50 protein-coding genes, 1 pseudogene and 1 riboswitch (2 of these 52 only partly in view) are annotated in these 57,284 nt (G+C 71.5%); of the genes and pseudogenes, 30 read left to right on the forward strand and 21 right to left on the reverse strand.

The window, feature by feature from the left end:
* Together J8M51_RS21925 and J8M51_RS21930 are read right to left on the reverse strand one after the other, a co-directional pair.
* On the reverse strand, positions 1 to 856 hold the 5' portion of the coding sequence (locus J8M51_RS21925) for a sucrase ferredoxin (protein WP_086753728.1). 83 nt of this gene lie to the left of the window's left edge; only the first 856 of its 939 coding nucleotides appear in the window; its start codon is at positions 854 to 856; its stop codon lies off the left edge, out of view.
* 136 nt (positions 857 to 992) lie between these two features.
* Positions 993 to 2,234 carry a citrate/2-methylcitrate synthase gene (locus J8M51_RS21930; protein WP_086753727.1) on the reverse strand — a complete coding sequence of 414 codons (1,242 nt, stop codon included), beginning with the start codon at positions 2,232 to 2,234 and terminating at the stop codon, positions 993 to 995.
* A gap of 97 nt (positions 2,235 to 2,331) precedes the next feature.
* Here J8M51_RS21930 and J8M51_RS21935 point away from each other — a divergent pair, with 97 nt between their 5' ends.
* A complete protein-coding gene (locus J8M51_RS21935) occupies positions 2,332 to 3,498 on the forward strand; it encodes a citrate synthase/methylcitrate synthase (RefSeq protein WP_086753725.1) in 1,167 nt (388 codons plus the stop codon).
* A gap of 73 nt (positions 3,499 to 3,571) precedes the next feature.
* On the opposite strand, the gene J8M51_RS21940 is transcribed toward J8M51_RS21935, so the two are convergent.
* Positions 3,572 to 3,808, reverse strand: coding sequence for a hypothetical protein (locus tag J8M51_RS21940; RefSeq protein ID WP_086753723.1), 237 nt, complete (start codon positions 3,806 to 3,808; stop codon positions 3,572 to 3,574).
* Positions 3,809 to 4,142: 334 nt separating this feature from the next.
* Complete coding sequence (locus J8M51_RS21945; protein WP_086753721.1) at positions 4,143 to 4,634, reverse strand: DUF6082 family protein; 492 nt, start codon at positions 4,632 to 4,634, stop codon at positions 4,143 to 4,145.
* A 370-nt stretch (positions 4,635 to 5,004) separates the two neighbouring features.
* Here J8M51_RS21945 and J8M51_RS21950 point away from each other — a divergent pair, with 370 nt between their 5' ends.
* Positions 5,005 to 6,156 (forward strand): CobW family GTP-binding protein, encoded by a 1,152-nt coding sequence (locus J8M51_RS21950; protein WP_086753750.1) that lies wholly within the window; start codon positions 5,005 to 5,007, stop codon positions 6,154 to 6,156.
* Positions 6,157 to 6,166: 10 nt separating this feature from the next.
* On the opposite strand, the gene J8M51_RS21955 is transcribed toward J8M51_RS21950, so the two are convergent.
* On the reverse strand, positions 6,167 to 8,623 hold the full coding sequence (locus tag J8M51_RS21955) for a DNA gyrase/topoisomerase IV subunit A (protein WP_086753719.1): 2,457 nt from the start codon (positions 8,621 to 8,623) through the stop codon (positions 6,167 to 6,169).
* Between the two features lie 382 nt (positions 8,624 to 9,005).
* Between J8M51_RS21955 and J8M51_RS21960 the strand changes: the two genes are divergently transcribed.
* The 4 genes from J8M51_RS21960 (at position 9,006) to J8M51_RS21975 (ending at position 13,896) form a co-directional block, all read left to right on the forward strand.
* Positions 9,006 to 10,382, forward strand: coding sequence for a M16 family metallopeptidase (locus tag J8M51_RS21960; protein WP_179202940.1), 1,377 nt, complete (start codon positions 9,006 to 9,008; stop codon positions 10,380 to 10,382).
* Positions 10,379 to 11,767: a M16 family metallopeptidase gene (locus tag J8M51_RS21965; RefSeq protein WP_086753717.1), complete on the forward strand. Its 1,389-nt coding sequence runs from the start codon at positions 10,379 to 10,381 to the stop codon at positions 11,765 to 11,767. Before J8M51_RS21960 ends, J8M51_RS21965 begins: the two co-directional genes overlap by 4 nt.
* 248 nt (positions 11,768 to 12,015) lie before the next feature.
* Positions 12,016 to 12,189, forward strand: a riboswitch (cyclic di-AMP (ydaO/yuaA leader).
* A gap of 12 nt (positions 12,190 to 12,201) precedes the next feature.
* Complete coding sequence (locus tag J8M51_RS21970) at positions 12,202 to 12,990, forward strand: M23 family metallopeptidase (RefSeq protein WP_086753715.1); 789 nt, start codon at positions 12,202 to 12,204, stop codon at positions 12,988 to 12,990.
* 201 nt (positions 12,991 to 13,191) lie between these two features.
* Positions 13,192 to 13,896 carry a GntR family transcriptional regulator gene (locus J8M51_RS21975; protein ID WP_086753713.1) on the forward strand — a complete coding sequence of 235 codons (705 nt, stop codon included), beginning with the start codon at positions 13,192 to 13,194 and terminating at the stop codon, positions 13,894 to 13,896.
* Positions 13,897 to 14,123: 227 nt separating this feature from the next.
* Here the strand turns inward: J8M51_RS21975 and J8M51_RS21980 are convergent, their stop codons facing one another.
* A complete protein-coding gene (locus J8M51_RS21980) occupies positions 14,124 to 14,405 on the reverse strand; it encodes an HPr family phosphocarrier protein (protein WP_086753711.1) in 282 nt (93 codons plus the stop codon).
* Between the two features lie 201 nt (positions 14,406 to 14,606).
* Here J8M51_RS21980 and J8M51_RS21985 point away from each other — a divergent pair, with 201 nt between their 5' ends.
* From J8M51_RS21985 to J8M51_RS22000, 4 genes are all read left to right on the forward strand, one after another.
* Positions 14,607 to 17,459: a bifunctional acetate--CoA ligase family protein/GNAT family N-acetyltransferase gene (locus tag J8M51_RS21985; RefSeq protein WP_086753709.1), complete on the forward strand. Its 2,853-nt coding sequence runs from the start codon at positions 14,607 to 14,609 to the stop codon at positions 17,457 to 17,459.
* Between the two features lie 158 nt (positions 17,460 to 17,617).
* Positions 17,618 to 18,205, forward strand: coding sequence for a DUF5998 family protein (locus J8M51_RS21990; RefSeq protein WP_086753746.1), 588 nt, complete (start codon positions 17,618 to 17,620; stop codon positions 18,203 to 18,205).
* Entirely contained in the window at positions 18,205 to 19,392 is a 1,188-nt protein-coding gene (locus J8M51_RS21995; RefSeq protein WP_086753707.1) for an alkaline phosphatase family protein, read from the forward strand. The genes J8M51_RS21990 and J8M51_RS21995 overlap by 1 nt, the downstream gene beginning before the upstream one ends.
* A gap of 69 nt (positions 19,393 to 19,461) precedes the next feature.
* A complete protein-coding gene (locus J8M51_RS22000) occupies positions 19,462 to 20,109 on the forward strand; it encodes a thymidine kinase (RefSeq protein WP_086753705.1) in 648 nt (215 codons plus the stop codon).
* A 60-nt stretch (positions 20,110 to 20,169) separates the two neighbouring features.
* Here the strand turns inward: J8M51_RS22000 and J8M51_RS22005 are convergent, their stop codons facing one another.
* Positions 20,170 to 20,964 carry a VOC family protein gene (locus tag J8M51_RS22005; protein ID WP_086753703.1) on the reverse strand — a complete coding sequence of 265 codons (795 nt, stop codon included), beginning with the start codon at positions 20,962 to 20,964 and terminating at the stop codon, positions 20,170 to 20,172.
* A gap of 322 nt (positions 20,965 to 21,286) precedes the next feature.
* On the opposite strand from J8M51_RS22005, the gene J8M51_RS22010 reads away from it, so the two are divergent.
* Positions 21,287 to 22,114, forward strand: coding sequence for a sulfurtransferase (locus tag J8M51_RS22010; protein ID WP_086753701.1), 828 nt, complete (start codon positions 21,287 to 21,289; stop codon positions 22,112 to 22,114).
* Positions 22,115 to 22,309: 195 nt separating this feature from the next.
* On the opposite strand, the gene sepH is transcribed toward J8M51_RS22010, so the two are convergent.
* The 3 genes from sepH to J8M51_RS22025 form a co-directional block, all read right to left on the reverse strand.
* Positions 22,310 to 23,347, reverse strand: a complete 1,038-nt coding sequence (gene sepH / locus J8M51_RS22015) for a septation protein SepH (protein WP_086753744.1) — start codon at positions 23,345 to 23,347, stop codon at positions 22,310 to 22,312.
* Positions 23,348 to 23,749: 402 nt separating this feature from the next.
* Entirely contained in the window at positions 23,750 to 25,069 is a 1,320-nt protein-coding gene (locus J8M51_RS22020) for a D-arabinono-1,4-lactone oxidase (protein WP_086753699.1), read from the reverse strand.
* Positions 25,029 to 26,270, reverse strand: coding sequence for an MFS transporter (locus tag J8M51_RS22025; protein ID WP_086753697.1), 1,242 nt, complete (start codon positions 26,268 to 26,270; stop codon positions 25,029 to 25,031). The genes J8M51_RS22020 and J8M51_RS22025 overlap by 41 nt, the downstream gene beginning before the upstream one ends.
* Positions 26,271 to 26,420: 150 nt before the next feature.
* On the opposite strand from J8M51_RS22025, the gene J8M51_RS22030 reads away from it, so the two are divergent.
* The gene (locus J8M51_RS22030) at positions 26,421 to 27,551 is read left to right on the forward strand and encodes a ferrochelatase (RefSeq protein ID WP_086753695.1); all 1,131 of its coding nucleotides are present in this window, start codon (positions 26,421 to 26,423) and stop codon (positions 27,549 to 27,551) included.
* A gap of 8 nt (positions 27,552 to 27,559) precedes the next feature.
* Positions 27,560 to 28,387, forward strand: a complete 828-nt coding sequence (locus tag J8M51_RS22035) for an inositol monophosphatase family protein (RefSeq protein WP_086753742.1) — start codon at positions 27,560 to 27,562, stop codon at positions 28,385 to 28,387.
* Between the two features lie 234 nt (positions 28,388 to 28,621).
* On the opposite strand, the gene J8M51_RS22040 is transcribed toward J8M51_RS22035, so the two are convergent.
* Positions 28,622 to 28,795 carry a hypothetical protein gene (locus tag J8M51_RS22040; protein WP_179202939.1) on the reverse strand — a complete coding sequence of 58 codons (174 nt, stop codon included), beginning with the start codon at positions 28,793 to 28,795 and terminating at the stop codon, positions 28,622 to 28,624.
* 417 nt (positions 28,796 to 29,212) lie between these two features.
* Between J8M51_RS22040 and J8M51_RS22045 the strand changes: the two genes are divergently transcribed.
* From J8M51_RS22045 to J8M51_RS22060, 4 genes are all read left to right on the forward strand, one after another.
* Entirely contained in the window at positions 29,213 to 29,866 is a 654-nt protein-coding gene (locus J8M51_RS22045; protein WP_086753693.1) for a response regulator transcription factor, read from the forward strand.
* 6 nt (positions 29,867 to 29,872) lie between these two features.
* On the forward strand, positions 29,873 to 31,135 hold the full coding sequence (locus J8M51_RS22050; protein ID WP_086753691.1) for a sensor histidine kinase: 1,263 nt from the start codon (positions 29,873 to 29,875) through the stop codon (positions 31,133 to 31,135).
* A gap of 406 nt (positions 31,136 to 31,541) precedes the next feature.
* Positions 31,542 to 31,838 carry a DUF4193 domain-containing protein gene (locus J8M51_RS22055; RefSeq protein WP_005481602.1) on the forward strand — a complete coding sequence of 99 codons (297 nt, stop codon included), beginning with the start codon at positions 31,542 to 31,544 and terminating at the stop codon, positions 31,836 to 31,838.
* A gap of 13 nt (positions 31,839 to 31,851) precedes the next feature.
* On the forward strand, positions 31,852 to 32,802 hold the full coding sequence (locus J8M51_RS22060) for a hypothetical protein (RefSeq protein ID WP_179202938.1): 951 nt from the start codon (positions 31,852 to 31,854) through the stop codon (positions 32,800 to 32,802).
* Between the two features lie 125 nt (positions 32,803 to 32,927).
* On the opposite strand, the gene J8M51_RS22065 is transcribed toward J8M51_RS22060, so the two are convergent.
* Positions 32,928 to 33,389 (reverse strand): DUF3093 domain-containing protein, encoded by a 462-nt coding sequence (locus J8M51_RS22065; RefSeq protein WP_086753687.1) that lies wholly within the window; start codon positions 33,387 to 33,389, stop codon positions 32,928 to 32,930.
* Between the two features lie 112 nt (positions 33,390 to 33,501).
* Here J8M51_RS22065 and J8M51_RS22070 point away from each other — a divergent pair, with 112 nt between their 5' ends.
* From J8M51_RS22070 to J8M51_RS22100, 7 genes are all read left to right on the forward strand, one after another.
* Entirely contained in the window at positions 33,502 to 34,086 is a 585-nt protein-coding gene (locus J8M51_RS22070) for a PaaI family thioesterase (protein ID WP_086753685.1), read from the forward strand.
* On the forward strand, positions 34,083 to 34,640 hold the full coding sequence (gene dut / locus J8M51_RS22075) for a dUTP diphosphatase (RefSeq protein ID WP_086753683.1): 558 nt from the start codon (positions 34,083 to 34,085) through the stop codon (positions 34,638 to 34,640). Before J8M51_RS22070 ends, dut begins: the two co-directional genes overlap by 4 nt.
* Before the next feature lies 1 nt (position 34,641).
* A complete protein-coding gene (locus J8M51_RS22080; protein ID WP_086753681.1) occupies positions 34,642 to 35,421 on the forward strand; it encodes a DUF3710 domain-containing protein in 780 nt (259 codons plus the stop codon).
* 196 nt (positions 35,422 to 35,617) lie between these two features.
* Complete coding sequence (locus tag J8M51_RS22085) at positions 35,618 to 38,314, forward strand: sensor histidine kinase (protein ID WP_086753679.1); 2,697 nt, start codon at positions 35,618 to 35,620, stop codon at positions 38,312 to 38,314.
* Positions 38,311 to 38,994 carry a response regulator gene (locus tag J8M51_RS22090; protein WP_086753740.1) on the forward strand — a complete coding sequence of 228 codons (684 nt, stop codon included), beginning with the start codon at positions 38,311 to 38,313 and terminating at the stop codon, positions 38,992 to 38,994. The genes J8M51_RS22085 and J8M51_RS22090 overlap by 4 nt, the downstream gene beginning before the upstream one ends.
* A 73-nt stretch (positions 38,995 to 39,067) precedes the next feature.
* Positions 39,068 to 39,466, forward strand: coding sequence for an OB-fold nucleic acid binding domain-containing protein (locus J8M51_RS22095; RefSeq protein WP_005481623.1), 399 nt, complete (start codon positions 39,068 to 39,070; stop codon positions 39,464 to 39,466).
* 3 nt (positions 39,467 to 39,469) lie between these two features.
* Complete coding sequence (locus J8M51_RS22100) at positions 39,470 to 40,237, forward strand: DUF3159 domain-containing protein (protein WP_086753676.1); 768 nt, start codon at positions 39,470 to 39,472, stop codon at positions 40,235 to 40,237.
* Positions 40,238 to 40,467: 230 nt separating this feature from the next.
* On the opposite strand, the gene J8M51_RS22105 is transcribed toward J8M51_RS22100, so the two are convergent.
* On the reverse strand, positions 40,468 to 41,145 hold the full coding sequence (locus J8M51_RS22105; RefSeq protein ID WP_086753674.1) for a potassium channel family protein: 678 nt from the start codon (positions 41,143 to 41,145) through the stop codon (positions 40,468 to 40,470).
* On the reverse strand, positions 41,145 to 41,816 hold the full coding sequence (locus tag J8M51_RS22110) for a potassium channel family protein (protein ID WP_086753671.1): 672 nt from the start codon (positions 41,814 to 41,816) through the stop codon (positions 41,145 to 41,147). The genes J8M51_RS22105 and J8M51_RS22110 overlap by 1 nt, the downstream gene beginning before the upstream one ends.
* A 444-nt stretch (positions 41,817 to 42,260) precedes the next feature.
* Between J8M51_RS22110 and J8M51_RS22115 the strand changes: the two genes are divergently transcribed.
* Positions 42,261 to 44,330, forward strand: coding sequence for an APC family permease (locus J8M51_RS22115; RefSeq protein ID WP_086753669.1), 2,070 nt, complete (start codon positions 42,261 to 42,263; stop codon positions 44,328 to 44,330).
* 93 nt (positions 44,331 to 44,423) lie between these two features.
* Entirely contained in the window at positions 44,424 to 45,752 is a 1,329-nt protein-coding gene (locus J8M51_RS22120; protein ID WP_086753667.1) for a class I SAM-dependent RNA methyltransferase, read from the forward strand.
* Between the two features lie 355 nt (positions 45,753 to 46,107).
* On the opposite strand, the pseudogene J8M51_RS46295 reads toward J8M51_RS22120, so the two are convergent.
* Positions 46,108 to 46,369 (reverse strand): annotated as a pseudogene (locus J8M51_RS46295) (hypothetical protein); the annotation flags it as partial.
* Positions 46,370 to 46,816: 447 nt separating this feature from the next.
* Between J8M51_RS46295 and J8M51_RS22130 the strand changes: the two are divergent.
* Together J8M51_RS22130 and J8M51_RS22135 are read left to right on the forward strand one after the other, a co-directional pair.
* Positions 46,817 to 47,275, forward strand: a complete 459-nt coding sequence (locus J8M51_RS22130; protein WP_086753665.1) for a hypothetical protein — start codon at positions 46,817 to 46,819, stop codon at positions 47,273 to 47,275.
* Positions 47,276 to 47,309: 34 nt separating this feature from the next.
* Positions 47,310 to 47,669, forward strand: coding sequence for a transposase (locus J8M51_RS22135; RefSeq protein ID WP_319922825.1), 360 nt, complete (start codon positions 47,310 to 47,312; stop codon positions 47,667 to 47,669).
* Positions 47,670 to 47,863: 194 nt separating this feature from the next.
* Here J8M51_RS22135 and J8M51_RS22140 read toward each other — a convergent pair whose 3' ends face one another.
* Positions 47,864 to 48,994 carry an endonuclease/exonuclease/phosphatase family protein gene (locus J8M51_RS22140; protein ID WP_086753663.1) on the reverse strand — a complete coding sequence of 377 codons (1,131 nt, stop codon included), beginning with the start codon at positions 48,992 to 48,994 and terminating at the stop codon, positions 47,864 to 47,866.
* Positions 48,995 to 49,081: 87 nt separating this feature from the next.
* Here J8M51_RS22140 and J8M51_RS22145 point away from each other — a divergent pair, with 87 nt between their 5' ends.
* Positions 49,082 to 49,822, forward strand: coding sequence for a response regulator transcription factor (locus J8M51_RS22145; RefSeq protein ID WP_218781404.1), 741 nt, complete (start codon positions 49,082 to 49,084; stop codon positions 49,820 to 49,822).
* Entirely contained in the window at positions 49,815 to 51,005 is a 1,191-nt protein-coding gene (locus tag J8M51_RS22150; protein WP_218781403.1) for a sensor histidine kinase, read from the forward strand. Before J8M51_RS22145 ends, J8M51_RS22150 begins: the two co-directional genes overlap by 8 nt.
* Here J8M51_RS22150 and J8M51_RS22155 read toward each other — a convergent pair.
* The 5 genes from J8M51_RS22155 to J8M51_RS22175 all read right to left on the reverse strand — a co-directional run.
* Positions 50,988 to 51,428, reverse strand: coding sequence for a hypothetical protein (locus J8M51_RS22155; RefSeq protein ID WP_267299411.1), 441 nt, complete (start codon positions 51,426 to 51,428; stop codon positions 50,988 to 50,990). The genes J8M51_RS22150 and J8M51_RS22155 overlap by 18 nt on opposite strands.
* Entirely contained in the window at positions 51,412 to 51,930 is a 519-nt protein-coding gene (locus J8M51_RS22160; RefSeq protein WP_086760303.1) for an RNA polymerase sigma factor, read from the reverse strand. The genes J8M51_RS22155 and J8M51_RS22160 overlap by 17 nt, the downstream gene beginning before the upstream one ends.
* Entirely contained in the window at positions 51,927 to 52,586 is a 660-nt protein-coding gene (locus J8M51_RS22165) for a class F sortase (RefSeq protein ID WP_086760301.1), read from the reverse strand. Before J8M51_RS22165 ends, J8M51_RS22160 begins: the two co-directional genes overlap by 4 nt.
* Positions 52,583 to 52,975 carry a Tat pathway signal sequence domain protein gene (locus J8M51_RS22170; protein WP_086760299.1) on the reverse strand — a complete coding sequence of 131 codons (393 nt, stop codon included), beginning with the start codon at positions 52,973 to 52,975 and terminating at the stop codon, positions 52,583 to 52,585. Before J8M51_RS22170 ends, J8M51_RS22165 begins: the two co-directional genes overlap by 4 nt.
* A gap of 166 nt (positions 52,976 to 53,141) precedes the next feature.
* On the reverse strand, positions 53,142 to 57,284 hold the 3' portion of the coding sequence (locus J8M51_RS22175; protein WP_267299412.1) for a bifunctional nitrate reductase/sulfite reductase flavoprotein subunit alpha. The gene runs 126 nt beyond the window's last position; 4,143 of the gene's 4,269 nt are visible here — the last part of the coding sequence; its start codon lies beyond the right edge, outside the window; the stop codon is at positions 53,142 to 53,144.

Here is a 57,284-nt window from a genome sequence, read left to right on the forward strand (position 1 = left end):
TCTCCGGGCGGGGCGGCTCGGCGGCGCCCTGGGCGACGGTGACGGTCCAGCGGCGGCCGTCCGTGTGGGCGACCGTCACGTCCCACAGGGGTGCCGCACCGTCCGTGCGCAGTACGGCGAGCGCGTCGGCGCCGTCCTCGCCGGTCTCGGTGCGCACCGCCAGCTCGGCCGCCTGCCCGGGACGTTCCCAGGCGGAGCCGCCGCGACACCCCTCGGTGACGACACGGCCCTCCCGTACGCCGTGGAGGACCTCCTTGACGTGGTGGGCCTCGGCGCGGCCGTACACATAGCCGAAGGGCAGCACGAGCAGGGTGGGGGAGAAGCGGTGACCACCCAGATGGGTGACCTCCCAGGTGCCCTCGACTCCGGAGGCGGCCAGTTCGGCGGCGAGCGGCCGGCCCAGGAGGGCGCAGCAGCGGTCGCGCTTGCCGTTGGTGCAGACGAGGGCGAGCGGGGCGCCGGTGTGGGGCCGGCCTCGCAGAACCGTGCCGAAGGTGTGGTGGTCGCCCCGGCCCAGGGCGGCGAGGTCGAGGTCGAGGAGCCGCTCGGGAGCGGAGGTCATGGCGCTGTGCAGCCAGACGTTCCCGGGGACGGTGTGGCCCACGTACACCCGGCGCTCGCTGACCTCGCGGCGGTCCGCGTGGCGGCCGGGACGCCGGATGAGGGCCACGCGTACGCCGGTGCCCTCCGCCGCGGCTTCGAGGGCGCGGCCGACCACGGGGTCCAGGTGGCTCGATGTGAGCGCCTTGGCACCCCAGGGGCCGGGTTGTTCCAGCAGCAGCCATGTCCTCGCCGTGGCGGCGGTCCCCGCGAGAGGCTCGTCGAGGTGTCGGGACGCGGATGTGCACGTACTCACAGAGGTGAGCCTAACCTGAGTTGCCCGCGAGCGAATTCCGGCCGGGCCGAAGGGGTGCGAAGGGCGTCCACGAGGGACGTGTGGACGGGACCCGGCGCGGGTTCCGAGGGCGTCGGGGCGCGGGCGCGGCCCCGCGCTACTCCGGGAGCGGCCGGGGCGGCCTCGGGCCCACGTACTGGCCGCTCGGCCGCATGCGCAGGGGGCGCTCGCCGTACTCCTCCAGGGCGTGGGCGATCCAGCCCGCCGTGCGGGCCACGGCGAAGACGGTCTCGCTCGCCGTGGGAGCCATGCCGAAGGAGACCGTGAGGACCGCGAGGGCCAGGTCGACGTTGGCGTGCAGAGGGGTGTGGCGGGCGGCCGTCGCCACGATGTCGCGGGCGGCGGCGACGGCGGGCGCCGCCTGGGGAAGCTCCTCCAGGAGGGCGAACAGGGCACGCGCGCGTGGATCCTCGCCCGTGTAGAGGCGGTGGCCCAGCCCGGGGATGCCGCGGCCGGCCCTTAGCTCGTCGGCGATCACAGGGGCCGCGTCGCCGTGATCCAGTACGTCGAGGAGCAACCGGTGGGCGAGTGCGCCGGCCGCGCCGTGCAGTGGGCCTTCGAGGGCGCCGAGGCCGGCCGAGACGGCGGCGTACGTGTGGGCCCGGGCCGACGCGGCGACGCGGACGGCGAGCGTGGAGGCGGCCAGATCGTGGTCGACGAGCAGCCCGAGCGCCATGTCCAGGGCGCGCAGGGACGCCTCGTCCGGGGCGCGGCCGGTGAGCCGGGCCCACAGGCGGTCGGCGAGCGGTCCCGAGTCGCGGTGGGAGCGCGGGACCGGGGGGAGGGCGGCGACGAGGGTCGGGATGAGGGTGCGCGCCGTGCCGAGGACGGCCTCCTCGGACAGGTCGAAGCGCAGTGGGTCCGTCGCGGACGCGGCGATCGCGGCGACCCGCAGCCGGTCGAGAGGGCCGCTGTGCTCGGGCAGCGCGTCGACCGCGCGGCGGGCCGCCGTCGCGGACGCCTTCGGCGCGGTGAAGCCGGCGCCGGGCCGCAGCTCACCCGTCCACAGCCACTCGGCCACCTCTTCGTAGGAGTGACGCGCGGCGAGTTCGGTCGCGTCGACCCCGCGCAGGTAGTAACGGTCCCGCTCGATGAGGGTGAGCCGGGTACGGACGGCGAACTCGCCGCCCGTGGCCGGACTCCCTCCGCTGTCCCGCCTGTTGCGCCCCGCGAGCGCGGTCACCTCGTCGGCGTCGAAGGTGCTGCCCCGTCCGCCGGGATCCCGGCGGCTGCTGAGCTGGCCGCGGCTCACATAGGCGTACACGGTCTCCGGCTTCACGCCGAGCAACTCGGCGGTCTCCCGGGTGCTCAGCCGCTCTCGATGGCCCTGTTCCGTCATGGACGTCACCGTAGCGGCAAGGTGATGTATTGATTCAATCAATGTTGACACTCATCGAGTCAATCATGGACAGTCGAATCAAGTTCAAGGAGGAGACATGCCGATCGACCGGGCCACGGCCACCCCCATCGACGTGCCGCGCGGACTCGCGGGTGTCGTCGTCACCGACACCTCATTGGGTGACGTCCGAGGTCAGGAGGGCTTCTACCACTATCGCCAGTACTCGGCCGTCGAACTCGCGCAGACCTGTGACTTCGAGGACGTGTGGCACCTGATGATCCACGGAGAGCTGCCGGAGGCGGACCGGCGAGCCGCGTTCGCCGCCCATGTGCGGCCCCTGCGCCGACTGCCCGACGGCGTCCGCGCCGCACTGCCCGCGATCGCGGCGGCGAGCGCCCGTTCCGGCCCGCTGTCCGGGCTGCGTACGGCCCTGTCGCTGTTCGGCGCCTCCCAGGGCTTCCGCCCGGTGTACGACCTCGACGCGGACCGGCGCCGTGCGGACGTGCTGGCCGCCTCCGCGGTCGTACCGACCCTGCTCACCGCGCTGTACCGACTGGGGCAGGGGCTGGATCCGATCGACCCGCGCGACGACCTCCCGTATGCCGCGAACTACCTCTACATGTTGACGGGTTCGGAGCCGGACGCGTCACGGGCGCGGGCGGTGGAGCAATACTTGATCTCAACTATTGACCACGGATTCAATGCGTCAACCTTCACGGCACGTGTCGTCGCGTCGACCGGCGCGGACGTGGCGGCATGCCTCGTGGGCGCGGTGGGCGCGCTCTCCGGTCCCCTCCACGGTGGTGCCCCGAGCCGTGCGCTGGACACGCTCGACGCCATCGGGACCCCCGACCGCATCGACCCGTGGATCCGCGAACGCGTCCTCGCCGGCGATCGCATCATGGGCTTCGGCCACCCCGTCTACCGCACCGAGGACCCCCGTTCCCGCATGCTGCGCGAGATCGCACTGGGGTTCGGCGGGCCCAGGGTCGCCTTCGCGGTCGAGGTGGAGCGCCAAGTGGAGTCGATCCTCGCCGAGTTGAAGCCCGGTCGGGCGCTGCACACCAATGTCGAGTTCTACGCCGGTGTCGTCATGGAACTCTGCGGTCTGCCCCGCGAGATGTTCACCCCCACCTTCGCGGCGGCCCGCGCGGTCGGCTGGAGCGCCAACATCCTCGAACAGGCGGAGGACTCGAAGATCATCCGCCCCGCGGCGCGGTACGTGGGGCCGGGGGCTCCGGTGGCGGTGCCCGGGAGGGGATGACCAGGGCCGCCCTGCCGTCGATGTGCGGCAGGGCGGCCGGCGCCCGAACGGGCCTCGGGGCGCCGGTACGGGCTCAGGCGTCGGGAATCTCCGGTTTCGCGCGGACCAGCGTCTCGCGAGTGATGATCACGATCCGTTCGTAGTCGGCTCGTGCGGCGTCGGAAGGAAGCTCGGCGTCGAGCTCCGCGGTGGCCTCGCGCCCGATGACGGCGAAGCTGCCGTCGCTGAGCTCGAAGATGTCGGGACACGTCTGCCCGGTGGCGCTGCCGCGCTCACGAGGTGAAGCCCCGACACGTCGCACGATTTTCACGGAGAGGTACCAGCCTTAAGGACTCGGAGAGAGAGGAACGCCCTCCGAGTGCGGAGGCCTTCGAGCGGAGGTGTGCTTCGGAGCGTCCTGTCTCCGAGCCGAAGGATGATCGCCGGAGTGCCCGGAGAGGGCCAGACGACAAGATAGCGACTCAGCCGGTCCGGATACGCGGGATGGGCGGCAGGAGGTCAGGTGAAGTTCTCCGAAACCGCTTGACGTCACCTGCCCAGGCCGTGCGGGCGCCCGATTCGCGAAGCCTGTACCAGGTCAGGGCCTCGGACCGCGTATTGGGGGCAGACACCGGCGCACGGGCGCCCGGACATGGAGCGCGAGGTCACGCGGACTCGTCCGGTGGCTCTCCCACCACCCACCACTCCTCCGTGTCGGCATCGGTGAGTTCCTGGATCAAGTCGTCCGTCATCCGCCCCAGTTCCGCTTCCTCCGAGGCCTCGGCGAGGCTCTTCCGGTGATGCCGGGTCGACTCCCAGTACTCCTGGAAGATCCTGTTCCGGCACATGACCCGCAGATGCCCGTACAGCTCCGCCTTGCTGAGCGCCCCGATCCGGTGGAAGTGGAGGGCATTGGTGTACAGGGCGTTCGCGAACAGGAACTGGCGTTGTGTCTCGGCCGGGACATCGTTCTCGTAGGTGTCCAGAACGGCGGCGAGAGCCGGGTCGTCCATGGCCTTGCAGAGCAGATCGAAGTGGAGCCGGTGCTGCTCGGCGAGTGAGGCACGCCGGTGGCGGCGGGAGACCGGCAGCAGGGCCGAGGCTCTTGCCGTGGCTGTGGAGCGAAGCCTCCGGATCCAGGAATTCAGTGTGGCCATGTCAACCCCCGGTTCAGGCGGCCGTCCGCCGGTCGTCGGATGCGGGTCGACGGGAGGGGACCGGCGAGCGTTGGGCGGCGCTTGCCGCCTCTCAGTGTCGCCGAGCGGCACCGGTCGGCTGGGAGGCGGAGAGGAGGCGCACGGAGGGATGTGCGGGTCGTGCGAACCGGCGCCATGCCCATCGTGTGCCCCTCGGGCGCCGCTGACAATCGTTGGCTCCGCGGGGCGAAGGCCCTCGCTCGTATCCTGGGGCGGCATTCAAGGGACGTACGAGAACTGCGGCGTTCCGGTGAGAGCCGGTCCACGGGCCGACCTCGTGCGGTGACCCACCGCGAGCCGGCGCACGCAACGGTGTGAGAGAGAGCGCGTGTTGAGTCAGTCGTCGAGTCCGAACCCGGTTGTTGCCGCGCAGGGTCCGCCGCAGATTCCCGTCGTCGTCCTCGCCGGGTTCCTCGGTTCCGGCAAGACCACCCTGCTCAATCACCTCCTGCACCGCAGCGGCGGCAGCCGGATCGGTGCCGTCGTCAATGACTTCGGGGCGATCGAGATCGACGCGATGGCCGTGGCGGGCGCGCTCGGGGACTCCACGGTGTCGCTGGGCAACGGGTGTCTGTGCTGTGCCGTCGACGCCAGTGAGCTGGATGTCTATCTGGAGCGGCTGGCCGAGCCCGCCGCCGGGATCGACGTCATCGTCATCGAGGCCAGCGGGCTCGCCGAGCCGCAGGAACTCGTGCGGATGGTGCTCGCCAGCGAGAATCCCCGGGTGGTGTACGGCGGGCTCGTCGAGGTCGTGGACGCCGCGGAGTTCCTGGAGACCCGGCAGCGGCATCCCGAGCTCGACCGGCATCTCGCCATCGCCGACCTCGTCGTCGTCAACAAGCTCGACCGGGCCGAGGACGGGGAGCGCGTCCTGGCGCTCGTGCGCTCCCTAGGCGAAGGCGCCGCCGTCGTGCCCGCCACCTACGGGCGCGTCGACCCCGAGTTCCTGTTCGACTGCCGGCCCTCCGAGGAGCGCGTGGGGCAGCTGTCCTTCGACGACCTCCACCTGCACGACGGCGACGGGCACCAGGGCGGGGCAGACCATGGGGCAGACCACGCCGGGCATCTGCACACCGGCTACGACAGCGTCTCCTTCGTCTCCGAGGTGCCGCTCGACCCCCGGAGGCTCATGGCGTTCCTGGACGGGCGGGCCGACGGGCTCTACCGCATCAAGGGCTACGTCGACTTCGGGCCGTACGACCCCCGCAACCGCTACGCCGTGCACGCCGTCGGGCGGTTCCTGCGGTTCTACCCCGAGCCGTGGCCGAGCGATGAGCGGAGCCGTCTCAGCCGGCTGGTGCTGATCGGGGCCGGAATCGACGCCCCCGCCCTGAGCAAGGAGTTGGAGGCGTGCGAGGGCGAGAAGGACGCCCCGCACGCCGACGAGCACGGCATGTGGGGCGTCCTTCGCTATGTCCGGGAGGCGGAGACCGACGAACCGGAGGCCTCCTACGACCCCGAGGCCTCCCACGACGGAGTCTGAGGCCCCGGCCTCACACCGGCCCCGCCACCGACGCCACCGTCTTGGCCAGGGACACGCCCGAGCCGTCGCGGCGCGGGTCCATCTCCGGGAGGTCGGCCGGGGTGCCGTTCTTCTGCGCGGCGCGGGCCGGGACGGGGCCCGCCCAGGCGATGGAGAGGCAGTCCTCGCCCTTCAGGAACCGCTGGCAGCGCACCCCGCCCGTGGCGCGCCCCTTGCGGGGGTACTGGTCGAACGGCGTGAGCTTGGCCGTGGTCTGCACCGAGTCGTCCAGGGTGCCGCGGGAGCCGGCGACGGTGAACACCACCGCGTCCGCGGCCGGGTCGATCGCCGTGAACGAGATGACCTTCGCGCCCTCGGTGAGCTTGATGCCGGCCATACCGCCGGCCGGGCGGCCCTGCGGGCGGACCTGGGCGGCCTGGTAGCGCAGCAGCTGGGCGTCGTCCGTGATGAAGACCAGGTCCTCCTCCCCGGTGCGCAGCTCGACGGCGCCGACGATCCGGTCGCCCTCCCTGAGCGTGATGACCTCCAACTCCTCCTTGTTGGTGGGGTAGTCGGGGACCACACGCTTGACGACACCCTGCTCGGTGCCGATCGCGAGCCCCGGCGAGGACTCGTCGAGCGTCATCAGACAGATGACCGTCTCGCCGTCCTGGAGGGAGAGGAACTCCGCGAGCGGCGCGCCGCCCGACAGATTGGGCGCCGCCGACGTGTCCGGCAGCTGCGGCAGATCGACCACGTTCAGGCGCAGCAGCCGGCCGGTGGAGGTCACCGCGCCCACCTCGCCCCGGGCCGTCGCCGGGACCGCCGAGACGATGACGTCGTGCTTGGCGCGCTTGCCGTCCTCGTCCGCCGCGAAGGGCTCGCCGTTGGCCGTACGGGCCAGCAGACCCGTCGACGACAGCAGCACCCGGCAGGGGTCGTCCGCGACCTGCAGCGGGACCGTGGCCACCTGGGTGCCCGAGGACTCCAGCAGGACCGTACGGCGCTCGGTGCCGAACTTCTTGGCCACCGCGGCCAGTTCGCCGGAGACCAGCTTGCGCAGCTCCGCGTCCGACTCCAGGATCCGGGTCAGCTCGGCGATCTCGGCGCTCAGCCGGTCCTTCTCGGACTCCAGCTCGATACGGTCGAAACGGGTCAGACGGCGCAGCGGGGTGTCGAGGATGTACTGCGTCTGGATGTCCGACAGGGAGAAGCGCTCCATCAGGCGCTCCTTGGCCTGCGCGGAGTTGTCGCTGGAGCGGATCAGCCGGATGACCTCGTCGATGTCCACCAGCGCGGTGAGCAGACCCTCGACCAGGTGAAGCCGGTCGCGCCTCTTGCCGCGGCGGAACTCCGAGCGGCGGCGGACGACCTCGAAGCGGTGGTCGAGGTAGACCTCCAGGAGCTCCTTGAGACCCAGGGTGAGGGGCTGGCCGTCCACCAGGGCCACGTTGTTGATGCCGAAGGACTCCTCCATCGGCGTCAGCTTGTAGAGCTGCTCCAGGACCGCCTCCGGCACGAAGCCGTTCTTGATCTCGATGACCAGGCGCAGGCCGTGCGCGCGGTCGGTGAGGTCCTTGACGTCGGCGATGCCCTGCAGCTTCTTCGAACCGACCAGGTCCTTGATCTTGGCGATCACCTTCTCCGGGCCGACGGTGAACGGCAGTTCGGTGACGACGAGCCCCTTGCGGCGGGCCGTCACGGTCTCCACCGCCACCGTGGCGCGGATCTTGAAGGTGCCGCGGCCCGTCGCGTAGGCGTCCCTGACGCCGGCGAGCCCGACGATCCGGCCGCCGGTCGGCAGGTCGGGGCCCGGGACGTGCTTCATCAGCGTGTCCAGGTCGGCGGCCGGATACCGGATCAGGTGGCGGGCGGCCGCGATGACCTCGCCCAGGTTGTGCGGCGGCATGTTGGTGGCCATACCGACGGCGATCCCGGACGCGCCGTTGACCAGCAGGTTCGGGAAGGCGGCGGGCAGCGCGACCGGCTCCTGCTCCTGGCCGTCGTAGTTGGGCGTGAAGTCGACCGTGTTCTCTTCGATCGACTCCGTCATCAGGCTCGTCGCGTCGGCCATCCGGGCCTCGGTGTACCGCATGGCCGCAGGCGGGTCGTCGTTGCCCAGCGAGCCGAAGTTGCCGTGGCCGTCGATCAGGGGGACCCGCATGGAGAAGGGCTGGGCGAGGCGCACCAGGGCGTCGTAGATCGAGGAGTCGCCGTGCGGGTGGAGCTTGCCCATGACCTCGCCGACGACACGGGCGCACTTCACATAGCCGCGGTCGGGGCGCAGGCCCATCTCGTTCATCTGGTAGACGATGCGGCGGTGCACCGGCTTGAGTCCGTCACGGGCGTCCGGCAGGGCTCGGGAGTAGATGACCGAGTACGCGTACTCCAGGAAGGAGCCCTGCATCTCGTCGACGACGTCGATGTCGAGGATCCGCTCCTCGAACGCGTCGTCGGGCGGCGGGGTCTTCGTGCTGCGGCGGGCCATCGCTGCCGGCTCCTCTTTTTCTGGTCGCTCACCTACGGGGGCGCTCACGTCTCCGGTTCACTCTCGGCGAGACGTGAACGGGATCTGACGCGCACCATTGTGGACTGCCGCACTGACAACCCCGACACGACCCGGCGCCGACCGCCGGGCACGCCCTCGCGGGCCGCCGCGTCAACCGTGTGCGCCGACTTTAACCAGAGACCGTCGGCGGCAACCCCCGTCTCGCTCTCGGCGTACGAGCCCCGGGAACTTCTCCGGGCGTCCGCGCGCTTGCATACAGTGGCAGGACCGGCAGGAAAACAGCGGTTTCCATGGCGATTCCACGAGGGACGGACCACGGATTCCGCGACCACAGCACAGCGATCGAAGGGACGTACCGCCCATGGGTCACACGGCCACAGCCGAGGCCGGCTCCGAAGGCCTGACAGTGAGGGAGCACCGCCTGGACAACGGCCTGCGCGTGGTGCTCTCCGAGGACCACCTGACCCCGGTCGCCGCGGTGTGCCTCTGGTACGACGTCGGTTCGCGCCACGAGGTCGAGGGCCGTACGGGTCTCGCCCACCTCTTCGAGCACCTGATGTTCCAGGGGTCGGGCCAGGTCAAGGACAACGGCCACTTCGAACTGGTCCAGGGCGCGGGCGGTTCGCTGAACGGCACCACCAGCTGGGAGCGCACCAACTACTTCGAGACCATGCCCACCCACCAGCTGGAGCTGGCGCTGTGGCTGGAGGCCGACCGCATGGGCAGCCTGCTGCTCGCGCTCGACCAGAAGAACCTGGACAACCAGCGGGCCGTCGTCAAGAACGAGCGCCGCCAGCGGTACGACAACGTGCCCTACGGCACCGCCTTCGAGAAGATCTTCCGTCTGGCCTACCCGGAGGGCCACCCCTACCGGCACACGCCGATCGGCTCGATGGACGACCTGGAGGCGGCCAGCCTGGAGGACGCCCAGCAGTTCTTCAGGACGTACTACGCGCCCAACAACGCCGTCCTGTCGATCGTCGGCGACATCGACCCGGAGCAGACCCTCGCCTGGGTCGAGAAGTACTTCGGCTCCATCCCCTCGTACGACGGCAAGCCCGTGCCGCGCGACGGCGCCCTGCCCGACATCATGGGCGAGCAGCTGCGCGAGGTCGTCGAGGAGAACGTCCCCGCGCGCGCGTTGATGGCCGCCTACCGGCTGCCGGAGGACGGCACGCGCGCGTGCGACGCGGCCGACCTGGCGCTCACGATCCTCGGCGGCGGCGAGTCGTCCCGCCTGTACAACCGGCTCGTCCGCCGCGACCGCACGGCCGTGACGGCCGGGTTCGGCCTGCTGCGGCTGGCCAAGGCGCCGTCCATGGCCTGGATGGACGTGAAGACCTCCGGTGACGTCGAGGTCCCCGTCATCGAGGCCGCCGTGGACGAGGAGTTGGCCCGGTTCGCCGCCGAGGGGCCCACGGCGGAGGAGATGGAGCGCGCCCAGGCCCAGTTGGAGCGCGAGTGGCTGGACCGCCTCGGCACGGTCGCGGGCCGCGCCGACGAACTGTGCCGGTTCGCGGTCCTGTTCGGCGACCCGAAGCTCGCCCTCACCGCCGTCGACCGCGTCCTGGAGGTGACCGCCGCCGAGGTCCAGGAGATCGCCAAGGCACGCCTGCGGCCCGACAACCGCGCGGTGCTCGTGTACGAGCCCGTCGCCGGCGACGGGGACGCCGAAGAGGACGCCACCGCGGCGGAGGCCGCCGAAACCACCGACGAGACCGAGGAGTCGGCGAAGTGACCGAGCTCGCGACCATGGACTTCCACCCGCAGCCCCAGGCCGGCGACGCCCGCCCCTGGGCCTTCCCGGCGCCCGAGCGCGGCACCCTGGACAACGGCCTGACGGTGCTGCGCTGCCACCGCCCCGGCCAGCAGGTCGTCGCCGTCGAGGTCGTCCTCGACGCTCCCCTGGACGCCGAGCCGGCCGGCCTCGACGGCGTTGCCACCATCATGACCAGGGCGTTCTCCGAGGGCACCGACAAGCACACGGCCGAGGAGTTCGCCGCCGAGCTGGAGCGCTGCGGCGCCACCCTCGACTCGCACGCCGACCACCCCGGCGTACGCCTGTCCCTCGAAGTGCCCGTGTCGCGGCTGGAGAAGGCCCTCGGGCTGCTCGCGGACGCGCTGCGGGCCCCCGCCTTCGAGGACAGCGAGATCGAGCGGCTGGTGGCCAACCGGCTCGACGAGATCCCGCACGAGACGGCCAGCCCGGGCCGCCGGGCCGCCAAGGAGCTGTCCCGCCGACTGTTCCCGGCCACCTCCCGGATGTCCCGGCCCCGCCAGGGCACCGAGGAGACCGTCGAGGGCATCGACTCCGCGGCCGTACGCGCCTTCTACGAGCGGCATGTACGCCCCGCGACGGCCACCGCGGTGATCGTCGGCGACCTCACCGACGTCGACCTCGACGCGCTGCTCGGCGACACCCTGGGCGCCTGGACCGGCTCCCCGGCCAAGCCGAGCACCGTGCCTGCGGTGAGCGCCGACGACACCGGGCGCGTGATCATCGTGGACCGTCCCGGCTCCGTGCAGACCCAGTTGCTCATCGGCCGGGTGGGCGCGGACCGCCACGACCGGGTGTGGCCGGCGCAGGTGCTCGGCACCTACTGCCTCGGCGGCACCCTCACCTCCCGGCTGGACCGCGTCCTGCGCGAGGAGAAGGGATACACCTACGGGGTGCGCGCGTTCGGCCAGGTGCTGCGCTCCGCGCCCGACGGCTCCGGTGTCGCGATGCTCGCCATCAGCGGCTCCGTGGACACCCCGAACACCGGTCCGGCGCTCGACGACCTGTGGACGGTCCTGCGCACCCTGGCCGCCGGGGGCCTGACGGACGCCGAACGCGACGTCGCCGTACAGAACCTGGTCGGGGTCGCCCCCCTCAAGTTCGAGACGGCCGCGGCCGTGGCGAGCACGCTGGCCGACCAGGTCGAGCAGTACCTGCCGGACGACTACCAGTCGACGCTGTACCGCCAACTCGCCGCCACCGGCACCGTGGAGGCCACCGCGGCCGCCGTGAGCGCCTTCCCGGTGGACCGTCTGGTGACCGTCCTGGTCGGCGACGCCGCGCAGATCGAGGAGCCGGTCAGGGCCCTCGGGATCGGCGAAGTCACCGTCGTACCGGCCGAGTAGAAGCACAGGCGGAGGCCGAGTAGAGGCCGAGTGGAAGCCGAGTAGATATCGGGCGGAAAGACACGCACATGTGAGGCCCTGGTGACTGAAGAGTCACCAGGGCCCACGTTTGTCCGTATTGATGGCGGAGGCGGTGTGTCTGACCTGTGGCGTAGTTAACAAATCCTGTGATCCGTTTGTTATTTCGAAGACGGCCCACTTAGCGTCGGTCCGGCTGTTCGTCAGATGTTCGCCGCAGCCGCGGCACCGGACAGTCATCGCCGAGTCCCCGTATGGCGCGAGCCAGGGGAGCCGGGGACCCACCGAAGTCCCTGGGGTGAATCGGGTGCCCTTCGCGAGCGACGCGAAACGGGGGGCAGCCGTAGGAGACCTTCCTGCTCCGAACCCGTCAGCTAACCCGGTAGGCGAGAGGGAAGGAAAGGACCAGCCACTTCATGGCGTTCACCCGCGCCCCCGGCAAGCACCGCCGTCCCGGCCGTGTGCAGCGCACGACCACGAGGAACGTGGGCGTCGCCGCTCTCACCACCACCGGTGTCTTCGGCACCCTGGCCGGCCCCGCGCTCGCCGCGGAGGAGCCCGCCGTCGAGCAGACCGGCCTGAACCAGATCATCACCCTCGGCGACACGGTCGCCGACCAGGTGGACGCGCAGGCCGCCGCCCAGGAGCAGGCCGCCGAGGTCGCCGCGGTCAAGAAGCAGGCGCAGGAGGCGGCCCGCAAGGCCGCCGCCGAGAAGGCCGAGCAGGAACGTGCCGCCGCCAAGGAGCGCGAGGAGATCAAGGCCCGTGCCGCCCGCGCGGCCGAGCGCGAGCGCCTCAACACCTACGTCGCCCCCATCAGCGGCTCCTACATCTCCACCGGCTACAAGACCGGTGGCGCCGTCTGGTCCTCCGGCAGCCACACCGGTGTCGACTTCCACGCCGCGTCCGGCACGGCCGTCCTCGCGGTCGGCTCCGGCACCGTCGTCGAGGCGGGCTGGGGCGGCGCGTACGGCAACAACATCGTGGTCAAGATGGACGACGGCACGTACACCCAGTACGGCCACCTGTCGTCCATCGGCGTCTCCGTCGGCCAGCGGGTCACCCCGGGCCAGCAGATCGGCCTCTCCGGGGCCACCGGCAACGTCACGGGCCCGCATCTGCACTTCGAGGCCCGGACCACGGCCGAGTACGGCTCGGACATCGACCCCGCCGCGTATCTGCGCTCGCACGGCGTCAACGTCTGACGGACCCAACCGCTTCCCAGGAGGCCCCGGCTCATCGAGCCGGGGCTTTCCTCGTTGTGCGAACCTCTTGTGACGCACCTCCTGTCCAAAAAATATCCCTGGATTCCGGTGCGCCATCGGAAATTCCGGCTCACTGCAATAGAGTCGCTGGAAGACACGTCAATCATCGACGTTTCACGGGGATTAAGGCGGAGGTCGGTCATGCGTATTCCGGCGCACTCGGTATGCACGGCGATCCGTGATGACATCGTCGCGGGTGTCTACGAGCGCGGCAGCCGTCTCACCGAGGAACTGCTCGCCCGCCGGTACGGCGTCAGCCGGGTCCCCGTGCGCGAGGCGCTGCGCACCCTGGAGGCCGAGGGGTTCGTGGTGACCCGCCGGCACGCGGGCGCGTGCGTCGCCGAGCCGACCGAGCAGGAGGCCGCGGACCTGCTGGAGATGCGCATGCTGCTGGAGCCGCTGGGCGCCGCCCGCGCCGCCCAGCGGCGTACGGAGGCGCACCTCAAGGTGTTGCGCGGCCTGGTCAGACTGGGCCAGGAGCGGGCCAGGAGGGGCACCAGCGACGATCTGCGCTCCCTGGGCGGCTGGTTCCATGAAACGCTCGCACAGGCGTCCGGCAGCCCCGCCCTGACCTCCACACTCGCCCAGCTGCGGCACAAGATCGCCTGGATGTACGCGGTCGAGGCGCCCGCCGACCCCGTGGAGTCCTGGGCGGAGCACGGCGGCATCGTGGACGCCGTCGCGCGCGGCGACAGCGACCGGGCCCGGACCATCACCTCCCTGCACACCGAGCGCGCCACCGCCGCGCACCGGCTCCGGTTTCCGGGCGGGGCCGCCGGGGCGGAGCGCCCCGACCGTGTGAGGACTTCGCAACACCCCGTAAACATGCAGAGCCTGCGGCATTAACACGGGAGCCGTATACAAAGACGTATGAATTCCGTGGGGCATTTTTCCTGCTGCCCGCAGAACGGAATAAGAGCGGATTCGTGGCGGATGCGAAGCGGATTCGGGATGAATAGGCGAAGGGCCCGCCCGATAAATCGGACGAGCCCTTCGGTGTGTGTGCGGATGATGCGCGCGGGAGGCTTTTCAGCCCTTTCCGTCACGGTCACCCGTCACGGTCACCCGGACGTTCAGACCGTCTCGGGGAGCTCTTCGAGCCCCTCGGCGACGAGCTTCGCCAGGCGGTCGAGCGCGATGTCCGCGCCCTCGGCGTCGGAGGCGAGCACGATCTCCTCGCCGCCCTGGGCGCCGAGGCCCAGGACCGCCAGCATGGAGGCGGCGTTGACGGGGTTGCCGTCGGCCTTGGAGATCGTCACGGGGATACCGGAGGCCGTGGTGGCCCGGACGAAGATGGATGCGGGGCGGGCGTGGAGGCCCTCGGCCCAGCCGACGTTGACGCGGCGCTCAGCCATGTTGATGCTGCCCTTCGGATGTCTCGGGTATCAAGAGAGGTCTAGACCAGGTTGTCTAGACCAGTTTCCCATATGGGGCGACGTACCGGAACGGGCCCACGGCCTGACCGCGAACCGGCTGTCGCGCTTGTGTCGTGCTTCTGTTGTGCCTCCCCAGACTGCCCCGCGCCGCATACGTACGCGAGCCGTACTCTGGGGCCCATGCAGACCTCGCCGGACCGGCACGAGTACCCCGCTCACTGGGAGGCCGACGTGGTGCTGCGCGACGGCGGCACCGCACGCATCAGGCCCATCACCGTCGATGACGCCGAGCGTCTTGTCAGCTTCTACGAGCAGGTCTCGGACGAGTCGAAGTACTACCGCTTCTTCGCGCCGTACCCTCGCCTGTCCGCCAAGGACGTCCACCGCTTCACGCACCACGACTTCGTGGACCGGGTGGGGCTCGCCGCCACGGTCGGCGGCGAGTTCATCGCCACCGTACGCTACGACCGCATCGGCGCCGACGGGATGGCCGCCTCCGCCCCCGCCGACGAGGCCGAGGTCGCCTTCCTCGTCCAGGACGCCCACCAGGGGCGCGGCGTCGCCTCCGCGCTCCTCGAACACATCGCCGCCGTCGCCCGCGAACGCGGCATCAGACGCTTCGCCGCCGAGGTGCTGCCCGCCAACAGCAAGATGATCAAGGTGTTCACCGACGCCGGGTACCAGCAGAAGCGCAGCTTCGAGGACGGCGTCGTCCGCCTGGAGTTCGGCCTGGAGCCCACCGACCGCTCCCTCGCCGTGCAGCGCGCCCGGGAGCAGCGGGCCGAGGCCAGATCGGTCCAGCGACTGCTCGCCCCCGGCTCGGTCGCCGTCGTCGGCGCCGGGCGCACACCGGGCGGAGTGGGCCGCAGCCTGCTCGCCAACCTCCGGGACGCCGGCTTCACCGGGCGGCTGTACGCGGTGAACAAGGCGCTCGGGGAGGACGACAAGGAACTCGACGGGGTGCCGGCGCACCGGTCCGTCACCGACATCGAGGGCCCCGTCGACCTCGCGGTCGTCGCCGTCCCGGCGGCCTACGTCCCCGAGGTCGTCGCCGAGTGCGGGGAACACGGCGTGCAGGGGCTCGTGGTCGTGTCCGCCGGATACGCCGAGAGCGGCCCCGACGGGCGCGCGCGCCAGCGCGAGCTGGTGCGCCAGGCGCGCAGCTACGGCATGCGCATCATCGGTCCGAACGCCTTCGGCATCATCAACACCGCTCCCGGCGTACGGCTCAACGCCTCGCTCGCCCCCGAGACACCGCGCTCCGGGCGCATCGGCCTCTTCGCCCAGTCCGGCGCCATCGGGATCGCCCTGCTGTCCCGGCTGCACCGGCGCGGGGGAGGGGTCACCGGCGTCACGGGCGTCTCCACCTTCGTGTCGTCGGGCAACCGCGCGGACGTGTCCGGGAACGACGTCCTGCAGTACTGGTACGAGGACCCGGACACCGATGTCGTCCTCATGTACCTGGAGTCCATCGGCAACCCGCGCAAGTTCACCCGCCTCGCCCGGCGCACGGCGGCGGTCAAGCCGCTCGTGGTGGTGCAGGGGGCGCGTCACGGTTCCGCGCCCCTGGGGCATGCCGTGCGCGCCACCCAGCTGCCCCACACCACCGTGTCCGCGCTGCTGCGCCAGGCCGGGGTGATCCGGGTCGACACGATCACCGAACTGGTCGACGCGGGGCTGCTGCTGGCCCGCCAGCCGCTGCCCGCGGGCCCTCGCGTGGCGATCCTGGGGAACTCCGAGTCGCTCGGGATGCTGACGTACGACGCGTGCCTCTCCGAGGGGCTGCGCCCGCTGCCGCCGCGGGACCTGACGACCGGGGCCTCGGCGCGGGACTTCCACGCGGCGCTGTCGCGGGCGCTCGCCGACGACTCGTGCGACGCGGTGGTGGTGACGGCGATACCGGCACTGGGGGAGAGGTCACCGGGAGACGCGGCCCTGGCGGAGGCCCTGCGCTCGGCCGCCGCGGCGAACCCCTCGAAGCCGGTGCTCGTGGTGCACGTCGAGCTGGGCGGGCTGGCGGAGGCGCTGTCGGCCGCGGCCAGCACGGCGCCTCAGACGAGCGGCGAGGCGCCCAGGGCCGCGGGCGACGCCCGTCGGCCCGACCCCGCGGAACGACCGCCCACCGAGGACGGCGCGGGAGCGGACGTCACACCTGCGCCCCCCTCCGACTCCCACCTCATCCCTGCCTACCCCGCCGCCGAGCGGGCCGTCCGCGCCCTCTCCGAAGCCGTGCACTACGCCCAGTGGCGGCGCGAGGCGGCGGAGCCGGGACGCGTCCCCGAGTTCGAGGACATCGACGAGAAGGGGGCGGCCGAGCAGATCGACGCGCTGCTCGCCAGGGGAGAGGGACTCACGCTCGGGGCCGAGGAGACGGGCGCGCTGCTCGGGCGGTACGGCATCCGGCCGCGCCAGGCGCGGCCCGCGCCCACGCCCGACGAGGCGGCGGACGCGGCACGGGCCATCGGCTATCCCGTCGCGCTCAAGACGACCGCCCCGCACCTGCGGCACCGCGCGGACCTCGGCGGCGTACGGCTCGACCTGGCGGACGAGGAGCAACTGCGGCGGGCGTACACGGAGTTGACCGAGCTGTTCGGCGGGCCGGAGGAGCTGCGTCCGGTCGTCCAGGGCATGGCGCCGCGCGGGGTCGACACGATCGTCCGGACCGTGGTGGACCCGGCGGCCGGAGCGGTGCTCTCCTTCGGGCTCGCCGGGCCCGCGTCGCAGTTGCTCGGGGACATGGCGCACCGCCTGATCCCGGCCACCGAGCGGGACGTGGCCTCGCTGGTCCGATCGATCCGGACGGCACCGCTCCTCTTCGGCTGGCGCGGCTCCGCCCCCGTCGACACGGGGGCGCTGGAGGAGCTGCTGCTGCGGGTCTCCCGGCTGGTCGACGACCATCCCGAGGTCGTGGCGGTCTCCCTGGAGCCCGTCGTCGTCGCTCAGCACGGCCTGAGCGTCCTCGGCGCCACCGTCCGGCTCGCGCGCCCGCCCGCCCGGGACGACCTCGGCCCGCGGACGCTCCCCGTCTACTGAGGCACGTGGTGTACCGGGGGTCCCGCTCCCGGCCCGCCGGAGACGGCGCACGCACCCCGCACGGGCGGCGCACGGGCCCGCGCGTTGAACCGTCCACGACAGAACGGAGACGGCAGAGCGGTCCCTCGCAGTCGGTGCGCCACCGTAGGATGGACGTCATGGCCAAGACCAGTACGACGACCCAGGGGCTGCGTGCGGCGATCGAGCGCAGCGGCTACTACCCGGCCCTCGTGGCCGAGGCGGTGGAGGCCGCTGTCGGCGGCGAGGCCATCAAGTCGTACCTGGTCCATCAGGAGACGACGTTCGACGCGAACGAGGTACGGCGGCATGTGACCGTCCTCGTGCTCACGGGCAACCGCTTCATCGTCAGCCACACCGACGAGCAGGCCGCGGACACGACCTCGCCGACGCCGTACGCCACGACCTCGACCGAGTCGGTCAAGATCGGCCGGATCTCGTCGGTCGTGCTCAGCCGTGTCGTCGCCAACCCGGAGTCGTACGCCCCGGGCACCCTGCCCCGCGAGGTCGTCCTGACCATCGGCTGGGGAGCCGTCTCCCGCATCGACCTGGAGCCCGCCGCCTGCGGCGACCCCAACTGCGAGGCGGACCACGGATACACGGGCAGCTCGACGGCGGACGACCTCAGCCTGCGGGTCAGCGAGGCCGGGGACGGCCCGGAGACCGTGCGCCAGGCCCTCGCCTTCGCCCAGTCGCTCTCCGAGGCGACCGCGGACACCGCCCGCTGATGGCGCTGCCCACCTGGGACCACCCGGAACCCCTCGCCGTCGGCTCCGCCCCCGTCCCGGAGTACGGGACCGGCTCGCTCGCCGACCTGCTGCCCACCCTCGCGGCCGGCATGGGCGTTCCCGGTACGGCCGCCGCGATACCGGAACTGACGGCGGCCGACCGGGCCTGTGTGTTCCTGGTCGACGGCCTCGGCTGGGAGCAGCTGAGGGCGCATCCGGACGAGGCGCCGTACATGACCGCGCTGCTGGCGTCCTCGCGCGGCGGCACCGGCCGCCCCATCACCGCGGGCTACCCCGCCACCACCGCCACCTCCCTCGCCTCCGTGGGCACCGGCCTGCCCCCGGGCGCGCACGGCCTGCCCGGCTACACGGTCCGCAACCCGGAGACGGCGGAGCTGATGAACCAGCTCCGCTGGCAGCCGTGGACGTCCCCGCGCGTGTGGCAGCCGTACCCCACGATCTTCCAGCTGGCCGACCAGGCGGGTGTGCACACCGCCCAGGTCACCGCCCCCGCCTTCCAGAACACCCCCCTCACCCAGATCGCGCTGAGCGGCGGCACGTTCCACGGCAGGCTCTCCGGCGAGGACCGCATGGATGTGGCCGCCGAGCAACTGGCGGCCGGCGACCGCGCGTTGATCTACACGTACTACTCCGAGCTGGACGGCGCCGGACACCGCTTCGGTGTCGACTCGGACGCCTGGCGCGGCCAGCTCATGCACGTCGACCGGCTGGTCCAGCGCCTCGCCGAGCAACTCCCGCCGCGCACCGCGCTGTACGTGACCGCCGACCACGGCATGATCGACATCCCGTTCGACGAACAGCACCGCATCGACTTCGACGAGGACTGGGAGCTGCGCGCCGGGGTCGCCCTGCTGGGCGGCGAGGGCCGCGCCCGCCATGTGTACGCCGTACCGGGCGCCCGGTCGGACGTCCTGACCTGCTGGCGCGAGGTCCTCGGCGAGCAGTTCTGGATCGCCTCCCGCGACGAGGCGATCGAGGCGGGCTGGTTCGGCCCGCACATCGACGAGCGGGTGTACGCCCGCCTCGGCGACGTGATCGCGGCCGCCCGCGACGACGTCCTGATCATCGCCTCCGAGCGGGAGCCCAAGGAGTCGGCGATGGTCGGCAACCACGGCTCGATGACCCCCGTGGAACAGCTGGTCCCGCTGCTCGAAGTACGCTCCTGAGGCTCCGCCGGCCCTGCCGTCCGCCCCGCCGCCCCCTCGCCCTCCTCACCGAAAGGTGCTCAACCCACCATGCCCGAGCTGGTGTTCTTCTCCGGAACCATGGACTGCGGGAAGTCGACGCTGGCCCTCCAGATAGAGCACAACCGTTCGGCACGCGGCCTCCAGGGCATGATCTTCACGCGTGACGACCGCGCGGGCGAGGGCAAGCTGTCCTCGCGGCTGGGCCTGGTGACCGACGCCGTGGAGGTCGAGGACGGCCAGGACCTGTACGCGTACCTCGTCGACCACCTCTCCCGGGGCCGCCGCGCGGACTATGTGATCGCCGACGAGGCCCAGTTCCTCGCCCCCGAGCAGATCGACCAGCTCGCCCGCGTCGTGGACGACCTCAGCCTCGACGTCTACGCCTTCGGGATCACGACCGACTTCCGCTCCAAGCTCTTCCCCGGCTCCCAGCGCCTCGTCGAGCTGGCCGACCGCGTGGAGGTCCTCCAGGTCGAGGCCCTGTGCTGGTGCGGCGCCCGCGCCACGCACAACGCCCGGACCATAGGCGGCCAGATGGTCGTCGAGGGCGCCCAGGTCGTCGTCGGCGACGTCAACCAACCGGACGACATCGGCTACGAGGTCCTCTGCCGCCGTCACCACCGTCGCCGTCTGACAGCCGCCACGGCACGCGCGAGCGCCCTCTCCCCGGACGTCCTGCCGGTCGAGACGGTCTGAGCGGAACACCCGGGGCCGCGCGCGGAATCACCCGACCGTGTGAACGCCCCCGCGCACGGATCAGTGTTCCGTGCGCACCACCGCGAACTTCGCCCCCTCCGGGTCGGCGAGCGATGCCACGGGGCCGTGCGGGGTGTCATGGGTGGGTTTCAGGACGTGCCCGCCCAGCTCGATGACACGGTTGGCGGCCTCGTCGGGGTCGGTCACCTCGAAGTAGGTCAGCCAGTGCGGGCCGCGGTCGCGGGGGAGGGCGTCGCCCACACCGTGGATACCGGCGACGGGACGGCCCTCGATGCGGAGGGTGACGTAGTCGAGGTCGTCCGAGACGACCGGCTCCTCCTCGTAACCGAAGGTCGTCTCGTAGAACTTGGCGACCAGCGAGCTGTCCACGGTGAGGAGTTCGTCCCACGCCGGGGTGCCGGGGACACCGGTGATGTCCGCGCCCAGGTGCTCGGCCGCCTGCCAGATGCCGAAGACGGCGCCCGCGGGGTCCGAGGCGATCGCCAGCCGGCCCGCCTCACCGGCGTCCAGCGGCCCCACACCGACGGTGCCGCCGCAGTGCCGTACCGTCTCCGCCGTCCGATCCGCGTCGGCCGAGGCGAAGTACGGCGTCCAGGCGATCGGGAGATGGCGGTCGGGCGGCAGCTGGCCGATGCCCGCCACCTGACGCCCGTCGAGCAGTGCCCGCGCGTACGGGCCGAGCTGCTGGGGGCCGGGCTGGAACTCCCAGCCGAACAGTGCCCCGTAGAAGTCCTGGGTCGTGGCCATCCCGTGCACCATCAGGCTCACCCAGCAGGGTGTGCCCGGTGGATACGCCCCAGCATGCCGGCCGGTCGACCCCCGTGCCTCGGTCATCGTCACTCTCTCCTCGGCCCCTCGCGGTGGCCGTGTCCGTCCGCCCTCCGTACACGTGTACCGCGTCCACGCGCGATCACGCCCCGTGCCGATGCTCGCACCACCCGTAGTGCCACAGGCCCGCGCCGCACCGCCGCGCGACGCGTACGTACGCGAGGATGCCCGGCTCGCCGGTACCCGTCGCTTGCCGTGTCACTGCCGTGCGGTGTCCATCGGTTGTACGGCATGTGCCCGAGCCCGTACGCCCGGTGATCGGCACCGCCCGGCGGGCAGAGTAGCCCGACCCGGGCGAGGCGGCCACCCCGTGCGCGAGGATGGGGCCATGAACGCCATCATCTCGGCCCCCGACCTCGTCGACGAGCTGACGGGAGCCCGCCCGCCGGTCCTCCTGGACGTCCGCTGGCAGTTGGGCGGCCCGAACCTGCGCCCCGAGTACGAGAAGGCGCACATCCCGGGAGCGGTCTTCGTCGACCTGGACGCCGAACTCGCCGGCCCGGCGGGCTCCGCCGGCCGCCACCCGCTGCCCGACACCGACGCCTTCGGTACGGCGATGAGGGCGGCCGGGGTCTCGGCCGACCGCCCCGTCGTCGTGTACGACGGCGGCCTCAACTGGGCGGCGGCGCGCGCGTGGTGGCTGCTCCGCTGGGCGGGCCACCCCTCGGTCCGGGTCCTGGACGGCGGTCTGGCCGCCTGGGAGGGCCCGTTGACGGCCGAGGTCCCCGAGCCCGCGCCCGGCACCTTCGAGCCCGCCCCCGGCGCGCTCCCGCTGCTCGACGCGGACGGCGCCGCCGCGCTGGCCCGCGGCGGGCTCCTGCTGGACGCACGGGCCGCCGAACGCTACCGGGGCGATGTGGAGCCCATCGACCCGGTCGGCGGCCACATCCCGGGCGCGGTGTCGGCGCCGACCACGGAGAACGTGGCCGGATCCGGCCGCTTCCGGACCGCCGCCGAACTCGCCGACCGCTTCAAGGGACTCGGCGCGACCGCCGGGTCCGAGGTCGGCGTCTACTGCGGCTCCGGGGTCTCCGGTGCCCACCAGGTGCTGGCGCTGGCCGTCGCGGGCATTCCGGCGGCCCTGTATGTGGGCTCGTGGTCGGAGTGGTCCCGGGACGGCAGCCGCCCGGTCGCCACCGGGCCCGACCCCTTGTGACCCGGCGCTGACGGGCACGCCGTGGGGCCCGCGTCTGAACGACGCGGGCCCCACACACGTATGAATGACCGATCCTGCAACGATCCCGCGACCAACAGAAACGAACTCGACAGAAACGAACTCGACAGAAACGAACCCGAGAGAAACGGATCTGCTTGAGAAGCGACCTGCCAACTCCCCACCGCTGTGGGCCCGCTACTCCTGCTTCTTGCGTCTCGTACCGAACACGATCTCGTCCCAGCTGGGCACCGCCGCACGCCGGCCCGGCCGGACGCCGTCGGCCTCGGCCTGACGGTCGGTGGCACCGATGAGCCGGTCGCGGTGGCCGTTGACCGACCGCGGCATGAGGATGTCCGCGTAGGCGGAGCCGGCCGACGCCGCGGGGGCCGCGGACTCCTCCTCCGCCACCTCCTCGACGGAGGCGGACTCCTCCTGCGGTTCGGCGGACGGCAGTTCGGGCACCACCAGGTCGCCCCGGTAGCTGGGCACGGCCTCCAGGATGCTCGTCAGCGAGTCGCGCTCGCTCACCAGCTCCTCGTCGGACTCGGGGGGCGGCGAGGGCAGGGCGGGACGTTCCGCCTGGCGGTCCAGGGGGCGGTCACGGGGCAGCCGCGCGATCCTCGGCACGAACGGGAAGCTGGGCTCGGGCGTCCCGAGGTCGTCCGACTCGCCGATCAGCGAGCGCGCCTCGTCGTCGACGGCCTGGACGAGCCGCCGGGGCGGGTCGTACGTCCAGCTCGCCGAGTGCGGTTCGCCCGCGACGCAGTAGACCAACAGGACTTCCCAGGTGCCGTCGTCGCGGCGCCACGAGTCCCACTGGACGGTGTCCTTCTCGGCGCCGCGCAGCAGCAGCCGCTCCTGGACGGCCTCGCCGAGCTGGGGCCCCGCGGCGTTCTCGCCGGGGCGGCGGACCGAGGTCTTGCGGGCCCGCTCGGCCATGAAGGCGCGCTCGGCCAGGACGGGGCCCTCGAACCGGCGGACCCGGTCGACGGGGATGCCGGCGAGCTGCGCGACCTCCTCGGCCGTGGCACCCGCGCGTATCCGCGCCTGGATGTCACGGGGACGGAGATGGCTCTCCACCTCGATCTCGATCTGACCGAGACGGGGACGGTCGCCGCGCACGGCGGCACGCAGCCGTTCGTCGATCGGAAGCGTGTACTCCGTGGAATCGGCAGCCTTCAGCACCAGCCGTGTGCCGTCATTGGAGACGGCCACGACACGCAGTTCGGGCATGGGGACCTCCCGGGTGGTGCCTGCCGACGTCACGTGCGTCGCTGCTTCCGCTAGTCGAGTGTGGCCTGCCCGGGTGCAGCCTGCCACAACCTTGCCGAGTTGCCCGGCGTGTCGGGCGTGAGCCCGAGGCCGCCGTTATGGCACGGTTACCTATTCGCAACGCTAAGTGACGAACCTCATCACCCTGTGCAACGAGCCCCCTCCCGGCGGTCCTTGACGGCCCCGGACACCCTGGCGGGAGTCCGGACCCAGGGCTCGCAACAGTACTCCATTCGGGCCACTTGCGTGGATCGGCACGCCGCTCAACTTCTCATGGCAGACGTCGATCCGCCGCCGGAACAGACCATTTCGTGACCCCGGGAGGGACCCGCTTCACACGATCGTCGACAACCGCCCGCCCGGCTACGCCCCGAGCACCCGGCGCAAGTAGTCGTTCTGGAACCGCCGTTCGGGGTCGAGCCGGTCACGGAGCGCGGTGAACTCCCCGAAGCGGGGGTAGACCTTGGCGAAGTAGTCCGTGTCCCGCGTGTGCACCTTGCCCCAGTGCGGACGCCCCTCGTGCGCGGTGAAGATCCGCTCGGCGGCGGTGAAGTACGCCTGATAGGGCGTGCCTCTGAACATGTGCACGGCGACGTAGGCGCTCTCGCGGCCGGAGGCGGTCGAGAGCGTGATGTCGTCGGCCGGCGCGGTGCGGACCTCCACGGGGAAGCTGACGCGCAGGTTCGACCGGTCGACCATCGCCTTGAGTTCACGCAGCGTGTCCACCACGGCCTCGCGCGGGACGGCGAACTCCATCTCCACGAAGCGCACTCGGCGCGGAGACGTGAAGACCTTGTAGGGGATGTCGGTGTAGGTCCGCGCGGACAGGGCGCGGCTGGAGATCTGGGCGATCGTCGGGATGGTGGCGGGCACCGCCTGGCCGACCCAGTTGGCCACCTGGAACAGGCCGTTGGAGAGGAACTCGTCCTCGAACCAGCTGTTCAGCTGTGGTACTGGCTTCTCGGGGCCCGCGCTGCGGTTGTTGCGCTTGGTGTTGGTGTTGCCGGTGTGCGGGAACCAGTAGAACTCGAAGTGCTCGTTCTCGGCGTGCAGTTCGTCGAACTCGGCGAGCACCCGCTCGAACGGCATCGGTTCCTCGCGTGCCGTGAGCAGGAAGATCGGCTCCACGGCGAAGGTGATCGCGGTGACGATGCCGAGAGCGCCGATGCCGACGCGGGCGGCGGCGAAGACATCGGGGTTCTCCGTCGCGGAACAGGTGAGGATCGAGCCGTCGGCGGTGACCAGTTCGAGTGCGCGGATCTGGGCGGCGATCGACGCCGAGTCGCGGCCGGTGCCGTGGGTGCCGGTGCTGGTCGCCCCGGAGACCGTCTGCTCCATGATGTCGCCCATGTTCGTGAGCGACAGCCCCTCGCGCGCGAGAGCCATGTTGAGTCTCTTGAGCGGCGTACCGGCGGCCACCGTGACGGTCATGGCCTCACGGTCGATCTTGCGTATACCGGTCAACAGTTGAGGGCGGATCAATACGCCGTCGGTCGCGGCGGCGGCCGTGAAGGAGTGGCCGGCGCCGACCGCCTTCACCCGGAGGTCCTCCTCGGCGGCCTGCCGTACGGCGGCGGCGAGTTCCTCGACGGTGGCCGGGGTGACCTCCCGTACGGGCCGGGCGGTGACGTTCCCCGCCCAGTTACGCCACGTGCCGCTCTTGCCGATCACTGTGGTGCTCATGGGGCCCTCCCCGCCTTGGAGCCGGCCTGCGCAGCCGGCGGTACCCGAGGAAACCCACCGCGACCGCGACGGCCCCGGACGCCGCCGGAACCACGTACCCCGCCTTCGCCCCGGCCGCGTCGATCACCCAGCCGGAGACCGAGGAGCCGAGCGCGACCCCGACCGCGAGCCCGGTGCCCACCCAGGTCATGCCCTCGGTCAGTTGCGTGCGTGGTACGTGTTCTTCGATCAAGGACATGGTCGTGATCATCGTGGGTGCGATGGACAGTCCGGCAACGAAGAGCGCCACGGCCAGAAACGGCAAGTTTCCGACCAGTAGGAGGGGGATCATACTCACGGCCATGCCGCACACGCCCAGCAGCCACCGGCGTTCCGGCGCCCCGCCGAAGCGCAGCAGCCCGAAGACGATGCCCGCGGCGCACGAACCGGCCGCGTAGAGGGCCAGCACGACGCTCGCGGCGGCCTTGTGGCCCCGCTCGTCGGCGAAGGCCACGGTGACCACGTCGACCGCCCCGAAGATCGCCCCGGTCGCGACGAAGGTGGCCACCAGGACCTGGAGTCCGGGCGAGCGCAACGCCGAACCGCTCTTGTCGTCCCGCGCGCGCGGGTGCGGCGCCGGCTCGGTGGAGCGCTGCGCGGTCAGCCAGAAGACCCCGGCCGCGAGGAAGCAGGCGGCGAGCAGCGGCCCGGCCTCCGGGAACCACGCGGTGGACAGCCCGATGGAGATGATCGGCCCGAAGATGAAGCAGATCTCGTCGACGACCGACTCGAAGGAGTACGCGGTGTGCAGCTGCGGGGTGTCCCGGTACAGGGCGGCCCACCGCGCGCGGGTCATCGCCCCGAGGCTCGGCACACAGCCGATGCCGGCCGAGCAGAGGTAGAGCACCCAGTCGGGCCAGCCGTAGTGCGCGGCGAACAGCAGCCCCGCCGCGGCGGACAGGGCGACCAGCGTGGCCGGGCGCAGCACCCGCCGCTGTCCGTACTGGTCCACCAGCCGCGAGATCTGCGGGCCGAGCACGGCGGCGGACAGCGCGATGGTCGCCGAGAGCGCGCCGGCCAGGCCGTACCGTCCGGTGAGCTGGGAGATCATCGTGACCACGCCGATGCCCATCATGGACAGCGGCATCCGGCCGAGGAGACCCGCGGCGGTGAAGCCCTTGGTGCCGGGGGCGGCGAACAGGGCGGAGTAGGGGCTGGGCACGGGGGCTCCGGTCGGTCCGGTAAGAGGAGGAAGTGATTCCTCGTAAGGTGCGAAGGCGGTCGATACAGCTTACGGGTCCGGTCACCCCGAGTCATCCCCGGGCGTGGGCCGGGATCCCGGCCGGCGGTGCCGGGTGGCAGGATCGACGACATGCCACACGCGCACGACGCCACCCCCTACGACGCCCTGCTCCTGCTCTCGTTCGGCGGCCCGGAGGGCCCGGACGACGTGGTCCCGTTCCTGGAGAACGTGACGCGGGGTCGCGGCATCCCCAAGGAACGCCTCAAGGAAGTCGGGCAGCACTACTTCCTGTTCGGCGGGGTCAGCCCCATCAACGACCAGAACCGCGCCCTGCTCGACGCCCTCCGCAAGGACTTCGCCGAACACGGCCTCGACCTGCCGGTCTACTGGGGCAACCGCAACTGGGCGCCCTACCTGACCGACACCCTGCGCGAACTGGTCGCCGACGGCCGCCGCCGCGTCCTGGTCCTCACCACCAGCGCGTACGCCTCGTACTCGGGCTGCCGCCAGTACCGCGAGAACCTCGCCGACTCGCTGGCCGCCCTGGAGGCCGAGGGCCTGGAACCGCCGCGGATCGACAAGATCCGGCACTACTTCAACCACCCGGGCTTCCTGGAGCCCATGATCGACGGTGTCCTGGAGTCGCTCGCCGACCTCCCCGAGGACGTCCGCGACGGCGCGCACCTCGCCTTCTGCACGCATTCCATCCCGAACGCCTCGGCGGACACCTCCGGCCCGGCCGAGGACCACGGGGACGGCGGCGCGTACGTCGCGGAGCACCTGGACGTCGCGAAGCTCATCGCCGACGCCGTGCGCGAGCGGACCGGCGTCGAGCACCCCTGGCGGCTCGTCTACCAGTCCCGCTCGGGCGCCCCGCACATCCCCTGGCTGGAGCCCGACATCTGCGACCACCTGGAGGAGCGGCACGAGGCCGGCGTCCCGGCCGTCGTGATGGCCCCCATCGGCTTCGTCTCGGACCACATGGAGGTCCTGTACGACCTCGACACCGAGGCCATGGCCAAGGGGGCGGAGCTGGGCCTGCCGGTCCGCCGCTCCGCCACCGTCGGCGCCGACCCCCGGTTCGCCGCCGCGATCCGCGACCTCGTCCTGGAGCGCGCGGCGGTCGAGCGCGCCGAGGACGCGGTCACCCCCTGCGCCCTCGGCGCGCTCGGCGCGAGCCACAACCTGTGCCCGGTCGGCTGCTGCCCGGCCCGCGCACCCCGGCCCGCCGCCGCGGGCGCCGACAGTCCGTACGTGTGAGGAGCACCATGACCGACCAGCCAGAGCGTTCGGAGCGCCCGGACGGCCTGAGGGCCGAGCTGCTGGAGATCGCCCTGGACGCCGCCGCCCGCGCGGGAGCCTTTCTGCGCGACGGCCGGCCCGCCGATCTCGGTGTGGCCGCCACCAAGTCCAGCGCGGTCGACGTCGTCACCGAGATGGACATCGCCTCCGAGAAGCTGATCACCGGCCTGCTCGCCGAGCGCAGGCCGCACGACGGCGTGCTCGGCGAGGAGGGCGCCAGCGTCGAGGGCACCAGCGGCGTGCAGTGGGTGATCGACCCCCTCGACGGCACCGTCAACTACCTCTACGGGCTGCCCAGTTGGGCCGTGTCCATCGCGGTCCGGGTGGACGGCGAGACGGTCGTGGGCGTGGTGTACGCCCCGGAGCGCGGCGAGACCTTCCGGGCCGTCCTCGGCGAGGGCGCGTACCTCGACGACCGCCCCGCGCGCGTGCGGCCCGCCCCCGAGCTGGGGCTGGCCCTCGTCGGCACCGGCTTCGGCTACCGCGCCGAGCGGCGGGCCAAGCAGGCCGACGTGCTGCGCGCGCTGATCCCCGAGGTGCGGGACATCCGGCGCGGCGGCTCGGCCGCGATCGACCTGTGCGACGTGGCCGTGGGCCGTCTGGACGCGTACTACGAGCGCGGCCTGAACGCCTGGGACTACGCGGCGGGCGACCTCGTCGCCCGGGAGGCGGGCGCCCTGACCGGTGGCCGCCCCGGAGAGCCCCTCTCACCCGACCTGACCATCGCCGCCCCACCCGTCCTCTTCGAGGCCCTCCAGACCCGCCTGGACGCCCTCGGCGCCTGGCACGACTGACGGACACGGCGGCGTCGTCTCTGGACCCACCACAGAAAAGGGCGCCCTACGGCGAGTGAGCCGAAGGGGCGCGCCTGTGTCGAGAGCTCGAACGCGCGGAGGCCCGAAGGGTCGAGCACGATCGGGCTCTCGACACAGGCTCAGGCGCCCCGGAGGCGAACCGAGCCCTAAAAAACGAGCGAGACCCCGGCCTGGATCTGCCGGGGTCTCGCCGTCATGCGTAAGGGCCGGGAATCAGACGCTCTGCGCGCCGACCTCCACACCGTGGTCGGCGGCGAGGCGGCGCAGGTCGTCGAGCTCGCCCTGCTCCACCTCGACGAGGAAGTCGTCGCCCTCGTCGCGCGCCCTGGTCAGGTCGGACTCGGTCGTCCTTATGCGCTGCAGAAGTCCTGCGGTGAATGCGTCCATGCTGCGCCCCCTCGTCCTGGGTCGTGGGTCGATGGCACGGGGGTGTGCCGTTCGGAAGGGGCGATCACGTCTCTTTGTGGATGCCCAGCGCTGCCCTGGCCGGGCGGCGACGGTGCCGGACACCCACGCCCACTCTGCGGAAAAGCGGATGCCGACGTACCGCATGGTGGTGCGGCACAAGCAGAGCGTGATCGCGGGGTGTAAAGCCGTCCTCCCCCCGGTCTCTCGGACGGAAACCTCAACCGGACGAAAAAATCCCGCATTCCCGGCCGGGCGCCTTCGCCCTTCCTGTCACGGGGTCGTCTTACAGCCGACTTACGGCCGAAAAAGGCAGGATGGAGGTCACACACCCACGAACACCCTGCCCGCGCGCGCCTCCCACGCGCTACGCGGGTGGACACAGGAAGGACAAGCGACGTGCGCGTACTCGTCGTCGAGGACGAGCAGCTGCTCGCCGATGCGGTGGCCACCGGACTGCGCCGGGAGGCCATGGCCGTCGACGTCGTGTACGACGGTGCGGCCGCCCTGGAACGCATCGGAGTCAACGACTACGACGTGGTCGTCCTCGACCGGGACCTCCCTCTCGTCCACGGCGACGACGTCTGCCGCAAGCTCGTCGAGCTGGGCCTGCCCACGCGCGTGCTGATGCTCACCGCGTCCGGCGACGTCAGCGACCGCGTCGAGGGCCTGGAGATCGGCGCCGACGACTATCTGCCCAAGCCGTTCGCCTTCAGCGAGCTCATCGCGCGCGTACGGGCCCTCGGCCGGCGTACGAGCCTGCCGCTGCCGCCCGTCCTGGAGCGGGCCGGCATCAAGCTCGACCCCAACCGCCGCGAGGTCTTCCGCGACGGCAAGGAAGTCCAGCTCGCGCCCAAGGAGTTCGCGGTCCTGGAGGTGCTGATGCGCAGCGAGGGCGCCGTCGTCTCGGCGGAGCAACTGCTGGAGAAGGCCTGGGACGAGAACACCGACCCGTTCACCAACGTCGTGCGCGTCACGGTCATGACGCTGCGCCGCAAGCTCGGCGAACCACCGGTCATCGTCACCGTGCCCGGCTCCGGCTACCGGATCTGATCCGCCGTGGCCGCCACCCCGGCGCCGCCCCAGGCGCCCCCGAAGCCCACCTGGGACCCCCGCCGGGCACAGAACCCGCTCCCCTGGCTGCGCCCGACCATCCGGATACGGCTCACGCTGCTGTACGGCGGCATGTTCCTGATCGCCGGGATCCTGCTGCTGTCGATCATCTATCTGCTCGCCGCCCAGGCCGTGAGCACCGGCAACACCCCGGTGTTCAAGATCGAGGACGGCACGAACATCAGCGTGTCCAGCAACATATGTCCCGCGGTCGACGCCGACACGGCCCCGACCAACCTGAGGCTGGACGACTTCAACCGGGCGATCGCCGCCTGTATCGACCACGAGCGTCAGGTCGCCCTGGACACCCTGCTCAGCCGTTCCCTGCTGGCCCTGCTCGGGCTCGCCGTGATCGCGTTCGCGTTCGGGTACGCGATGGCGGGCCGGGTGCTCGCGCCGCTCGGCCGGATCACCCGCACCGCGCGCGCGGTGGCGGGCTCGGACCTGTCCCGCCGGATCGAGCTGGACGGCCCGGACGACGAGCTGAAGGAGCTGGCGGACACCTTCGACGACATGCTGGAGCGGCTCCAGCGGGCCTTCACGGCCCAGCAGCGGTTCGTCGGGAACGCCTCGCACGAGCTGAGGACACCGCTGGCGATCAACCGCACGCTGCTGGAGGTGCATCTCTCCGATCCGGGCGCGCCGGCCGAGCTGCAGCAGCTGGGCAGGACGCTGCTGGCCACCAACGAGCGCAGTGAGCAGCTCGTCGAGGGGCTGCTGCTGCTCGCCCGCAGCGACAACCAGATCGTGGAGCGCAAGCCGGTGGACCTCGCCGAGGTGGCGTCCCAGGCCATCGACCAGGTGCGCTCCGAGGCCGACGCCAAGAAGGTGGAGATCCGCGGCGAGTGGGCCCCCGCGGTCGTCCAGGGCAACGGCGTGCTGCTGGAGCGGATCGCCCTGAACCTCGTCCAGAACGCCGTCCGGTACAACGTGCCGGGACCGGGCGGCTGGGTGGAGGTCACCACGGAGCTGCAGCACGGGCAGGCGGTGCTGACGGTCACGAACACCGGACCCGTGGTCCCGGCGTACGAGATCGACAACCTTTTCGAGCCGTTCCGGCGGCTGCGTACGGAGCGCACGGGCAGTGACAAGGGCGTGGGCCTCGGCCTGTCGATCGTCCGGTCCGTGGCCCGTGCGCACGGCGGCCATATCGCCGCCCGGCCACGTGAGGGAGGCGGACTCGTGATGCGCGTGACCCTTCCCGTCTGAGAAAATGACCCCCGGTTCCGGGACGTGTTCGCTTTGCGCGGAATTTCCCGGGCGCCTGATCGAAACGGTCGTGCACGACCGATGTGTGATCGATCACAGAGGCGAATTTCCAGCCATATACCGAGCGTGATCATGTGACCGTCGGAAAGCCGGGAAAATCCGGGTTTTCGGGGGTTGAGATCACGGGAAGTACATGCTGAGGCGCCTTTGATATGCAGCCTCAGGACCGTGTACGGTCCCGTTCGCCATCCAAGCCGATCACTCTTGAGGAGTCCGGTTGGGTGTCGATTGAGTAACAGACCTTGATGTGAGGCAAAATCTCCGCCTCAGGTCGGGCACAAGTCCGGCCTCTCACGCGTTACGTGCGCTGGAGACACCGCAGACACCCAGAGGGGGAGAGCGCGACATGGCAACGGATTACGACACCCCACGCAAGACCGACGACGACGTCGACTCGGACAGCCTGGAAGAGCTCAAGGCTCGCCGGAACGACAAGTCGACTTCCGCCGTGGATGTAGACGAGTTCGAGGCCGCCGAAGGCCTGGAACTGCCCGGGGCCGACCTCTCGAACGAGGAGCTGGCCGTCCGGGTGCTGCCCAAGCAGCAGGACGAGTTCACCTGCATGAGCTGCTTCCTGGTGCACCACCGCAGCCAGCTGGCCCGCGAGAAGAACGGTCAGCCGATCTGCCGCGACTGCGACTGAGGCAGGGTCGGCCGTGACTGGCTCGACCCCACCTTGGAAGCGCCGCTCCCGCAAGGGGGCGGACCAGGAGCCGTACGACGGCTCCGACGGCGTGCGTGACGACGAGCGGGGCTCCTCCGACCAGGGAGCGGCCTCGCTCGAACGTGCGTCCGGCACGGCGTCGGGGGGCGCCACGGATGAGCAGGGACGCCTGCCCGTACCGGTGGACACTCCGGCGCCGGTCGCCCGACGGCGCGCGGCCGTCGTCCGCGACGGACTCAAACAGGGCCTGAAGGTCGGGGCCCGCAAGAGCGGTGACGGGGCCAGAGCGGGCCTCGCGTACATCACCGACCGGGTCATCGAGATCGCCCCACGGATCCCCGTGCGCGATCTCGCGGCTCTGCGTGCCCAGTTCCCGGGGCTGGGGCCCGAGCAGATCGCCGACAAGCTCGTCGCGGGGGCCGCCAACGCGACCTCCACGGTGGGCGCGGGGGTCGGGGCCGCCGCGATGCTGCCGACACCGCCCGCGATGCCCGCGGAGCTCGCCGCCGAGATCACCGGGGTCGCCGCGATCGAGCTGAAGCTCATCGCCGAGCTGCACGAGGTGTACGGGGTGCGGCCGCCGGGGAATCTGCGGCAGCGCAGTACCGCGTATCTGGACTCCTGGTCCGGGGAGCGCGGGATCGACGTGACCAAGCCGTCGACGATCAACTCGGCGCTCGGCGGGCAGATGAAGCGCCAGCTGCGGCAGCAGATCATGAAGCGGATGGTGCGGAATCTGCCGAACCTGATGCCGTTCCTGGTCGGGGCCGCGGTCGGGGCGGTCATGAACCGCCGGGAGACCAGACACCTCGCCGAGCGCATCCGCAAGGACCTGCGGCGCACCCAGGTGCCGTGGGAGGCGCTGCCGGCACTGCCGCCGCTGGAGGAGCCGGTGGATCCGCTGACGGTGGGGGAGCTGCCGAAGGAACTCGGCGGGGGCTGAGCGGTGGTGGCCGACGCCGCCTCGGCTGATCGCCGTCGCGGCGGCCGGGAACCGGCTGTCGACAGCCGGTTCCCGGCCGCACGCGGTAAGAGTTCGACGAGAGACCGCCCCGCCGGCGGGGCGGGCTACGCGGCCGTCCTCGCCGCTTCCAGGGCGGCCACCAGACGCTCCGGTTCCCGGGTCGACAGGTACACGTACGGGGTGGGGTCGGTCGGGTCCACGACGGGGATGCGCAGGGCCGTCGGGATGTAGGCGCGCAGGAGCATGAAGGCGTGCGGGTTGGCCTTGTGGGTGCGCCAGGCCTGGGCCTCCTCGCGGTCCAGGATCTCCGGTTCGCCGAGGGCGCCGACCGGGATCTTCGCCTCGCCCGCGATCAGTGAGTCGCCGACGACCCGGATACGGACCGAGCCGTAGGAGCTGGCCGCGACCGCCGCGACCGCGGTGCCGCCCGCCAGTCCGCCCAGCAGGGGCAGCGTGCCGAACGGCAGCAGGATGAGGGCCATCGAGACGCCGACCAGGAAGCAGACGAGCCACCAGGTGCGGGGAGCGGTGAGGCGTTCTTCGTACGGCGAGGCGGAGAGCTGCATGGCGTCAAGCTTGGCATGCGGCTCCGCCCGCCCCGGAATAGGGGCGTCCGAGGGGAAACCCTGCCCGTAGGGACGGTGGCCGGACGCTGACGGACGGGTAAGGTCTGCGCCTGTGAGAGGTACTTCCGCGGCCCTGCGGCCCCCGGCGGACGCCAAGGCGCCCGTACGGCATCCCGAGGCACCCGCCCCCGGAGAGTCGCTGGGCGCGCACTACGGGCAGTGTTTCGGCTGTGGCGGCGAGCAGCCCCACGGACTGCATCTGGAGGCGACGGCCGGTGAGGGCGTCACCCTCACCGCCGAGTTCACCGTGCGGCCCGCGCACCAGGGGGCGCCGGGCCTCGCGCACGGCGGGGTCCTGGCCAGCGCCCTCGACGAGACCCTCGGCTCCCTCACCTGGCTGCTGCGCACCATCGCGGTGACCGGACGGCTGGAGACCGACTTCCTGCGGCCCGTCCCCGTCGGCACCGTGCTGCATCTGCGGGCCGAGGTGACCGCGGTGGCCGGGCGGAAGATCTTCGCCAGTGCCGAGGGCCGCATCGGGGGTCCCGACGGAGCCCTCGCCGTGCGTGCCGACGCGCTCTTCGTCGAGGTCAAGGTCGACCACTTCATCGACCACGGCCGTGACGAGGAGATCCAGGCGGCCATGAACGACCCGGACCAGGTCCGGCGGGCCCGTGCCTTCGAGGTGAATCCGTGAGCGGCGAACGTCCCCCTCTCGACGTCCTGATCCGGCGCGTCGACCCCGATGTGCCGCTGCCGGACTATGCGCGGCCCGGTGACGCGGGAGCCGATCTGCGCACCACGGAGAGCCGGGAGCTGAAGCCCGGTGAACGGGCCGTGCTGCCCACGGGAGTGTCCATCGCGCTCCCGGAGGGGTACGCGGCCTTCGTGCACCCGCGGTCCGGTCTCGCGGCCCGCTGCGGCGTCGCCCTGGTGAATGCCCCGGGGACGGTTGATGCCGGGTACCGTGGGGAGATCAAGGTGATCGTGGTGAATCTCGACCCGTATGAAGCCGTACGGTTCGAGCGCTTTGACAGGATTGCCCAACTGGTCGTCCAGCAGGTCGAGAAGGTGCGCTTCCAGGAGGTGGCGGAGCTTCCCGACTCGGCGCGGGCCGAGGGGGGCTTCGGGTCCACCGGCGGTCATGCCGCCGTGGACGGCACAACCGCCGGCACGACGAGCGGCGCAACAAGCGGCACAACGGGTGGGAATCGATACGCATCGGTCGTATCCGACCGGGAAGGACAGTGACGTGTTCGGACGTCGCAAGAAGAAGGGTTCCGCCGAGGACGCGGCGGACGCGGCGAGCGAGGCCGAGCAGGTCGACGGCGTTGCCGGGGAGGCCGACGGCGAGACGGACGAGGTCGAGCGCGAGCGTGTGCGGCTCGAGCCCGAGCCGCGGCCGGACGGCCCGTGGGACAGCACCGAGGTGCGCGAGCCCGGCGAGGGCCGGGTGGACCTCGGCGGCATCTTCGTGCCCGGAGTCGACGGCATGGAGCTGCGGGTCGAGGTCGCGGGCGACGCGATCGTCGCGGCGACCGTCGTACTGCGGGACAGCGCGGTCCAGCTGCAGGCTTTCGCCGCACCCAAGCGCGAGGGCATCTGGGGCGAGGTCCGTGAGGAGATCGCCTCCGGCATCACCCAGCAGGGCGGGGTCATCGACGAGGTCGAGGGTCCGCTGGGCTGGGAGCTGCGCGCACAGGTGCCGGTGCAGCTGCCGGACGGCACGGGCGGCTTCCAGGTCGTCCGGTTCGTCGGCGTGGACGGGCCCCGCTGGTTCCTGCGCGGGGTGATCTCCGGGCGGGGCGCGGTGGAGCCGCAGACCGCCGGGCTGCTGGAGCAGATCTTCCGGGACACGGTCGTCGTCCGCGGCGAGGGCCCCATGGCGCCGCGTGACCCGATCGTCCTGAAGCTGCCGAACGACGCGCAGATGGTCCCCGAGGGCGTCCAGCAGGAGGAGCAGGCGGGTTCCCGCTTCTCCGGCGGCATGGGGCAGCTGCAGCGCGGGCCGGAGATCACCGAGGTCCGCTAGGCGCGATCGCGTCCGAGGCCGTTCGTCAGGGAACTGCGGGTCCTTCGTGGTCGCGCAGTTCCCCGCGAGGCGTCGGCGGTCGGCGTCAGGGTTGTGTCAAAGAGGCGGCCTCCGGTCGCCTCTGTCCATTTTGCCGTGATTATTGGCCGTAAGGTCGACGCTGCGTAGGCGGCGGTCACGGGAAGACAATGGGGACATGGCACGCGGGAAGCTTCGGATCTACCTCGGCGCGGCACCTGGCGTCGGCAAGACGTACGCCATGCTGTCCGAAGCGCACCGCCGGATCGAGCGCGGCACCGACTGTGTGGTCGCCGTCGTGGAGCACCACGGCCGTCCGCGCACCGAGGTGATGCTGCACGGCCTCGACCGGATCCCGCGCCGGGAGCTGGAGTACCGGGACGCGGTCTTCACCGAGATGGACGTGGACGCCGTGCTCGCCCGGCGGCCCCGGGTGGCCCTCGTGGACGAGCTGGCCCACACCAATGTGCCGGGCTCGCGCAACGACAAGCGCTGGCAGGACGTCGAGGAACTGCTGGCCGCCGGCATCGACGTGGTCTCGACCGTCAACATCCAGCACCTGGAGTCGCTCGGCGATGTCGTCGAGTCGATAACGGGTGTACGGCAGCGCGAGACCGTGCCTGACGAGATGGTCCGTCGGGCCGATCAGATAGAGCTGGTCGACATGTCGCCCCAGGCACTGCGGCGGCGGATGGCGCACGGCAACATCTACCAGCCGGACAAGGTCGACGCGGCCCTGTCGAACTACTTCCGGCCCGGGAACCTGACCGCGCTGCGGGAGCTGGCGCTGCTGTGGGTGGCGGACCGGGTCGACGAGTACCTCAACGCGTACCGCAGCGAGCACCAGGTGTCGCGGATCTGGGGTTCGCGGGAACGGATCGTGGTCGGGCTGACCGGCGGCCCCGAGGGACGCACCCTGATCAGGCGGGCCGCCCGGCTGGCCGAGAAGGGCGCGGGCGGCGAGGTCATGGCCGTCTACATCGCCCGCAGCGACGGGCTGACCTCCGCCTCGCCCAAGGAACTCACCGTCCAGCGCACCCTCGTCGAGGATCTGGGCGGCACCTTCCACCATGTCGTCGGCGACGACATCCCGGCCGCGCTGCTGGCCTTCGCGCGCGGGGTCAACGCCACCCAGATCGTGCTGGGTGTCTCGCGCCGCAAGAGCTGGCAGTACGTGTTCGGGCCGGGCGTGGGCGCGACCGTGGCCCGGGACTCGGGGCCCGACCTGGACGTCCACCTGATCACCCACGACGAGGCGGGCAAGGGGCGCGGGCTGCCCGTCGCCCGGGGCGCGCGGCTCGGGCGGGCCCGGATGGTCTGGGGCTGGCTGGTCGGGACCGCCGGGCCCCTGTTGCTCGCGCTGTTGCTGGCCGACGTCGAGACCGATCTCGGTCTCGCCAACGACATGCTGCTGTTCCTGTCCCTGACGGTGGCCGCGGCCCTGCTGGGCGGACTGCTGCCCGCGCTCGCCGCCGCCGTGCTGGGCTCGCTGCTGCTCAACTGGTTCTTCACCCCGCCGGTGCACACCCTGACGGTCGACGACCCGACGAACATCGTCGCCATCGTCGTCTTCATAGGGGTCGCGGTGGCGGTGGCGTCCGTGGTGGACCTCGCGGCCCGGCGCACCCACCAGGCGGCCCGGCTGCGCGCCGAGTCGGAGATCCTGTCCTTCCTCGCGGGCAGCGTGCTGCGCGGGGAGACCAGCCTGGAGGCGTTGCTCGAACGGGTGCGCGAGACCTTCGGGATGGAGTCGGTGGCCCTGCTGGAGCGCGGGAGCGACGTGGACCCGTGGACCTGCGCGGGCAGCGTCGGACCCCGGCAGGTGGACCGCCCGGAGGCCGCGGACGTGGACATGCCGGTCGGCGACCACATGGCGCTCGCCCTCTCCGGACGCGTCCTGCCCGCCGAGGACCGCCGGGTGCTGGCCGCGTTCGCCGCCCAGGCCGCCGTCGTACTGGACCGGCGGCGCCTGCGGCAGGAGGCCGACCAGGCCAAGGAGCTGGCCGAGGGCAACCGCATCCGCACCGCGCTGCTCGCCGCCGTCAGCCACGATCTGCGCACCCCGCTGGCCGGGATCAAGGCCGCCGTGTCGTCCCTGCGCTCCGACGACGTGGCCTGGTCCCAAGAGGACGAGGCCGAACTGCTCGCGGGCATCGAGGAGGGCGCCGACCGCCTCGACCACCTCGTGGACAACCTCCTGGACATGTCCCGTCTGCAGACCGGCACGGTCAGCGCGCTGATCCGTGAGATCGACCTCGACGAGGTGGTGCCGATGGCCCTCGGCGGCGTCCCCGCGGGCAGCGTGGGACTGGAGATCCCCGAGAGCCTGCCCATGGTCGCCGTCGACCCCGGGCTGCTGGAGCGCGCGGTCGCCAACGTCGTCGAGAACGCCGTCAAGTACAGCCCGCCCGGCACGCCCGTCCAGGTCTCCGCCAGCGCCCTCGGCGGCCGGGTCGAGGTCCGGGTCACCGACCGGGGCCCCGGCGTCCCGGACGAGGCCAAGGACCGCATCTTCGCCCCCTTCCAGCGGCACGGCGACGCCCCGCGCGGGACCGGCGTCGGGCTGGGGCTCGCGGTCGCCCGGGGCTTCGCCGAGGCCATGGGCGGCACCCTCGACGCCGAGGACACCCCCGGTGGCGGGCTCACCATGGTGCTCACCGTGCGGGCCGCGGCGAACGGCTCCGGGCCCGGCACGGCCGTGCCGCCGGGCGTCGAGCGGTGGTCGGACACGGGGACCGGGCCGGATACGCCCCCGTCGTCGGGCACCGACCCGCCGCCGGAGACGTCTACGTCGGCAGACGCCGCCGCGTCGGCGGACACGGCCGCCGGCACACCGGCCGGCGGGGCCACATCGGCAGAGAGGCGAACCACATGACCCGGGTGCTCGTGGTCGACGACGAGCCGCAGATCGTCCGCGCGCTCGTGATCAACCTGAAGGCCCGCACGTACGAGGTCGACGCGGCCCACGACGGCGCGGGCGCCCTCGAACTCGCCGCCGCCCGCCACCCCGACGTCGTCGTTCTCGACCTGGGGCTGCCCGACATGGACGGCGTCGAGGTGATCAGGGGGCTGCGCGGCTGGACCCGGGTACCGATCATCGTGCTCTCCGCCCGGCACACCTCCGACGAGAAGGTCGAGGCCCTCGACGCGGGCGCCGACGACTACGTCACCAAGCCCTTCGGCATGGACGAACTGCTCGCCCGGCTGCGCGCCGCCGTCCGCCGTGCCGAACCCGTCGCGGGCGAGGAGGGCGACGTGATCGTGGAGACCGACGACTTCACCGTGGACCTGGCCGCGAAGAAGGTGCACCGGGACGGCAGGGACGTCCGGCTCACCCCCACCGAGTGGCACCTCCTGGAGGTACTGGTCCGCAACACCGGGCGGCTGGTCGGCCAGCGACAGCTGCTCCAGGAGGTCTGGGGGCCGTCCTACGGGACGGAGACCAACTACCTGCGGGTCTACATGGCCCAGCTGCGGCGCAAGCTGGAGGGCGACCCCTCACGGCCCCGGCACTTCATCACCGAGGCGGGGATGGGGTACCGCTTCGAGAAGTGAGCGGCCGTCCTGGTCCGGCGGCCCGTTCCGTACGGGGTGCGGCTCTGTCGGCGGGCCCCGGTACGCTTTTGTCATGAGTGCTGTTCCTCGTTCCGAGAAGCCGGCGGGCCGGTTCCGCCGCATGCTCGACCGGCTCTCCTCGTCCCAGACGGACCTGGAGTCGGAGGAGCTGCGCGAGGACGCGGACACCGCGGGCTGCACGCGCATCTGTGACTGCCACGACCGGCAGATAGTGACGGTTACTGGTACCTTGCGCACGGTCACGCTGCGCCCCCGTGCCGGTGTCCCGGCCCTGGAGGCCGAGCTGTTCGACGGTTCGGCCGCGCTGGACGTGGTGTGGCTGGGCAGACGCTCCATCGTCGGGATAGAGCCGGGGCGCAAACTGATCGCATCCGGCCGGGTCTCGATGAGCCGGGGCCGTAGGGTGCTGTTCAATCCGAAGTACGAACTCAGACCGCTCGGACGGGAGTAGCCGGTGACGTCGCTCGACAAGCCGACGGAAGACGCCCAGCGCGGCGTCCAGGACGCCGAGGGCGGACCGGACGGCTCGGACGCCTCGCACGACTCCAGGGCGGTGACGGAGGCGGCGCTGTTCGAGGCGTTCGGCGGCGTGCGCGGCATGGTCGAGACCGTGCTCCCGGGGCTGCTCTTCGTCTCCATCTTCACGATCAACAAGGACCTGCACTCGGCCGCCCTCGCGGCGCTCGGTGTCTCCGTCCTGCTGGTCGTGGTGCGGCTGGTCATGAAGGACACCGTCAAGCACGCCTTCAGCGGTGTCTTCGGGGTCGCCTTCGGTGTGGTCTTCGCGATGATGACCGGCAACGCCAAGGACTTCTATCTGCCGGGCATGCTCTACACGCTGGGCCTCGGGCTCGCGTACATCATCACGACGGTGGCCGGGGTGCCGCTGATCGGGCTGATGCTCGGCCCGGTCTTCAAGGAGAACCTGTCCTGGCGGACCCGGAACCCGGGCCGGAAGAAGGCGTACGCGAAGGCGAGCTACGCCTGGGGCGCGATCCTGCTCGCCAAGTGCGCGATCCTCTTCCCGCTGTACTGGTGGGCCGACACCACCCAGCTGGGCTGGGTGCTCATCGCCCTGAAGATCCCGCCGTTCCTGCTCGCCGTCTGGCTGACCTGGATCTTCCTCGCGAAGGCGCCGGCGCCGATCGACGTGTTCGCGGAGATGGAGGCGGAGGAGCGCGCGGCGGAGGAGCGGAAGGCCGCGGCTCGGGCGGGCGAGTAGGCACCCCGGGCGTGCGTGCGGGCCTCACTGGGGGCTGCCGCCCCCAGGCCCCCGCTTCGGCCTGAACGGCCTCGTCCTCAAACGCCGGACGGGCTGGTTGTACCTGGACCGGGCTGTGAAGGGTACCGAGAACGGCTGCCAGAGCCACAGACGAACGGCTGCCAGAGCCACAGACGACGGAGGGGCGCCCGGAATCTTCCGGGCGCCCCTCCGTCGTCGTATCGTCCGGCTCAGCTCGTCGCGTCCTCGCGGCGGACCGAGAGGAGGTCCTCCAGCTGCTCCTCGCGCGCCTGGGCGGCCACGAACAGGAGTTCGTCGCCGGCCTCCAGGGAGTCGTCCGAGGTCGGGGTGAGGACCCGGGTGCCGCGGATGATCGTGACCAGGGAGGTGTCCTCCGGCCACTCGACGTCGCCGACCTGGGTGCCGGCGAGGGCCGACTCGGGCGGCAGGGTCAGCTCGACCAGGTTGGCGTCGCCGTGGCTGAAGCGCAGCAGCCGGACCAGGTCGCCGACGCTGACGGCCTCCTCGACCAGGGCCGACATCAGCCGGGGGGTCGACACGGCCACGTCCACGCCCCAGGACTCGTTGAAGAGCCACTCGTTCTTGGGGTTGTTGACGCGGGCGACGACGCGCGGAACGCCGTACTCCGTCTTCGCCAGCAGCGAGACGACCAGGTTGACCTTGTCGTCGCCGGTCGCGGCGATGACGACGTTGCAGCGCTGGAGCGCGGCCTCGTCGAGGGAGGTGATCTCGCAGGCGTCGGCGAGCAGCCACTCCGCCTGGGGGACGCGCTCGACCGAGATGGCGGTCGGCGCCTTGTCGATGAGAAGGACCTCGTGGCCGTTCTCCAGCAGTTCGCCCGCGATCGAGCGGCCGACCGCTCCGGCTCCGGCAATGGCGACCCTCATCAGTGACCGCCCTCCTCGTCGGGGCCCTCGGCGAAGGACGCCTCGACCTTCTCCACGTCGTCCGTACGCATCATCACGTGCACGAGGTCGCCCTCCTGCAGCACCGTCTGGGAGGACGGCAGGATCGCCTCGCCCAGCCGGGTCAGGAAGGCCACGCGGACGCCGGTCTCCTCCTGCATCTTGCTGATCTTGTGGCCCACCCAGGCCGACGAGGCGTGCACCTCGGCGAGCTGGACGCCGCCGGTGGGGTCGCGCCACAGCGGCTCCGCCCCGGACGGCAGCAGCCGGCGGAGCATCTGGTCGGCGGTCCAGCGGACCGTGGCGACCGTCGGGATGCCCAGGCGCTGGTAGACCTCGGCGCGGCGGGGGTCGTAGATCCGGGCCGCCACGTTCTCGATGCCGAACATCTCGCGGGCCACGCGGGCGGCGATGATGTTGGAGTTGTCGCCGCTGGAGACGGCGGCGAACGCGCCCGCCTCCTCGATGCCGGCCTCACGGAGGGTGTCGCGGTCGAAGCCGATCCCGGTGACGCGCCGGCCGCCGAATCCCGAGCCCAGACGACGGAACGCCGTGGGGTCCTGGTCGATCACGGCGACCGTGTGCCCCTGTTGCTCGAGGGTCTGGGCGAGGGTGGAACCCACTCGCCCGCAGCCCATGATGACGATGTGCACGACCGTCCTTCCGGTGTCAATAGCTACTGTTCAGCCGAAACGTCGAAAACAGGGTCTCAGACCGTCGCCCAAGCTACACACGTGCGGTCCACCGGGGGCACCCCTGTGCGGGCCCCGGTCACATCGTGGGACGACGTCGGCTGATCCGGCGGACGCTGACCCCCGTCAACAGACCGAGTCCGACGAGGGAGACGAGCGCGCCGATCAGCTCCGCGGTCGCGGCCTGCATGGGGTCTCCAGTGGGTGAGATGGACGAGGGCGTCCTCGAGGCGGACGAGGGCGTCCCGGGATTCGTCATACAGACGTGAGGACGCCGCCCATCAGACCGGAGGATGCGTGACGTGACGCACTTCGCAGTCGCCGCGGTACGGATTTCACCCCGGGGCCCGCCGGGATTTCACCCGGATGTGCCCAGAACCAGTCGGGGCGCTTACGATCCTCTGCGTGTCCAAACTGACCGACGTGCCCAAACGGATCCTGATCGGGCGCGCTCTGCGCAGCGACCGGCTGGGCGAAACGCTCCTGCCGAAGCGCATCGCACTCCCCGTCTTCGCTTCCGACCCGCTCTCGTCCGTGGCGTACGCGCCCGGCGAGGTGCTGCTGGTCCTCTCCATCGCGGGCGTGTCGGCCTACCACTTCAGCCCCTGGATCGCGGTCGCGGTCGTCGTGCTGATGTTCACCGTGGTGGCGTCGTACCGGCAGAACGTGCACGCGTACCCGAGCGGCGGCGGCGACTACGAGGTGGCCAACACCAACCTCGGCCCCAAGGCCGGCCTCACCGTGGCCAGCGCGCTCCTCGTCGACTACGTCCTCACCGTCGCCGTGTCCATCTCCTCCGGTGTGGAGAACCTCGGCTCGGCCGTCCCCTTCTTCGTCGAGCACAAGGTGCTCTGCGCGATCGGCATCATCGTGCTGCTGACGCTGATGAACCTGCGCGGGGTGAAGGAGTCCGGGAAGCTCTTCGCGATCCCGACGTACGTCTTCGTCGTCGGTGTCTTCCTGATGATCGCCTGGGGCGCGTTCCGCGGCCTGGTCCTCGACGACACGATGCGGGCGCCCACCGCGGATCTGGAGATCAAGCCCGAGCACCAGGGCCTCGCCGGTTTCGCGCTGGTGTTCCTGCTGCTGCGCGCCTTCTCCTCCGGCTGTGCCGCGCTCACCGGCGTCGAGGCGATCTCCAACGGCGTCCCCGCCTTCCGTAAGCCCAAGTCGAAGAACGCGGCCACCACGCTCGCCGCGATGGGCCTGCTCGCCGTGACCATGTTCTGCGGCATCATCGGCCTGGCCATGGTCACCAAGGTCAGGATGGCCGAGAACCCGGCGGTCGACCTGGTGCGCGACGGCACCCCGGTCGGCGACTCCTACGTCCAGAACCCGGTGATCTCCCAGGTCGCGGCGGCCGTCTTCGGCGACGGCACCTTCCTCTTCGTGGTGCTGGCCGCCGCCACCGCCCTGGTCCTCTTCCTGGCCGCCAACACCGCCTACAACGGCTTCCCGCTGCTCGGCTCGATCCTCGCCCAGGACCGCTACCTCCCGCGCCAGCTGCACACCCGGGGCGACCGTCTCGCCTTCTCCAACGGCATCGTGCTCCTCGCGGGCGCCGCCGTGCTGCTGGTGTGGATCTACGGCGCCGACTCCACCCGCCTGATCCAGCTGTACATCGTCGGTGTGTTCGTCTCCTTCACGCTCAGCCAGACCGGCATGGTCCGGCACTGGAACCGCCATCTGCGCACCGAGAAGGACCCGGCCAAGCGCCGCCACATGGTCCGCTCCCGCGCGATCAACACCTTCGGCGCCTTCTTCACCGGCCTCGTCCTGATCGTCGTCCTCGTCACCAAGTTCACCCACGGCGCCTGGGTCGCCCTGCTCGGCATGGTGATCTTCTACGCGACGATGACGGCCATCCGTAAGCACTACGACCGGGTCGCCGCGGAGATCGCCGCGCCGGACGGCCCGAGCGACGACGTCGTACGGCCGTCGCGGGTCCACTCCGTGGTGCTGATCTCCAGGATCCACCGCCCCACCCTGCGCGCCCTCGCCTACGCCAAGCTGATGCGCTCCCACACGCTGGAGGCGCTCAGCGTCAACGTCGACTCCGCGGAGACCAAGGCGCTCCAGGAGGAGTGGACCCGGCGCGGCATCGACGTACCGCTGAAGGTCCTCGACTCGCCGTACCGCGAGGTGACCCGGCCGGTCATCGAGTACGTCAAGGGCCTGCGCAAGGAGTCGCCGAGGGACGCGGTGTCCGTGATCATCCCCGAGTACGTGGTCGGCCACTGGTACGAGCATCTGCTGCACAACCAGAGCGCGCTCCGACTCAAGGGACGGCTGCTCTTCACGCCGGGTGTCATGGTGACCTCCGTGCCCTACCAGCTGGAGTCCTCCGAGGTCGCCAAGCGCCGGGCGCGCAAGCGGCAGGAGTGGAGCGCGCCGGGGTCGGTACGGCGCGGGCCGGCGCACGACCGTCCGAAGGACAAGAACGGGACGAAGGAGTCTGCGGCCCACAAGAGCTGAACGCTCGTGGTCGGCGGCCGGACGGCACCCACGTAGACTGGTGGGCTGTTGTCCGGCCGTTGTCGCTTTCCTCTCTTCTGGAGTCACCCCACCATGCAGGCAGAACCCAAGAAATCGCTGGTGGGGGAGGAGTACGAGGTCGAGGTCGGCCCCGTCGCCCACGGCGGCCACTGCATCGCGCGGACGTCCGAGGGCCAGGTCCTCTTCGTACGGCACGCGCTGCCCGGCGAGCGCGTCGTGGCGCGTGTGACCGACGGCGAGGAGGGCGCGCGCTTCCTGCGGGCGGACGCGGTGTCGGTCCTGTCGGCCTCCAAGGACCGCGTCGAGGCCCCCTGCCCCTACGCCGGCCCCGGCCGCTGCGGCGGCTGCGACTGGCAGCACGCGAAGCCGGGTGCCCAGCGCCGTTTCAAGGGCGAGGTGATCACCGAGCAGCTGGAGCGGCTCGCTGGTCTCACGCCCGAGGACGTGGGCTGGGACGGCACCGTGATGCCGGCCGAGGGCGACAAGCTGCCGGCCGGCGAGGTCCCGGCGTGGCGTACGCGGGTGCAGTACGCGGTGGACGAGTCGGGGCGCGCCGGTCTGCGCCGCCACCGCTCGCACGAGGTGGAGCCGATCGACCACTGCATGATCGCGGCGCCGGGCGTCTCGGAACTGGGCATCGAGAAGCGTGACTGGACGGGCATGGCGTCGATCGACGCGATCGCGGCGACGGGGTCGCAGGACCGTCAGGTCATCCTGGAGCCCCGGCCCGGGGCGCGGCTGCCCATCGTCGAGCTGGACAAGCCGGTGTCCGTGATGCGGGTCGAGGAGAAGGACGGGGGCGTGCACCGCGTCCATGGCCGCCCCTTCGTCCGCGAGCGCGCGGACGACCGCACGTACCGGGTCGGCAGCGGCGGCTTCTGGCAGGTCCACCCCAAGGCCGCCGAGACCCTCGTCAAGGCCGTCATGCAGGGACTGCTGCCGCGCAAGGGCGACATGGCGCTCGACCTCTACTGCGGGGTGGGGCTGTTCGCGGGCGCCCTCGCCGACCGTATCGGCGACAAGGGCGCGGTCCTCGGCATCGAGTCCGGCAAACGCGCCGTCGAGGACGCGCGGCACAACCTCGCCGGCTTCGAACGCGTCCGCATCGAACAGGGCAAGGTCGAGGCGGTGCTGCCGCGCACGGGCATCTCGGAGGTCGACCTCATCGTCCTCGACCCGCCCCGCGCCGGAGCCGGCCGCAAGACCGTCCAGCACCTGTCGTCCCTGAGCGCCCGCCGCATCGCGTACGTCGCCTGCGATCCGGCTGCGCTGGCTCGGGATCTGGGGTACTTCCGGGAGGGCGGGTATCGGGTGCGGATGCTTCGGGCGTTCGATCTGTTTCCGATGACGCATCATGTGGAGTGCGTTGCCATCCTTGAACCGGCTGCCAAGGGGTCCTGAGCTGGGGTGTCAGGCGCCTTCGGGCAGGTCGAACCCTGTCGGTGGGGCGGGTACCCAAGGGGGCGAGGAGGGCATGCGGCGCTGGGGGCAGACCGGCTGGGTGCGGCTGGTCGGATGTCCCGGAAGAGACCAGTGAACGCGGTGACCTGCCGCGATGAGTGACTTGTGGTCGATGACCTGCGTGAATGACCTTTCGGCTGTTTCACGCTCGTGCCGCTAGAGGGGACCGGAAGTCCCAGAAGAGTTCCAGGGGACTCCCGTGCGGGCCGAGCCGACGGTCCCGGCGGCGAGGGTGACCTTGAGGGCGGTGGGCGACTTGGCCAACGGGGTCTCCGCCGCCTCCTTCGTGGCGGGGCCTCTGGATCACATCCTCCAGATGGGCGTTGTCAGGTGCCACCCGGGTCAGCGGATCCCCGCCACCCGTGATCGAGGGGGCCTCGACGATCTTCGGTACGGCGGCCGGCGCGTCGCCCACACTGTCCCGCTCCAGCCGGTCGAGCCGGGCCCGCAGCGGGGCAGTGGGCCGCGCCGAGGATGCGGGTGTACGCGCGCACGCTTGCGTGATCCGTCGGTCCGCCGATGGACGTGCCCGGACCGATACGCCGTGCCGATGGCACAGCGTATTCGGAACCGCTTGAGCCAGGAGGGACAAGAGCGCCGCACCGCAGCCTTGCCATGTGCGGGAGAAGCGCGCGCCTGTCTACTGCACGAGTCGGCCGGTGTGTTCTTGTGGGTGTCCACGAAAAGATCCTGCCCGACGGCAGTGGCTCGACGCCGAGTTGCGACCTGCTCAGCAGTGAGGCCGGATGCGTACCGGAGGTCGGCAAGTGCCTCGGTCCCGCTCGGCGTATCCCTGAGATCGGAGGTGGCGCATCCCAGGGCATCGGCGAGACGCCGTACATTGCGGGCTTGCGGCATGTGCCTGCCCTGCTCCCAGTTCATGACCACGAGGTACGTGACTCCCAGGCGGTCAGCACGTACCTGCGGAGTCGGCAGCCGGTTCTCAACCGATCTTGGAACGCGGGAATCGAACGGCCCCGCTCGCTCGACGGTGAGGAGAGTAAGTGCCCACTCTGATCAACGCTGTTGATGTCCGGCCGCGCGTGTACTACCGGACCATCCAGATCGGCCCCATCCTCTTCGAACAAGCACCGGCGGAGGACGACATTGTTCAGATCCCCGGAGAAGGCTGGAGCCTCACCTCCAGTGACAATGATTTCTACCCTTTGGTGCGTTTGGAGGTGTGGGACGGGCCCGCTCCTCAGCCATCAGGCTCTTGGGAGTACGAACGGACTTTCCATTCCCCGATGGCGGATCGCCTCACGGTGGTCGATTTGAATGGCGTCTGCTACGGCGAGATCGTGCTGCGGCCGGGGCGCTATCACCTACGGTTACTCTGCCGAGGGCGGGATCATGTTGAGGCCGCGCTGGCACTCGATCCCTTCCCTCCTGAAGGGCCGCATGAGGATCCCCTTGAGGTGTGGGTTGTCCAGCTTTGGCCTGTTGAGTTCCTGGTCGGGTGATCATCCGGCGGTACGCGCATAAGGACAGAGCCGCCTGGTTTCCGGTGCCGGCTGGCTTCAGGGGCGGGGTGGACGGCTCGAGGGCTACACCCACCGGCAGCTGCTGGACGCGATCCGTTACCTGATCGCGGGCGGGATCTCGTGGAGGGCGATGCCCGCGGACTTCCCCGCATCGGGCCGGGTCGACGCCTTCTTCCGGCGCTGGCGGGAGCACGGGCTGATCGCCGAGTTCCACGACCGGCTGCGCGGGAAGGTCCGTGAACGCGAGGGCTGTGAGGCCGAGCCCACGGCGGGGATCATTGACGCGCAGTCGGTGCGGGCCGGCCCGGGACGTGGCGTGGATCATGGAGCGCGACTCGGCGTTCGGAGTGAGCGGGGCGGCTGCCTGGGGTGAGTTGGCTGCCGCAGGCTGCTCAGCTCTGAGTAGGGCTGACGCTCTGGGCGCCTGCGCGGAGGGTCATGAGCCGATAAGGCGCCTCTGAGGTGGCATTTCACGGACGCAGTTCAGGCTGACATGATTCCGATGACGCATCATGTGGAGCCCGTGACCAAGGGCGCCTGAGCCGGGGGTCCGTGGGGGCGTGGTGGTCACCAGTTGAGGTCGGCTGCCACCGGCAGGTGGTCGCTGCTGGTCCGGGGCAGGACACGGGAGTCTTGTGGTTGTAGGCCGCGGACCAGGATGTGGTCGATGCGGGCCACCGGGAACCGGGCCGGCCAGGTGAAGCCGAAGCCGTTGCCGGAGGCGGTCTGGACCGAGCGCAGTTGTGTGGTGATGCCGGAGAGCGCGCGGTCGTCCGTGGTGCCGTTCAGGTCGGCGAGGAGGACCACTCGTTCGTTCCGCTCGGTGGTGAGGGCCTCGGCGAGTGCCTGGGCGTTCCGGTCCCGGTCGGAGGTCCAGAAGCCCGCTCGGGGGTTCACCCGTACCGACCCCAGGTGGGCCACGTACACGGCGAGGGGGCCGTGGTCGGTGGTGACCGTGGTGCGCAGGGCCCGGTTGTAGGCCAGCTTGACGTCGGCCGGCTTGGTGTCCGCCAGGGGGCCGTAGTCCATGGCGGTGTCGACCGGCCGGGTGTCCGACAGGGGCAGCCTGCTCCACAGGCCGACCGTGCCCTGCACCGTGTGGTACGGGAATGTCCGCGCCAGCTCCTTCTCGTACGTGCTCCGGGCCCGGGGTGTCAGCTCCAGCAGGGCCAGCAGGTCGGCCCCGGAGGCGGCCAGGGCGTGTGCGGTGCCGGTCGGGTCGGGGTTCTCGGCGCCGACGTTGTGGCTGACCACGGTGAGGTCGCCGGTCCCGTGGGAGCCGTCTGCGAGCAGCCCGCCGAAGAGGTGCAGCCACATCACCACCGGCAGCAGCAGCGCGGCCGTCGCGGAGGCGGAGCGGCGGCGCAGCGCGCCGGCCAGCAGCAGGGGGATGAGCAGACCGAACCACGGCAGGAACGTCTCCACCAGGCTGCCGAGGCCGCCGAGGCCGTTCGGGATCCACGCGTGCAGGGGCAGGAGCAGGCCCAGCAGCAGTGCCGACGCGGCGAGCGGCAGGCCGCGCCTCCAGGGTTCCGGACGGGAGGTGGCGCGGAGCGCCCGGCGGATGTCCGCCCGCCAGGCCGCGGCGCCGGTGTCCGGGCGCTCGGCGCCGGTGGGGTGGCATGTCGCGGGGTGCTGGGTGTCCTGGCGTCGTGCGTCCTGGTGAGGGGTCCGGTCCGGGCGAGGTGTGCTCGTCATGGTGGCAGTCAAGGCGGTGCGGTGTTCTCGGTACGTATGCGGTTTTCGATACGCCGCCGATACACGGCGGCTCGTAGCCTCGACGACATGCGTGTGCTGATAGTCGAGGACGAGCCCTTTCTGGCCGAAGCCGTCCGGGACGGCCTGCGCCTGGAGGCGATCGCGGCCGACATCGCGGGGGACGGCGACACCGCTCTGGAGCTGCTGCGCGTCAACACCTACGACATCGCCGTCCTCGACCGTGACATCCCCGGTCCCTCCGGCGACGAGATCGCCGAACGGATCGTCGCGTCCGGCAGCGGTACGCCGATCCTCATGCTCACCGCGGCCGACCGCCTCGACGACAAGGCCTCCGGGTTCGAACTCGGCGCCGACGACTACCTCACCAAACCCTTCGAACTCCGAGAACTCGCGCTCAGACTCAGGGCACTCGACCGTAGACGTGCCCATCACCGGCCGCCCGTACGGGAGATCGCGGGCCTGCGGCTGGACCCGTTCCGCCGCGAGGTCCACCGCGACGGGCGCTATGTCGCGCTGACCAGGAAGCAGTTCGCCGTGCTCGCCGTGCTCGTCGCCGCCGAGGGCGGTGTCGTCAGCGCCGAGGAACTGCTGGAGCGGGCCTGGGACGAGAACGCGGATCCCTTCACCAACGCCGTACGCATCACCGTCTCGGCCCTGCGGAAACGGCTCGGCGAACCCTGGGTCATCGCCACCGTGCCGGGGGTCGGCTACCGGATCGACGCGAGGCCGGTCGACATGCGGCCGGTCGACATGCGTCCGATCGGCGCGCGGCCGGAGGCCGGGCATGAGGGCGGCGAACGTGGATAGGGCAGCCGGGCCGAGCGTCCGCCTCAGGCTCACCCTCAGCTATGCCGGGTTCCTCATGGTGGCGGGTGGGCTGCTGCTCGCCGCCGTGTGGGTCTTTCTGCTGCGCCATGTCCCCGAGCGGGCGACGCTCATCAACCAGGACGACGACCCCACCCATGGTGTGTTTCCCGTCCGGTCCAGCCTCCTGGACTTCTTCGCCCCGCGGGCGGCCGGGGTGCTGGCCTTCCTGCTGGTGTTCGGCCTCGTGGGAGGGTGGATCCTCGCCGGCCGCATGCTCGCCCCGCTGAACCGGATCACCGACGCCACCCGCAGGGCGGCGGACGGATCGCTCTCCCACCGGATCAGGCTGCCGGGGCGCAGGGACGAGTTCCGCGAACTCTCCGACGCCTTCGACACCATGCTCGCCCGGCACGAGGCGCATCTCGCCGAACAGCGGAGGTTCGCGGCCAACGCCTCGCACGAGTTGCGCACCCCGCTCGCGATATCGAAGGCACTCCTCGACGTGGCGCGCTCCGATCCGGAACGCGACACCGGCGAACTCCTCGACCGCCTCCACGCCGTCAACACCCGGGCGATCGACCTCACCGAGGCGCTGCTCCTGCTCAGCCACGCCGACCGGCGCTCCTTCCCCCGGGAGACGGTCGACCTGTCGCTCCTGGCGGAAGAGGCCACCGAAACGCTCCTCCCTCTCGCGGAGAAGCGGGGCGTCACCATCGAGACCCGCGGCGAGATCACCGCCACGAGCGGATCGCAGGCGCTTCTGCTGCAGCTGACCATGAACCTCGTGCACAACGCGATCGTCCACAATCTGCCCGACCGGGGCCCCGAACAGGGTGTGGTGCGGGTGACCACCGGCCTTCGCCCCGGGGCCGTGGTGCTCACGGTCGAGAACACCGGCGACAAGCTCACCCCCGAACTGGCCGCGACCCTCACCGAGCCGTTTCGGCGCGGCACCGACCGTATCCACACCGACCACGCGGGTGTCGGTCTCGGCCTGGCCATCGTCAGGACCATCACCCGGGCACACGACGGAACGCTCACCCTCGCCCCGCTCCCCACCGGCGGGATGCGTATCACCGTGGAGCTTCCCGCGATACGCGTCCCGTCCGTGTCTTCCTCGGTGTCCCCGACGGTGTCTTCGTCGGTGCCTTCGTCGGCGTCCCCGTCAGCTCTCGCCGGGTGAGTGGCGTGAGGGCGAGGGTTCGGTGGCCTGGGTCGGGGACCCCGGGGGTGCGAGGGTCCCGGCGTCGGACTTGGCGGGCGGTGCCGAGGGGACGGAGCTCGGGGTCTGTTCGCTGGGGGGCCGGGAGTCGGACGGCGAGGGAGTGGGGGAGTCGCTGGTCGCGGGGGGCGGGGCCAGCGGGACCGAGGGGGAGGCGGGGGCGTCGTTCCCGGCGAAGCGCAGGGGGAGGGCGACGAGGGCCACGGCCGCGCACGCCGCGGCGGCTCCGGCCGCGGCCCGGACCAGGCGGCGGCGGGCGGCCGTACGGCGGATCGTCGCGTAGCGGCCGGGGGGCGGGCCGAGACGGTCGGCGGGAGGACGCAGCAGGACGGTGAGCGGGTCGTCGGGCTCGAAGTCCGGGCCCTCGTCAGGGCGTGTGATCAAGGCTTCTCCTCAGATGGGCGCGGAGCAGTTCGCGGGCCGCGTGAAGGTCGGCCTTGACGGTTCCTTCCTTGCGTCCGGTCAGTTCGGACACCTCCCGGATCGGCATGTCAGCGTAGTAGTGCAGCAGGATCGGCACGCGCAGCCGTTCCGGCAGCGACTGCACGAGCATGCGGACCGAGGGGTCGGACTGTTCCGTGTGGGTCGACCGCGGGTGGACGACCGCCTCGGTGGTGGCCCGGTGCATCGCCCTGCGCTCGCGTTCGAGCTTGCGCCAGTGGTCCCGTACGAGGTTGGCCGCGGTGACGTAGAGGAAACCGTGCGGCTCCGCCACGGACGTCCAGCGGGCCCAGAGCCGGGTGAACGCCTCCGACGCGATCTCGTGGGCCGTCTCGTCGTCGTCCACCAGCCGACGGCACCAGCCGGCGAGGCGCGGGTAGAGGACGGCGAACAGCTCGGACGCGGCCTTCTCGCGGGATCCTCGGGATCCCCGGGATCGTTTCAACGCTCCCCGTTCCGCTCGGAGTTCTCTGAGTTCTCGGAGTTCTCTGAGTTCAGCGTGGCGAAGACGATCACGTTGTCGCGGTACTCGTCTCCCGTGCGGGGGCCGCCGCAGGTGATGAGGCGCAGCGCGGGGCGGTCCACGTTGCCGTAGACGTCGTCCACGGGGAAGTCGGCCTTGGCGACCGTCCGTACGGAGTCGACGGTGAACTCCGGTGTCGTGCCGTTCTCCAGGCGCGCCTCGATCGTCTCGCCCCGCCGCAGCCGGGCGAGACGGCGGAAGACCCCGTCTCCGTAGGAGCCGACCGTGACATGGCCCAGGATCACAGACGGGCCGGTCTGCCCCGGTGTCGGTGAGTGCTCGTACCAGCCCGCCCGGTCGTGCGCCGTCACCGGCGGCACCTCCACCGTGCCGTCCGGGGCCAGGCCCAGCCGGATGACCGGGGTGTCGACCCCGATGGCCGGGATCAGCAGCCTGACCGGGACCGAACGGCCGAGGGGGCGCCCGGCGCCGGTGGCGGACGGGGAGGCGGCGGAGGACGGGGGAGCGTCGCCCGCGGCGGGCGAGGTCGTGGCGCGGCCGGATCGTCGGCCCTCGCAGCCCACGAGCAGCGCGGCCGTCGCCGCGGTGGCGAAGGCGCGCCTGGAGAGCGGTGTCACGCCTCGTTCGCCCGCTTGCGGCGTACGAGCACGACGGCCGCGCCGCCGCCGAGGAGCAGTGCGGTGGCGCCGGTGCCGGCCAGAACACCCGTGCTGCCGGACTCCTCCGACTCCGGCGCCGCGCCGGTGTCGGGCGCGCCGCCGGGGACGACCGAGACCTGGCTGGGCACCGGGCTCGCGTCGCCGTCCTCCTGGACGTCCGGGACCTGGCTGGGCTCGGACGCGGACGGCGCCTCGTCGGCCGGGGGCGCGGACGGGACCTTGCTCGGTGCCGTGGACGCCTCCTTCGGTACGGCCGACGGGCTCGTGTCGTCCGCGAACGCGGGCAGCGCGGTCGCCAGCACGGCGGTGAAGGCGAGTGCCGTGGCACTGAGGACGGTTCGGCGCATGAGTCGCTCTCTCTCGTCGGTTGCTCGGTTGCTCAGCCGTCCGGCCGGTGGTCCGGCACGCGACGGCATCACATGTCGAGCGGAGAGACGAGACAGCGCGACAGCGCGTTGTAAAGAGATGGCAAAGCCGACGGTCGCCGTCGACCATGGGCGGGTGGGGGAGTGCTCAGTACACGTCCCGGACGTACCGCTTCTCCGTCGACAGTTGCTTGACGTACGCGGCGGCCTCGCCCTCCGTCATGCCGCCGTGGGTGACCGCGATGTCCCGCAGGGCCCGGTCGACGTCCTTCGCCATGCGGGACGCGTCGCCGCAGACGTAGAAGCGGGCACCGTCCTGGAGCCAGTGCCACAGCTCGGGGCCGTGCTCGCGCATCCGGTCCTGGACGTAGACCTTGGCGCGCTGGTCACGGGAGAAGGCGGTGTCCAGCCGGCTGAGCACGCCCGACTCCTGAAGGGCGGTCAGCTCCTCCTCGTAGTAGAAGTCCGTCGCCCGGTGCTGCTCACCGAAGAACAGCCAGTTGGGCGCCCGGTGGCCGAGGGCTCGCCGTTCCTGGAGGAAGCCGATGAAGGGGGCGACGCCCGTGCCGGGGCCGACCATGATCATGGGGGTCGCCGGGTCGGCCGGGGGCCGGAAGTGCGGTGAGCGCTGGACGGAGACCGGCACCTCCAGGCCTGCCTCGCCGTCCGCGAGGAAGGGCGAGCAGACCCCGCCGCGCGGGCGCCCGCGAAGGTTCTCGAACCGTACGACCGACACCGTCAGCGAGATGTGGTGCGGGTCGACGAGCGGGCTCGACGAGATGGAGTACAGCCGGGGCTGGAGCCGTTTGAACACACCGGCCCACTCCTGTGCGGAGGCCCGCACGGCGAACTCGGCGACCACGTCCACGGCCTGCCGTCCCCAGGACCACTGGGCCAGCCCGTCCTTGTTGTCCGGGCGCATCAGCTTCTTCAACTCCCGGTTGTCCCGCGTCCGTTCGGCCGCGAAGCGGAGCAGGTCCGAGGTGATCCGGGTGACGTCCAGATGCCGGTGCAGGGCCTCGGCGAACGGCGTCTCGCCCACCCCGTCGACCTCCACCGGAGCCGAGCCGTCCAGTCCGGTCACCGCCAGCCACTCCGCCACCAGGTCGGGGGAGTTGACCGGCCGTACGCCGAGCGCGTCACCCGCCTCGTACGACAGTCCCGTCCCGCTGGTGTCGAAGGTGAACCGGCGTACCTCCTTGCCCGCCCCGGGCAGGCTGAGCAGCCGGTTGCCGACCAGCCGGGCGGCGGCGGGGGCCGGCTTGGTGGAGCGGGGGCGCGCCGCGGGGACCGTGACCGCGACCGGAGCCGTCGGAGCCGTCGGAGCCGCGTCCCGGTTCCCGTCCGGCTCCCGGTCCGTGCCCGTGCCCGCGTCCGCGTCCGCGTCGAGTGCGGTGATGACCTGGCCCAGCCAGGCGTCCGCCGACGGTTCGTAGTCCGGTTCGCAGTCCGTGCGCGGGGCCAGGCGTACCGCGCCCAGTTCGTCGAGGCGGGCGTCCAGGCGGCGGCCGTGCCCGCAGAAGTCGTCGTAGGAGGAGTCGCCGAAGGCCAGCACGGCGTAGCGCACGCCGTCCAGGCGGGGGGCCTCCCGGTGGGACAGCGCGTCCCAGAAACCGGAGCCGTTGTCGGGCGCGTCGCCGTCCCCGAAGGTGCTGGTGATCAGCAACAGGTCGGCCCCGAGCGGCAGTCGGTCCGGGGCGGCCTCGTCCATCCCGACGAGCGTCGCCCGGTGTCCGGCGGCCCCCAGATGCTCGGCGGCGGCCGTCGCGAACTCCTCCGCCGTCCCGGTCTGCGAGGCCCACAGCACGACGATCTCCCGTCCGCCGGCCTCCCGTCCCGCGGCGCCCTGTCCGGCGGGCTCGGTGGCGACGGGCGCCGTGCTCGGGGCAGCCGACCGCGAGTACATCCCGGCGAGCACGCCGTTCACCCACATCGCGTGCTCGGGGCTGAACGGCGCGTCCACCGGCAGTACCGGCACCCCCCGCACCCCGGAGCCGAGCCCGGCCAGGAAGCCGGTGAGGTAACGGCGCTCCTGGGCGGAGAGGACGGGCGGGGGCGAGGGGTCGAGACCGAAGGGATTTGCGGGGCCCGGGGTCACCGCCGTCGGTACGGTCACCGCTGTCGGTGTAGTCACGGCCGGCGGAGCGGTCGCCACTGCCGGTACGGCCACGGCGGCTGGTTCGGCCACGGCCCCTGATTCGGTCACGGTCGTCGACGGGGCCGTCACCGGAGCCGTCACCGGCGCCGTCGGTACGGGCGCCGCCACCCGCGCCAGCGACACCGCGCACACCTTCAACTCCGGCTGGAACGACAGCGGATCGACCGCGTCGCTGGTCACCGCGTTGATGCTCAGATACTCGCCGAACAGGTCGTTCCAGTGGAACGGCGCGAACACGCACCCGGGCATCACCCGGTCCGACACCACGGCCGGGAGCACGGCACGGCCCCGCCGGGACGCGACCTCCACGGAGTCCCCGTCCCTCACGCCCAGTTCACGCGCGTCCTCGGGATGCACCTCCACGAAGGGCCCGGGATTCAGCTTGTTGAGCTTGGCGACCCGGCCCGTCTTGGTCAGCGTGTGCCACTGGTGCTGCAACCGCCCGGTGTTGAGCACGAACGGATAGTCGTCGTCCGGCATCTCGGCGGCCGGCAGGTGCGGCCGGGCGTGGAAGACGGCCCGCCCACTGGCGGTGGGGAAGAGGAGCCCGCCGTCCGGCCCGGCCCCGGCGTACCGGATCGGATTCCGGGCGGCCCCGTCCTCCGACGCCGCAGGCCACTGCACCGGCCCCGACCGCAGCCGGTCGTACGTCACGCCCCGCAGATCCCACCCGGTCCTGGGGTTCCAGGCCCGCTTGATCTCCTCGAAGATCTGCTCGGCGCTGTCGTACGAGAAGCCCTTCTCGAAGCCCATCTCCCGCGCCACGGCCGCGATGAGCCGCCAGTCGGCCATCGCCTCGCCCGGCGGGTCGGCGGCGGGGGCGGCGAGCGTCAGGTTGCGCTCGCTGTTGATGAGGACGCCCTCGGACTCGGTCCACAGCGCGCCCGGCAGGACGACATCGGCGTACGCGTTGGTCTCGGTGTCCGCGAAGACGTCCTGGGTGACGACGAACTCGGCGGCCTCCAGCCCCTCGATCACGGTCTTGCGGTTGCCGACCGAGGCGACCGGGTTGGTGCAGATGATCCAGCAGGCCTTGATCTCCCCGTCGGCCATCTTCTGGAACATCTCGACCGTGCCCTTGCCGACGCCGTCCTTGCGCAGGCTGTCCGGGGCCAGTTCCCACAGCTCCTCGACGAACGCCCGCTCCTCGTCCACCAGCACGGACCGCTGGCCGGGCAGGCCCGGGCCCATGTAGCCCATCTCGCGTCCGCCCATGGCGTTGGGCTGCCCGGTGAGCGAGAAGGGGCCGCTTCCCGGGCGGCAGATCGCACCGGTCGCCATATGGAGATTGACCAGCGCGTTGGTGTTCCAGGTGCCGTGCGTGGACTGGTTGAGGCCCATGGTCCAGCAGCTCGTCCACTCGGCGGCCTCGCCGATCAGCCGGGCGGCCTCGCGGATGTCGTCCGCGGGGATGCCGGTGAGGTCGGCGACGGTGTCCGGCGCGTAGTCGGCGAGGAAGCCGGGCATCGCCTCCCAGCCCTCGGTGTGGGCGGCGATGAAGGCGGGGTCGGTGTGGCCGTTCGCGTGCAGCAGGTGGAGCAGGCCGTTGAGGAGGGCGAGGTCCGTGCCGGGGCGTATCCGGAGGAACAGATCGGCCTTGTCGGCCGTCGCCGTGCGCCGGGGATCGACCACGATCAGTTTCGCTCCCGCCTTGACCCGGTCCATCATCCGCAGGAACAGGATCGGGTGGCAGTCGGCCATGTTCGAACCGATGACGAGGAAGACGTCCGCCTTGTCCAGATCCTCGTACGATCCCGGCGGCCCGTCGGCGCCCAGCGACAGCTTGTAGCCGGTGCCCGCGCTCGCCATGCACAGCCGGGAGTTGGACTCGATCTGGTTGGTGCGGATGAAGCCCTTGGCCAGCTTGTTCGCCAGGTACTGGGCCTCCAGGCTCATCTGGCCGGAGACGTAGAAGGCGAACGCGTCCGGCCCGTGCTCGTCGATGATCGCGCGCAGCCGCCGGGCGGTCTCGGAGACCGCGTCGGACACGGGCGCGGGGACCGGTTCGTCGCCCCGGTCGTGCCGGACGAGGGCGCTGGTGAGGCGGCCGGGCGCGGCCAGCATGTCGGCGGTGGTCGCGCCCTTGGTGCACAGGCGGCCGAAGTTCGCCGGGTGGGACTTGTCGCCGGACGC

The sequence above is a fragment of the Streptomyces griseiscabiei genome (genome assembly GCF_020010925.1).
GTDB classification, from domain to species: domain Bacteria; phylum Actinomycetota; class Actinomycetes; order Streptomycetales; family Streptomycetaceae; genus Streptomyces; species Streptomyces griseiscabiei.

Excerpts from the sequence above, each read along its gene's own strand:
- J8M51_RS21930 (WP_086753727.1), bottom strand. The coding sequence starts at position 2,234 with ATGACGGAACAGGGCCATCGAGAGCGGCTGAGCACCCGGGAGACCGCC.
- J8M51_RS21935 (WP_086753725.1), top strand. The coding sequence starts at position 2,332 with ATGCCGATCGACCGGGCCACGGCCACCCCCATCGACGTGCCGCGCGGA.
- J8M51_RS21945 (WP_086753721.1), bottom strand. The coding sequence starts at position 4,634 with ATGGCCACACTGAATTCCTGGATCCGGAGGCTTCGCTCCACAGCCACG.
- J8M51_RS21955 (WP_086753719.1), bottom strand. The coding sequence starts at position 8,623 with ATGGCCCGCCGCAGCACGAAGACCCCGCCGCCCGACGACGCGTTCGAG.
- J8M51_RS21960 (WP_179202940.1), top strand. The coding sequence starts at position 9,006 with ATGGGTCACACGGCCACAGCCGAGGCCGGCTCCGAAGGCCTGACAGTG.
- J8M51_RS21970 (WP_086753715.1), top strand. The coding sequence starts at position 12,202 with ATGGCGTTCACCCGCGCCCCCGGCAAGCACCGCCGTCCCGGCCGTGTG.
- J8M51_RS21975 (WP_086753713.1), top strand. The coding sequence starts at position 13,192 with ATGCGTATTCCGGCGCACTCGGTATGCACGGCGATCCGTGATGACATC.
- J8M51_RS21980 (WP_086753711.1), bottom strand. The coding sequence starts at position 14,405 with ATGGCTGAGCGCCGCGTCAACGTCGGCTGGGCCGAGGGCCTCCACGCC.
- J8M51_RS21985 (WP_086753709.1), top strand. The coding sequence starts at position 14,607 with ATGCAGACCTCGCCGGACCGGCACGAGTACCCCGCTCACTGGGAGGCC.
- J8M51_RS21990 (WP_086753746.1), top strand. The coding sequence starts at position 17,618 with ATGGCCAAGACCAGTACGACGACCCAGGGGCTGCGTGCGGCGATCGAG.
- J8M51_RS21995 (WP_086753707.1), top strand. The coding sequence starts at position 18,205 with ATGGCGCTGCCCACCTGGGACCACCCGGAACCCCTCGCCGTCGGCTCC.
- J8M51_RS22000 (WP_086753705.1), top strand. The coding sequence starts at position 19,462 with ATGCCCGAGCTGGTGTTCTTCTCCGGAACCATGGACTGCGGGAAGTCG.
- J8M51_RS22005 (WP_086753703.1), bottom strand. The coding sequence starts at position 20,964 with ATGACCGAGGCACGGGGGTCGACCGGCCGGCATGCTGGGGCGTATCCA.
- J8M51_RS22010 (WP_086753701.1), top strand. The coding sequence starts at position 21,287 with ATGAACGCCATCATCTCGGCCCCCGACCTCGTCGACGAGCTGACGGGA.
- sepH (WP_086753744.1), bottom strand. The coding sequence starts at position 23,347 with ATGCCCGAACTGCGTGTCGTGGCCGTCTCCAATGACGGCACACGGCTG.
- J8M51_RS22020 (WP_086753699.1), bottom strand. The coding sequence starts at position 25,069 with ATGAGCACCACAGTGATCGGCAAGAGCGGCACGTGGCGTAACTGGGCG.
- J8M51_RS22030 (WP_086753695.1), top strand. The coding sequence starts at position 26,421 with ATGCCACACGCGCACGACGCCACCCCCTACGACGCCCTGCTCCTGCTC.
- J8M51_RS22035 (WP_086753742.1), top strand. The coding sequence starts at position 27,560 with ATGACCGACCAGCCAGAGCGTTCGGAGCGCCCGGACGGCCTGAGGGCC.
- J8M51_RS22040 (WP_179202939.1), bottom strand. The coding sequence starts at position 28,795 with ATGGACGCATTCACCGCAGGACTTCTGCAGCGCATAAGGACGACCGAG.
- J8M51_RS22055 (WP_005481602.1), top strand. The coding sequence starts at position 31,542 with ATGGCAACGGATTACGACACCCCACGCAAGACCGACGACGACGTCGAC.
- J8M51_RS22065 (WP_086753687.1), bottom strand. The coding sequence starts at position 33,389 with ATGCAGCTCTCCGCCTCGCCGTACGAAGAACGCCTCACCGCTCCCCGC.
- J8M51_RS22085 (WP_086753679.1), top strand. The coding sequence starts at position 35,618 with ATGGCACGCGGGAAGCTTCGGATCTACCTCGGCGCGGCACCTGGCGTC.
- J8M51_RS22090 (WP_086753740.1), top strand. The coding sequence starts at position 38,311 with ATGACCCGGGTGCTCGTGGTCGACGACGAGCCGCAGATCGTCCGCGCG.
- J8M51_RS22095 (WP_005481623.1), top strand. The coding sequence starts at position 39,068 with ATGAGTGCTGTTCCTCGTTCCGAGAAGCCGGCGGGCCGGTTCCGCCGC.
- J8M51_RS22105 (WP_086753674.1), bottom strand. The coding sequence starts at position 41,145 with ATGAGGGTCGCCATTGCCGGAGCCGGAGCGGTCGGCCGCTCGATCGCG.
- J8M51_RS22120 (WP_086753667.1), top strand. The coding sequence starts at position 44,424 with ATGCAGGCAGAACCCAAGAAATCGCTGGTGGGGGAGGAGTACGAGGTC.
- J8M51_RS22140 (WP_086753663.1), bottom strand. The coding sequence starts at position 48,994 with ATGACGAGCACACCTCGCCCGGACCGGACCCCTCACCAGGACGCACGA.
- J8M51_RS22145 (WP_218781404.1), top strand. The coding sequence starts at position 49,082 with ATGCGTGTGCTGATAGTCGAGGACGAGCCCTTTCTGGCCGAAGCCGTC.
- J8M51_RS22170 (WP_086760299.1), bottom strand. The coding sequence starts at position 52,975 with ATGCGCCGAACCGTCCTCAGTGCCACGGCACTCGCCTTCACCGCCGTG.